Annotated in this window: 50 protein-coding genes and 2 pseudogenes (1 of these 52 cut by a window edge); 14 read left to right on the top strand and 38 right to left on the bottom strand. The window is 73.1% G+C overall.

All coding sequences use genetic code 11. The features are described from left to right. Window positions 1-39, bottom strand: the 5' end (the start) of a protein-coding gene (locus tag BUE44_RS21110; RefSeq protein WP_073500534.1) for a DUF3000 domain-containing protein. It extends 591 nt beyond the left edge of the window; the window shows 39 of its 630 coding nt (coding positions 1-39); its start codon is at window positions 37-39; the stop codon falls past the left edge of the window. Between the two features lie 86 nt (window positions 40-125). On the opposite strand from BUE44_RS21110, the gene hemE reads away from it, so the two are divergent. Further along, window positions 126-1184, top strand: a complete 1059-nt coding sequence (gene hemE / locus BUE44_RS21105; RefSeq protein WP_073500533.1) for a uroporphyrinogen decarboxylase — start codon at window positions 126-128, stop codon at window positions 1182-1184. A gap of 15 nt (window positions 1185-1199) precedes the next feature. Here the strand turns inward: hemE and BUE44_RS21100 are convergent, their stop codons facing one another. Next, window positions 1200-2387 carry a DUF4349 domain-containing protein gene (locus BUE44_RS21100; RefSeq protein ID WP_079189924.1) on the bottom strand — a complete coding sequence of 396 codons (1188 nt, stop codon included), beginning with the start codon at window positions 2385-2387 and terminating at the stop codon, window positions 1200-1202. 135 nt (window positions 2388-2522) lie between these two features. Between BUE44_RS21100 and hemG the strand changes: the two genes are divergently transcribed. Then, complete coding sequence (gene hemG / locus BUE44_RS21095; protein ID WP_079189923.1) at window positions 2523-4007, top strand: protoporphyrinogen oxidase; 1485 nt, start codon at window positions 2523-2525, stop codon at window positions 4005-4007. Between the two features lie 4 nt (window positions 4008-4011). Beyond that, window positions 4012-4773, top strand: coding sequence for a hydrogen peroxide-dependent heme synthase (hemQ, locus tag BUE44_RS21090; protein WP_407640040.1), 762 nt, complete (start codon window positions 4012-4014; stop codon window positions 4771-4773). 9 nt (window positions 4774-4782) lie between these two features. Here the strand turns inward: hemQ and BUE44_RS21085 are convergent, their stop codons facing one another. From BUE44_RS21085 to BUE44_RS21065, 5 genes are all read right to left on the bottom strand, one after another. Beyond that, on the bottom strand, window positions 4783-5484 hold the full coding sequence (locus BUE44_RS21085; protein ID WP_073500532.1) for a peptidyl-tRNA hydrolase: 702 nt from the start codon (window positions 5482-5484) through the stop codon (window positions 4783-4785). A gap of 123 nt (window positions 5485-5607) precedes the next feature. Next, window positions 5608-6012 carry a peptide-methionine (R)-S-oxide reductase MsrB gene (gene msrB / locus BUE44_RS21080; protein WP_073500531.1) on the bottom strand — a complete coding sequence of 135 codons (405 nt, stop codon included), beginning with the start codon at window positions 6010-6012 and terminating at the stop codon, window positions 5608-5610. Window positions 6013-6022: 10 nt separating this feature from the next. Then, window positions 6023-7417: a UDP-N-acetylmuramate--L-alanine ligase gene (gene murC / locus BUE44_RS21075; RefSeq protein WP_073500530.1), complete on the bottom strand. Its 1395-nt coding sequence runs from the start codon at window positions 7415-7417 to the stop codon at window positions 6023-6025. A gap of 70 nt (window positions 7418-7487) precedes the next feature. Beyond that, complete coding sequence (locus BUE44_RS21070; RefSeq protein ID WP_073500529.1) at window positions 7488-7979, bottom strand: indole-3-glycerol phosphate synthase; 492 nt, start codon at window positions 7977-7979, stop codon at window positions 7488-7490. Window positions 7980-8151: 172 nt separating this feature from the next. Continuing rightward, window positions 8152-8916 (bottom strand): pyrimidine reductase family protein, encoded by a 765-nt coding sequence (locus BUE44_RS21065; RefSeq protein WP_073500528.1) that lies wholly within the window; start codon window positions 8914-8916, stop codon window positions 8152-8154. A gap of 127 nt (window positions 8917-9043) precedes the next feature. Between BUE44_RS21065 and zapE the strand changes: the two genes are divergently transcribed. Next, a complete protein-coding gene (gene zapE / locus BUE44_RS21060) occupies window positions 9044-10099 on the top strand; it encodes a cell division protein ZapE (RefSeq protein WP_073500527.1) in 1056 nt (351 codons plus the stop codon). Window positions 10100-10118: 19 nt separating this feature from the next. After that, a complete protein-coding gene (locus BUE44_RS21055; RefSeq protein WP_073500526.1) occupies window positions 10119-11000 on the top strand; it encodes a polyphosphate kinase 2 family protein in 882 nt (293 codons plus the stop codon). A 20-nt stretch (window positions 11001-11020) separates the two neighbouring features. On the opposite strand, the gene BUE44_RS37920 is transcribed toward BUE44_RS21055, so the two are convergent. From BUE44_RS37920 to BUE44_RS21045, 3 genes and pseudogenes are all read right to left on the bottom strand, one after another. Next, window positions 11021-11173 (bottom strand): hypothetical protein, encoded by a 153-nt coding sequence (locus BUE44_RS37920; protein WP_200804477.1) that lies wholly within the window; start codon window positions 11171-11173, stop codon window positions 11021-11023. Then, window positions 11170-12909, bottom strand: a complete 1740-nt coding sequence (gene treZ / locus BUE44_RS21050; RefSeq protein WP_073500629.1) for a malto-oligosyltrehalose trehalohydrolase — start codon at window positions 12907-12909, stop codon at window positions 11170-11172. The genes BUE44_RS37920 and treZ overlap by 4 nt, the downstream gene beginning before the upstream one ends. 103 nt (window positions 12910-13012) lie before the next feature. After that, window positions 13013-13321 (bottom strand): annotated as a pseudogene (locus tag BUE44_RS21045) (dihydrolipoyl dehydrogenase); the annotation flags it as partial. A gap of 163 nt (window positions 13322-13484) precedes the next feature. Between BUE44_RS21045 and treY the strand changes: the two are divergent. After that, a complete protein-coding gene (treY, locus tag BUE44_RS21040) occupies window positions 13485-15887 on the top strand; it encodes a malto-oligosyltrehalose synthase (protein ID WP_073500525.1) in 2403 nt (800 codons plus the stop codon). A 7-nt stretch (window positions 15888-15894) separates the two neighbouring features. On the opposite strand, the gene BUE44_RS21035 is transcribed toward treY, so the two are convergent. Together BUE44_RS21035 and BUE44_RS21030 are read right to left on the bottom strand one after the other, a co-directional pair. Further along, window positions 15895-16869: a LysR family transcriptional regulator gene (locus BUE44_RS21035; RefSeq protein ID WP_235002314.1), complete on the bottom strand. Its 975-nt coding sequence runs from the start codon at window positions 16867-16869 to the stop codon at window positions 15895-15897. Next, entirely contained in the window at window positions 16866-17639 is a 774-nt protein-coding gene (locus BUE44_RS21030; protein WP_073500523.1) for an SDR family oxidoreductase, read from the bottom strand. Before BUE44_RS21030 ends, BUE44_RS21035 begins: the two co-directional genes overlap by 4 nt. Before the next feature lie 152 nt (window positions 17640-17791). Between BUE44_RS21030 and BUE44_RS21025 the strand changes: the two genes are divergently transcribed. Next, window positions 17792-18637 carry a helix-turn-helix transcriptional regulator gene (locus BUE44_RS21025; RefSeq protein ID WP_073500628.1) on the top strand — a complete coding sequence of 282 codons (846 nt, stop codon included), beginning with the start codon at window positions 17792-17794 and terminating at the stop codon, window positions 18635-18637. 113 nt (window positions 18638-18750) lie between these two features. Beyond that, entirely contained in the window at window positions 18751-19677 is a 927-nt protein-coding gene (locus tag BUE44_RS21020) for a zinc-binding dehydrogenase (protein WP_073500522.1), read from the top strand. Between the two features lie 304 nt (window positions 19678-19981). Here BUE44_RS21020 and glgX read toward each other — a convergent pair whose 3' ends face one another. Continuing rightward, on the bottom strand, window positions 19982-22120 hold the full coding sequence (gene glgX, locus BUE44_RS21015; protein WP_073500521.1) for a glycogen debranching protein GlgX: 2139 nt from the start codon (window positions 22118-22120) through the stop codon (window positions 19982-19984). Window positions 22121-22396: 276 nt separating this feature from the next. On the opposite strand from glgX, the gene BUE44_RS21010 reads away from it, so the two are divergent. Together BUE44_RS21010 and BUE44_RS21005 are read left to right on the top strand one after the other, a co-directional pair. Then, window positions 22397-23617: an SAV2148 family HEPN domain-containing protein gene (locus BUE44_RS21010; RefSeq protein ID WP_073500520.1), complete on the top strand. Its 1221-nt coding sequence runs from the start codon at window positions 22397-22399 to the stop codon at window positions 23615-23617. 97 nt (window positions 23618-23714) lie between these two features. Beyond that, entirely contained in the window at window positions 23715-24419 is a 705-nt protein-coding gene (locus BUE44_RS21005) for an exonuclease domain-containing protein (RefSeq protein WP_073500519.1), read from the top strand. A 245-nt stretch (window positions 24420-24664) separates the two neighbouring features. Here BUE44_RS21005 and BUE44_RS21000 read toward each other — a convergent pair whose 3' ends face one another. Further along, window positions 24665-26131, bottom strand: a complete 1467-nt coding sequence (locus BUE44_RS21000; RefSeq protein WP_073500518.1) for an MFS transporter — start codon at window positions 26129-26131, stop codon at window positions 24665-24667. A gap of 120 nt (window positions 26132-26251) precedes the next feature. Beyond that, entirely contained in the window at window positions 26252-27115 is an 864-nt protein-coding gene (locus BUE44_RS20995) for an aminoglycoside phosphotransferase family protein (protein ID WP_073500517.1), read from the bottom strand. Window positions 27116-27363: 248 nt separating this feature from the next. On the opposite strand from BUE44_RS20995, the gene BUE44_RS20990 reads away from it, so the two are divergent. Beyond that, window positions 27364-27630: an STAS domain-containing protein gene (locus BUE44_RS20990; RefSeq protein ID WP_073500516.1), complete on the top strand. Its 267-nt coding sequence runs from the start codon at window positions 27364-27366 to the stop codon at window positions 27628-27630. Here BUE44_RS20990 and BUE44_RS20985 read toward each other — a convergent pair. The 16 genes from BUE44_RS20985 to BUE44_RS20910 form a co-directional block, all read right to left on the bottom strand. Further along, window positions 27532-28578 carry a sigma-70 family RNA polymerase sigma factor gene (locus BUE44_RS20985; RefSeq protein ID WP_073500515.1) on the bottom strand — a complete coding sequence of 349 codons (1047 nt, stop codon included), beginning with the start codon at window positions 28576-28578 and terminating at the stop codon, window positions 27532-27534. The two genes, BUE44_RS20990 and BUE44_RS20985, sit on opposite strands and share 99 nt — an antisense overlap. 80 nt (window positions 28579-28658) lie before the next feature. Next, window positions 28659-30908 carry an MMPL family transporter gene (locus tag BUE44_RS20980; protein WP_073500514.1) on the bottom strand — a complete coding sequence of 750 codons (2250 nt, stop codon included), beginning with the start codon at window positions 30906-30908 and terminating at the stop codon, window positions 28659-28661. Window positions 30909-31164: 256 nt separating this feature from the next. After that, window positions 31165-31920, bottom strand: coding sequence for a sirohydrochlorin chelatase (locus BUE44_RS20975; RefSeq protein ID WP_073500627.1), 756 nt, complete (start codon window positions 31918-31920; stop codon window positions 31165-31167). Window positions 31921-31934: 14 nt separating this feature from the next. After that, a complete protein-coding gene (locus BUE44_RS20970; RefSeq protein WP_073500513.1) occupies window positions 31935-32882 on the bottom strand; it encodes an ABC transporter permease in 948 nt (315 codons plus the stop codon). Continuing rightward, window positions 32869-33672 carry an ABC transporter ATP-binding protein gene (locus tag BUE44_RS20965; RefSeq protein ID WP_073500512.1) on the bottom strand — a complete coding sequence of 268 codons (804 nt, stop codon included), beginning with the start codon at window positions 33670-33672 and terminating at the stop codon, window positions 32869-32871. The genes BUE44_RS20970 and BUE44_RS20965 overlap by 14 nt, the downstream gene beginning before the upstream one ends. A 62-nt stretch (window positions 33673-33734) precedes the next feature. Next, complete coding sequence (locus tag BUE44_RS20960; RefSeq protein WP_235002312.1) at window positions 33735-34823, bottom strand: aliphatic sulfonate ABC transporter substrate-binding protein; 1089 nt, start codon at window positions 34821-34823, stop codon at window positions 33735-33737. Window positions 34824-35139: 316 nt separating this feature from the next. Then, window positions 35140-36489: a sulfate adenylyltransferase subunit 1 gene (locus tag BUE44_RS20950; RefSeq protein WP_073500509.1), complete on the bottom strand. Its 1350-nt coding sequence runs from the start codon at window positions 36487-36489 to the stop codon at window positions 35140-35142. A 2-nt stretch (window positions 36490-36491) separates the two neighbouring features. Further along, complete coding sequence (gene cysD / locus BUE44_RS20945) at window positions 36492-37427, bottom strand: sulfate adenylyltransferase subunit CysD (protein ID WP_073500508.1); 936 nt, start codon at window positions 37425-37427, stop codon at window positions 36492-36494. Then, window positions 37424-37963 carry an adenylyl-sulfate kinase gene (gene cysC, locus BUE44_RS20940; protein ID WP_235002310.1) on the bottom strand — a complete coding sequence of 180 codons (540 nt, stop codon included), beginning with the start codon at window positions 37961-37963 and terminating at the stop codon, window positions 37424-37426. Before cysC ends, cysD begins: the two co-directional genes overlap by 4 nt. Window positions 37964-37989: 26 nt before the next feature. Continuing rightward, window positions 37990-38694 carry a phosphoadenylyl-sulfate reductase gene (locus tag BUE44_RS20935; RefSeq protein ID WP_073500506.1) on the bottom strand — a complete coding sequence of 235 codons (705 nt, stop codon included), beginning with the start codon at window positions 38692-38694 and terminating at the stop codon, window positions 37990-37992. After that, window positions 38691-38870: a hypothetical protein gene (locus BUE44_RS20930; RefSeq protein WP_073500505.1), complete on the bottom strand. Its 180-nt coding sequence runs from the start codon at window positions 38868-38870 to the stop codon at window positions 38691-38693. Before BUE44_RS20930 ends, BUE44_RS20935 begins: the two co-directional genes overlap by 4 nt. Beyond that, window positions 38867-40591, bottom strand: a complete 1725-nt coding sequence (locus BUE44_RS20925) for a nitrite/sulfite reductase (RefSeq protein WP_073500504.1) — start codon at window positions 40589-40591, stop codon at window positions 38867-38869. Before BUE44_RS20925 ends, BUE44_RS20930 begins: the two co-directional genes overlap by 4 nt. Before the next feature lie 160 nt (window positions 40592-40751). After that, entirely contained in the window at window positions 40752-40835 is an 84-nt protein-coding gene (locus tag BUE44_RS39600) for a putative leader peptide (RefSeq protein WP_322899662.1), read from the bottom strand. Between the two features lie 85 nt (window positions 40836-40920). Then, entirely contained in the window at window positions 40921-41493 is a 573-nt protein-coding gene (locus BUE44_RS20920; protein WP_073500503.1) for a GNAT family N-acetyltransferase, read from the bottom strand. A gap of 69 nt (window positions 41494-41562) precedes the next feature. Then, window positions 41563-42843, bottom strand: coding sequence for a GAF domain-containing protein (locus tag BUE44_RS20915; RefSeq protein WP_079189919.1), 1281 nt, complete (start codon window positions 42841-42843; stop codon window positions 41563-41565). Window positions 42844-43023: 180 nt separating this feature from the next. Then, a complete protein-coding gene (locus BUE44_RS20910) occupies window positions 43024-44661 on the bottom strand; it encodes an acyl-CoA dehydrogenase family protein (protein WP_073500502.1) in 1638 nt (545 codons plus the stop codon). Window positions 44662-44679: 18 nt separating this feature from the next. Between BUE44_RS20910 and BUE44_RS20905 the strand changes: the two genes are divergently transcribed. Both BUE44_RS20905 and BUE44_RS20900 read left to right on the top strand, forming a co-directional pair. Beyond that, window positions 44680-45915: a YihY/virulence factor BrkB family protein gene (locus BUE44_RS20905; RefSeq protein ID WP_079189918.1), complete on the top strand. Its 1236-nt coding sequence runs from the start codon at window positions 44680-44682 to the stop codon at window positions 45913-45915. A gap of 20 nt (window positions 45916-45935) precedes the next feature. Then, window positions 45936-46616 carry a helix-turn-helix transcriptional regulator gene (locus tag BUE44_RS20900; protein WP_073500501.1) on the top strand — a complete coding sequence of 227 codons (681 nt, stop codon included), beginning with the start codon at window positions 45936-45938 and terminating at the stop codon, window positions 46614-46616. A gap of 22 nt (window positions 46617-46638) precedes the next feature. On the opposite strand, the gene BUE44_RS20895 is transcribed toward BUE44_RS20900, so the two are convergent. The 3 genes and pseudogenes from BUE44_RS20895 to BUE44_RS20885 all read right to left on the bottom strand — a co-directional run. Next, a complete protein-coding gene (locus BUE44_RS20895) occupies window positions 46639-47043 on the bottom strand; it encodes a VOC family protein (protein ID WP_235002308.1) in 405 nt (134 codons plus the stop codon). A 269-nt stretch (window positions 47044-47312) separates the two neighbouring features. Beyond that, a complete protein-coding gene (locus tag BUE44_RS38635; protein WP_235002333.1) occupies window positions 47313-47750 on the bottom strand; it encodes a ricin-type beta-trefoil lectin domain protein in 438 nt (145 codons plus the stop codon). After that, window positions 47751-48992 (bottom strand): annotated as a pseudogene (locus BUE44_RS20885) (alginate lyase family protein); the annotation flags it as partial. A gap of 145 nt (window positions 48993-49137) precedes the next feature. Here BUE44_RS20885 and BUE44_RS20880 point away from each other — a divergent pair. Beyond that, complete coding sequence (locus tag BUE44_RS20880; protein WP_073500499.1) at window positions 49138-50385, top strand: ThuA domain-containing protein; 1248 nt, start codon at window positions 49138-49140, stop codon at window positions 50383-50385. Window positions 50386-50653: 268 nt separating this feature from the next. Here the strand turns inward: BUE44_RS20880 and BUE44_RS20875 are convergent, their stop codons facing one another. From BUE44_RS20875 to BUE44_RS39595, 4 genes are all read right to left on the bottom strand, one after another. Next, window positions 50654-51748: an ABC transporter ATP-binding protein gene (locus BUE44_RS20875; RefSeq protein WP_073500625.1), complete on the bottom strand. Its 1095-nt coding sequence runs from the start codon at window positions 51746-51748 to the stop codon at window positions 50654-50656. Between the two features lie 38 nt (window positions 51749-51786). After that, a complete protein-coding gene (locus BUE44_RS20870; RefSeq protein WP_073500498.1) occupies window positions 51787-52644 on the bottom strand; it encodes an ABC transporter permease in 858 nt (285 codons plus the stop codon). Beyond that, window positions 52641-53531 carry a molybdate ABC transporter substrate-binding protein gene (gene modA / locus BUE44_RS20865; protein WP_073500497.1) on the bottom strand — a complete coding sequence of 297 codons (891 nt, stop codon included), beginning with the start codon at window positions 53529-53531 and terminating at the stop codon, window positions 52641-52643. The genes BUE44_RS20870 and modA overlap by 4 nt, the downstream gene beginning before the upstream one ends. A 210-nt stretch (window positions 53532-53741) precedes the next feature. Next, on the bottom strand, window positions 53742-57181 hold a 3440-nt coding region (locus BUE44_RS39595), incomplete at its 5' end, for a discoidin domain-containing protein (RefSeq protein WP_200804475.1).

Here is a 57181-nt window from a genome sequence, read left to right as displayed (position 1 = left end):
CCCGTCGTCCTCGCCGAGCTGCCCATGCACCGCTGCCATGCCCGGAAGACTAGGGCGCTGACGCCCCTCGCGTGCGCAACAACACCCGAGGCCCCGGAAACCGGTGCCCGCGCCGCCGTGGGAGGATGCCCGTTGTGAGTGCGCACCAGCAGACCGCTGCTTCCCCTTTCATCCGTGCCTGCCGGAACGAACCGGTGCCGCACACCCCCGTGTGGTTCATGCGGCAGGCAGGGCGGTCGCTGCCCGAGTACCTGAAACTGCGTGAGGGCATCCCGATGCTCGAGTCGTGCACGCGGCCCGAGCTGGTCACCGAGATCACCCTGCAGCCGGTCAGGCGGCACCGGGTGGACGCGGCGATCTACTACAGCGACATCGTGGTGCCGCTCAAGGCGATCGGCCTCGACCTGGACATCAAGCCGGGCGTCGGCCCGGTCGTCGCGGACCCGATCCGCACCCGCCAGGACCTCGCCAGGCTGCGCGACCTGGAGCCGACCGACGTCGGCTACGTGACCGAGGCCGTCGGCCTGCTCACCGCCGAGCTGGGCGCCACCCCGCTGATCGGCTTCGCCGGCGCCCCCTTCACGCTGGCCAGCTACCTCGTGGAGGGCGGCCCGTCCCGCAACCACGAGCGCACCAAGGCCCTGATGTACGGCGACCCGGAGCTGTGGCGTGACCTGCTGGACCGGCTCGCCGACATCACCGCGGCCTTCTTGAAGGTGCAGATCGAGGCCGGCGCCAGCGCGGTGCAGGTCTTCGACTCCTGGGTCGGCGCGCTGTCGCCCGCCGACTACCGGCGTTTCGTGATGCCGTCCTCGGCCAAGGTCTTCGACGCCGTCGCCGGGTACGGGGTGCCCCGCATCCACTTCGGCGTCGGCACCGGCGAACTGCTCGGTCTGATGGGCGAGGCGGGCGCCGACGTGGTGGGCGTCGACTGGCGGGTGCCGCTGGACGAGGCCGCCCGCCGGGTCGGGCCCGGCAAGGCCCTGCAGGGCAACCTCGACCCGGCGGTGCTCTTCGCCCCGACCGCGGCCGTCGAGGCGAAGACCCGCGAGGTGCTGGACGCCGCGGCCGCGGCCGGCACCGGCCACGTCTTCAACCTCGGCCACGGCGTCCTGCCCAGCACCGACCCGGACGCGCTCAGCCGCCTGGTGGAATTCGTCCACCGCACCACGCGGGCGGCCTGAGCGCCCGGCCGCCGGTCAGGCCGGCGGCTCCTGCTCCGCCGGCGGCTCCGCCGCCCCCTGCGACGAAGCCCGTGCGGGCGAGTCCTGCCGCGGACCGGGCACCGGCGGGTGCTGCGGCAGCCGCCCGGCCGGCCGGGACGGCTTCGCCGGCGGCGCGGCCGGCTCGGTCCGCGGCCACCAGCGGCGTAGCAACATGACGGCCACCCAGGTCAGGGCCCCGAGCGCCAGGAACGGCAGTACCGCCGCCAGGATGACCAGCACGATCCGCACGGTCACGTAGAAGGCGTGCCAGCCGCCGCCCAGGGCCTTGCCGACGGTCTTCCAGAAGCCGTCCTTCTTCTTCACGGGCGCCTTGTGCACCACCGCCTTCACCGGCGGCTCGCTCAGCCGCAAGGTCACCGTGGCCAGGTCCGCCTGCGCCATCAGCGACGCCTGCTGGGCCTCCAGTGCCTCCAACGCGGCCTCGCGGGTGCTCAGTTCGCTCTCCAGCGACACCACGTCGGTGAGCCCGGACGCCTGGTCCATGAGCTTGCGCACCCGGTCGACGCTGGCCTGCTGCGACTTCACCCGGCTGCGCACGTCCACCACCTGGCCGGTGACGTCGTCCACGCTGACCTTGCGCCCCAGCAGGGTGCCGAGCCCGCCGAGTTCGTCGAGCAGCTGGTCGTACGCCGCCGGCGGCACCCGCAGCTGGATCGTGGAGGTGGCGTGGCCCGCCGCGTCCACCGCCGTGTCCTCGTCGCCGGAGTAGCCGCCCGCACGGGTGACCAGGGTCCTGGCCTGCTGCAACGCGTCCTCGACACGCGGGGTGCGCACGCTCAGCTCCGCGGTGCGCACCAGATACGTCGGGGCGAGCGACGGTGTCCTGCCGCCTTTCCCCGCGGACGGCGCGCTCGGCGCCGTACCGCTGCCGCCGCCGGAGCCCTGCGCCACGGCGCCGCTGTCCGCGCCGCTGCCACTGCTGCCGCCGCCCGACGTGCCGGCCTGCTGCCCGCTGCGGGCGCCGGCCGCGGGGGCGGCCGCCTTGTCCGCGCTGGACGATTTGTCGCTGGACGCGCCGCACCCGGCGACGCCGAGCGCGCCGGCCAGCAGCAGCGCCGCGAAGACGGCGGCGCCACGTCGGCGGCGGCGGGCACCGGGCGCGTGCCGCCCGGCAGCGGGTCCCGCGCTGGTTGCCGTGCTGCGTCTTGTGCTGGGTCTCATCTCGAATCCCCCCAAGGACAAGGGCCGTTGTGTCTTTCCGCTCGTTGGACGGACGGCCCCTCCGTCCCGTTGCCGCTCCGCGGTACCGAAGGCGTCACGGTCCGAACTCGATCCGGAGTCTGAGACAGTGGACGTATGAGCCACACGCACAGCCGCACGGACCCGGCAGCCGCTCGCGAGGCCGCGGGACCCGCGGCAGGACCCGCGGGGCGACATGTGGTGGTGATCGGCGGCGGCATCGCGGGCCTGGCCGCCGCCCACCGGCTGGCCGGCTCCGGCGCCCGGGTGACGCTCCTGGAGGCCTCGGCCCGGCTCGGCGGCAAGCTGCACGCCGACGAGATCGCCGGAGTGCCGGTCGACCTCGGTGCCGAATCGATTCTGGCCCGACGTCCGGAAGCGGTCGAGCTGGCCCGCGAGGTCGGCCTCGGCGACGACCTGGAGCCGCCCGCCGTGCTCGGTGCCGCCCTGTGGACCCGCGGCCGGCTGCGCCCGATGCCCAAGGGCCACGTGATGGGCGTCCCCGGCGACCTCGGCCCGCTCGCCGCCTCCGGGGTGCTCTCTGCCGCGGGCCTCGCCCGGCTGCCGCTCGACCACGTCCTGCCGCGCACCGGGATCGACGGCGACGTGGCCGTCGGCGCCTTCGTCGCCGCCCGGCTCGGTCGCGAGGTCGTCGACCGGCTGGTGGAGCCGCTGCTCGGCGGTGTCTACGCCGGGAACGCGTACGAGATCTCGCTGCGCGCCGCCGTCCCCCAGCTCTTCACCGCGGCCCGCACCGAGCGCTCGCTGATCACGGCGGCCCGCGCCGTCCAGGCCAGGGCCGCCGTGGCGGCCGGTGCCGGGCCGGTCTTCAACGGCATCCGCGGCGGCGTCGGCCGGCTGCCGCTCGCCGTCGCCGACGCCTGCCGGGCCGCCGGCGTCACGATCGCGACCTCGGCGCCGGTGCGCGAGCTGCGCAGGACCGGGCCGCACGGCTGGCAGGTGCGCCTCGATGACCGCGCCCTGGACGCCGACGCCGTGGTCCTCGCCGTCCCCGCGCCCGTCGCCGCCCGGCTGCTCGGCGCCGAGTCGCCGGCCGCCGCGGCCGACCTGGGCAGCGTCGACTACGCGAGCATGGCGCTGGTCACCATGGCCTTCCGCCGCGCCCACCTGGACCGGCTGCCGAGGTCCAGCGGCTTCCTCGTCCCGCCGGTCGACGGCCGTACGATCAAGGCCTCGACCTTCTCCAGCCGCAAATGGGGCTGGCAGGACGCGGCCGGCGGCGACACGGTGGTGCTGCGCACCTCGGTCGGCCGCCACGGCGACGAGGGGGACCTCGCCTGGGACGACACCGACCTGGTCCGGCTGTCCCGCGAGGACCTGGGGGAGGCGGTCGGCCTGCGGGCCGCACCGGTCGCCGCCCGCGTCACCCGCTGGGACGGCGGCCTGCCGCAGTACCCGGTCGGCCACGTCGACCGTGTCGCCCGCATCCGCGAGCAGGTCGCCAAGCTCCCCGGCCTCGCGGTCTGCGGCGCCCCCTACGAGGGCGTGGGCATCCCGGCCTGCGTCGGCAGCGGGCACCGCGCGGCCCGCGAGGTGCTGGGGACCCTGGTCGAGCGCGGTGAGGGCGGCGCGGGAGAATAGCCGCATGACCGACTCGACTGCCGACCACGCCCTCGACTCCGCCGCCGCGGAAGCCGTGGCGCACGCCAAGACCGCCCACGCGGGCAAGAAGGCCAAGGACCTCAACGAGGTCATCCGCTACACGCTGTGGTCGGTCTTCCGGCTGCGCGCCCCGCTGCCCGAGGACCGCTCCGGGTACGCGGACGAGGTCCAGGAGCTGTTCGACCAGCTCGCCGCCAAGGACGTGACGGTCCGCGGCACCTACGACGTCTCCGGCCTGCGGGCCGACGCCGACCTGATGATCTGGTGGCACGCGGAGACCGCGGAGGCGCTCCAGGAGGCGTACAACCTCTTCCGCCGCACCCGGCTGGGCCGCGCGCTGGAGCCGGTGTGGTCGAACATGGCGCTGCACCGCCCGGCCGAGTTCAACAAATCGCACGTCCCGGCCTTCCTCGCCGACGAGACGCCCCGCGACTTCGTCAGCGTCTACCCCTTCGTGCGCTCGTACGACTGGTACCTGCTGCCCGACGAGGACCGCCGCCGCATGCTCGCCGACCACGGCAAGCTGGCCCGCGGCTACCCCGACGTCCGCGCCAACACCGTGGCGTCCTTCTCGCTCGGCGACTACGAGTGGATCCTCGCCTTCGAGGCGGACGAGCTGTACCGCATCGTCGACCTCATGCGGCACCTGCGCGCCTCCGAGGCCCGCATGCACGTCCGCGAGGAGGTCCCCTTCTACACCGGCCGCCGCCGCGCGGTCGCCGACCTGGTCGCCGGTCTGGCCTGACGCCGGACCCTAGGCGCTGCCGAGGGCGGGGTGCGCGGCGACGACCGTCGGGGAGCCCGGCGGGATCTCGGTGAAACCGGCGTCCCGCACGACCGGCAGGGCCGTGGCGGTGAGCCGGGCCCACTCGTCCGGCGCGGGGGTGCGGACCGCCAGCGGGAAGTCCGCCGCCCGCCAGGCCGCGCGCTCGGCGGCGTCCAGCTCCCACCAGGCGAGCTGGGCCCCGTGCCCGGCCTGGGCCATCGCCTTGCCGGCGGACATCGTCAGGTCCGGGTTGGTCCACAGCACCGGCACTCCCTGCGGCGGCGGGCCCACCGGCTCGGGGTCGTCCAACTCGGTGCCCGACACCTGGAGTTTGGCCAGATCCTTGGGCCAGCCGTCCAGCGGCACCGGCGGGAAGACCCGGACCTCGGCGGCCCGCCCCGTCACGGTGATGCCGGGCAGTGCCGCGGCCCTGCGCCATTCCGCGCCCCGCGCCCGCCGTACGACCTTCCTGATCCGGGCGTCCTGCCAGTCCCGCACCGCCTGCGCCCACGCGCCGTCCTCGGCGGTGGCCCGCTCGTCGGACAGCAGGGTCAGCACGGCGCGGGCCGCCGTCTCCAGCGCGTCGGTGCGCGGCGGCGGCGCGTCCCGCTCGATGCGTACCACCAGGGGCAGGACGAACTGCGGTGCCGCGTCCCGCTCTGCGGCGCTGTGCTGGAAAGGGCTGGTCACAGCGCAAGTCTGCCACCGCCTCGCGGCGGGTCGCGGTGGGGTGGGCCCAGGCGGCCGGGTCCGCCGGCCCCCGACGCACGGGAAGGCCCCCGTACCGCGCGGTACGGGGGCCTTCCTCGCTCGCTATTCCTTCGGGCTGAGCCGCAGGGAGATCGAGTTGATGCAGTAGCGCTGGTCGGTCGGTGTGCCGTAGCCCTCGCCCTCGAAGACGTGGCCGAGGTGCGAGCCGCAGCGCGCGCAGCGCACCTCCACCCGCGCCATGCCCATCGTGCGGTCCTCGATCAGCTCGACGGCGTCGCTGTCGGCCGGGTCGTAGAAGGACGGCCAGCCGCAGTGCGACTCGAACTTCGTGTCGGAACGGAAGAGCTCGGCGCCGCACGCCCGGCACGCGTACACGCCCTCGGTCTTGACGTCCGTGTACTCGCCGGTGAAGGGACGCTCGGTGCCGGCCTTGCGCAGGACCGCGTACTCCTGCGGTGACAGCTCCGCGCGCCACTGCTCGTCGGTCTTGTTCACTTCATACGACATGGAGGTCCTCTCAGCTGCCGAGACGGGCGAGAATCCGTGGTCCGAGGTCGGTCACGTCGCCCGCTCCCATGGTGAGAACGAGATCACCGGGCTTCGCCATTCCTGCCACCGCGTCGAGTACCGCGTCCCGGTCGGGTCCGGCGGTCACGTCGGCGCCCGCGGCCCTTGCCGCGTCGATGACGACCGCGCTGGTCACCCCCGGGATCGGGTCCTCGCGCGCCGGATAGATGTCCAGCACCACCGAGGCGTCGGCCAGCGCCAGGGCGTCGCCCATCTCCGCGCCCAGCTCCCGGGTGCGGCTGAAGAGGTGCGGCTGGAAGACCACCAGCACCCGGCCGCCCTCTGCCGCGCCGCGGATCGCCTCCAGGTCGGCGGCCATCTCGGTCGGGTGGTGCGCGTAGGAGTCGATCACCTGCACGCCGGCCGCCTCGCCCTTGAGCTGCAGCCGCCGCTTCACGCCGGTGTATTTGGCCAGCGCCGACGCGAGATTGCGGGCGGGCGCCCCGATCGCGATGCCCGCGGCGAGCGCGGCGACCGCGTTGAGCGCGTAGTGCCTGCCGGGGACCGACACCGTGAAGGTCAGCATCCGGCCGTCGAGCAGCACGGTGACCTCGCCGGCCAGGCCGCGCGGGTTGATCTTCACCACCCGCACGTCGGCGTCCTCGGCCTCGCCGACCGTCACGATCCGCAGGTCCCCCATGTCGCGCACCCGGGAGGTCAGCTCCACCGCGCCCGGCTGGTCGGCCGAGACCACCAGGGTGCCGCCCGGCCGCACCTTGCCCACGAAGGTCTCGAAGGAGTCGTAGATCTCCTCCAGCGAGGCGTAGTTGGCGTGGTGGTCCAGCTCCACGTTCAGCACGATCGCCACCTCGGGGGCGTACGTGTGGAAGCTGCGGTCGCTCTCGTCCGCCTCGGCGACGAAGATCTCGCCGCCGCCGTGGTGGGCGTTGGACCCGGGCGCGTCGAGGTCGCCGCCGATCGCGTACGACGGGTCGGCGCCGAGCGCGGTCAGGGCGACCGCCAGCATCGAGGTGGTGGTCGTCTTGCCGTGCGTGCCGGCCACCGCGATCGGCCGGGTGCCCTCCATCAGCGCGGCCAGCGCGTCGCTGCGGTGCACCACCGGCACCCCGCGCTCGCGGGCCGCCGCCAGCTCCGGGTTCTCCGGGCGGATGGCGCTGGAGACGACCACGGCGGTCGCGTCCTGCGCCAGGTGCGCGGCGTCGTGCCCCACGTGCACGGTGACGCCCAGCGCGCGCAGCGCAGCGGCCGTCTCCGACTCGCGCGAGTCACTGCCCGCCACCCGCGCCCCGCGCTGCGCGAGGATCTTCGCGATGCCCGACATCCCGGCGCCGCCGATACCGATGAAGTGCGGTCGGTCCAAGGTGGGCGGAACGGACGGGCTCATACGCGGATCTCCCCAGGGGTGGGCCGTTGACGGGTCAGCCGATTCTCGCACTGCCCGCGGCCGCCGGCCCTCACCCCTGGCCCGGCTGCTCGCCGTCGTCCTGCTGCGCGAAGAGCTTGAGCACCGGCACGCCCACCTTGTGCCGGGCGCGGGAGGTCCAGTCGCGGTGGAAGAACTCCTCCACGAAGTGCGGCGCGGTCAGCACGATGACCTCGTCGGCGCCGGTCCGCTCCACCACCGTCCGCAGCGCGTCCAGCGGGTGCCGCTGGACGATCTCGCCGACGGCCTCGGCGCCGGCCGCGTGCAGCGCCGCGATCGAGTGCACCAGCGCCCGCTCGGCGGGCTGGAGGGCCTCGTCGCCCTCCGGCACCTCGTTCTCCCTGGCCGCGTCCTCCAGATAGCCGAGCGCCACGTCGTCCACCGCCCGCAGCAGCCGGTCCTGGTCGCCGCGGGGCTGCATCAGCACCACGAAGGAGACCGGCTCCTCGCCGTGCAGGGTGGTGATCAGCTCCACGTCCGCCGAAGCGAGCGGCTTCTCGATCATGAGTACGGTCGTGAACACGGACGCGTCCTTCTTTCTCACGGGCTCTCTCACAGGCCACTCGGCCGCTGTGCCAACCATCCTGCCCCGATCTTCACAGGGCAGCGGGGTAAGTGTTCCCGAGCGGCGCCAAGCGTCACGAACGAGTCCGCTTTTTTGCGGCCCGTCCTTGCCCCGGCTGCGCGCGGTGCGCTCAGGTGCGGACATAACGGGTGAAAAGGTAGCCGTCCTCTTCCAGGACGGACAGCGGTACGAAGCGGGCCGGCCCGGTGGGCACCGGGAGGCCGTTCATGACGCGCGGCGCGTCACCGCCCACCAGCAGCGGCGCCACCGTCAGGCACAGCTCGTCCAGCGCGCCGGCCGCCGCGAACTGCGCCAGCAGCCGGGGGCCGCCCTCGTGCAGCAGGCGGGTGTGACCCAGTGCGGCCAGCTCCGCGACCGCGCGGACCGGGTTGATGCCGTCGTCCCCGGCAAGCACCACCCGGGCGCCGGCCTCGCGCGCCGCGGCGAGCCGCTTTTGCGGCGCCGTGGTGCCGGTCAGCACCAGGGTCGGCGCGGCCGGCTCGCGGAAGAGCGGCGCGTCGAAGTCCAGGTCGAGACGTCGGGTCACCACCGCGATCACCGGGGCCGGCGACTGGCCGTCCGCGGCGCGCTGCTCGGCGAAGTCGCGGCGGGCCTTGGCCGGGCGGTAGCCCTCCTGGCGGACGGTCTCGGCGCCGACGATGATCACGTCGGCCAGGGCCCGCAGCGTGCCGAAGACGCGCATGTCACCGGGGGAGGACAGCGGGGCGGACCTGCCGTCGGCGTGGGCGGCGCCGTCGAGCGACGCGACCATGTTCGCCCGCACGTACGGGCGCTCCTCCCCGCGTGCGGGGTAGGCGTAGGCGGCGGCCAGGCCGCGGGGCGTGTCGAGGAGGGCGGAGTCCGCCGTCCCGGCGGCAGGGTGCAGGCGGCGCATGCCCAGCAGTCTTCCACGAGCTGTTTTGCCCCGCAGGGGGAGGCGTGGCGCCGCGCGGGCGGGCGTCGCGGCCAACCGGCGAACCCGGGGCGTCAGGCCTGGGCGGGACGCACTAGGCTAAGGAGCCGTGTCCTCTTCCGCCCTGATCAGACCGGTTTCCCTCAGTGGGCGCAGCCCGCATGTCGAGGTCGGGCGGCTCGTCCAGGAGATGGTGCCGCCGCCGCGGTTCGACGGGGTGCGGTTCGAGACGTACGTGGCGGATCCGGCGCAGCCGAGCCAGGCCGCGGCGGTGGCGCTGCTCAGGGCGTTCGCGGAGCGGAAGGCGCCCCAGGCGCGGCGCGGGTGGTTCCGGCGGGAGCCGGCGCCGCCGGCCGGCGGGGTCTATCTGGACGGCGGCTACGGCGTCGGCAAGACGCATCTGCTGGCCTCGCTGTGGCATGCGACGCCTGCTCCCCGGGAGCGCAAGGCGTTCGGCACGTTCGTGGAGTTGACGAACCTGGTCGGGGCGCTGGGCTTCCAGCCCGCGGTGCAGGCCCTCAAGGACCACGCGCTGCTGTGCATCGACGAGTTCGAGCTGGACGACCCGGGCGACACGGTGCTGGTCAGCACGCTGCTGGGGAAGCTCGCGGACGCGGGCGTACGGCTGGCGGCGACGTCGAACACGCTGCCGGGGAAGCTGGGGGAGGGGCGCTTCGCCGCGGCGGACTTCATGCGGGAGATACAGGGCCTGTCCGCCCGGTTCACCAGTGTGCGGATCGACGGCGAGGACTACCGGCACCGCGGGCTGCCGGCGGCGCCCGAGCCGTACCCGGACGAGCAGGTGCTGCGGGCCGCGCTGCGGACGCCGGGAGCGGCGCTCGACGACTTCGACGCGCTGGCCGCGCATCTGGCGGCGGTGCACCCGAGCAGATACGGGGCGCTGTGCGACGGGGTCGAGGCGGTCTTCCTGCGCGGGGTTGCCGAGGTCACCGACCAGGCGACGGCGCTGCGCCTGGTGGTGTTCGCCGACCGGCTCTACGACCGGGAGGTACCCGTGATGGCCTCCGGCGTGCCCTTCGACCGGCTCTTCGGGGCGGAGCTGCTGGCAGGCGGCTACCGGAAGAAGTATTTCCGTGCGGTGTCCCGGCTGACGGCGCTGGCCAGGGACGCGGGGCGGCCGCACGGCGCTGGCGGGACGGCCTGAAGGGGCGCAGGATCGGCGCATGGGCAAGAAGGACGACCGCAAGAAGGCGGACCGCAAGAAGGCGGACGGCGGCCTGCGATCGCTGCTGCGGTTGCCGCAGGACCGCGTGGACCTGGCGGAGTACGACACCCGGGCGACGCCAGGCGGTCCCGACGGCAAGACGACGGCGCTGGCCGAGATGGTCCGCCTTCGCGAGCGGCTGGCCGGACTGCAGGAGCGGCTGTACGCGCAGAGCACCGCGGGTGACCCGCGGAGCCTGCTGCTGGTGCTCCAGGGCATGGACACCTCGGGCAAGGGCGGCACCGTCAAGCACGTGGCGGCCGGGCTGAACCCGACGGGAGTGCGGGTGACGGCCTTCAAGGCGCCGACCGCCGAGGAGTCGCAGCACCCGTTCCTGTGGCGGATCCGCAAGGCGCTGCCCAAGCCGGGCGAGATCGGCGTCTTCGACCGCTCGCACTACGAGGACGTGCTGATCGCCCGGGTGCGCGAGCTGGTGCCGGAGGCGACCTGGAGCCGGCGCTACGGCGTGATCAACCGCTTCGAGCAGTCGCTCGCGGACGACGGCGTCACCGTGGTGAAGGTCTTCCTGCACATCAGCTACGAGGAGCAGCGCAAGCGCCTGCTGGCCCGGCTGGACAACCCCGACAAGCACTGGAAGTTCAACGAGGGCGACATCGCCGAGCGCGCGCTGTGGCCGGCCTACCAGCAGGCGTACGAAGCCGCCCTGACCCGCTGCTCGACCGACACCGCGCCCTGGTACGTGGTCCCCGCCGACCGCAAGTGGTACCGCAACTGGGCGGTCGCCCAGCTGCTGCTGGAGCACCTGGAGCTGATCGGCCCCCAGTACCCGAAGGCCGATTTCGACGTGGCGGCCTGCCGCGCCGCGCTGCTCAGGACCTAGTCTAGGGCCTGGCCCAGGACCTAACCGGAGCAGGCGGTGCGCTGGGCCTCCTGCCATTCGCAGACGGGGCAGTAGGTGGCGCCGCGGGTGCTCGCCGGGTGTTCCGTCGGCTCGCCGCACAGCACGCAGTCGGCGAGCGGTTCCGTGGCGGGGGAGGGCGGGGGCTGCGTCACCTGTCCACCGTAGCGCCTGTGGTGCGCAGGACGGCCGCCCCGCGGGCCGGGAGCTGGACGGCGGGACCGGGCAGGATCTTGCAGCCGGGGCGGGCGAGGACCATCTCGCAGGGGGTGTTCAGCGGGACCCGGGCCGGGGTGTCGGAGAAGTTGACGACGATACGGAAGGGGCCGCGGGCCACCCGTAGCGTACGGCCGCCCGCGGTCGCGGTGACCGCGTCGAGCTGCGGGTCGGTCAGGGCGGGCTCGGAGCGGCGCAGGGCGATCAACGCGCGGTACCAGTCGAGCAGTTCGCGGTGCTCCGGCTTGTCGGGCTCGGCCCAGTCCAGGCAGGAGCGGTCCCGGGTGGCCGGGTCCTGCGGGTCGGGGACGTCCTGCTCGGCCCAGCCGTGGGCGGCGAACTCCCGGCGCCGGCCGCGGGTGATGGCCGCGCCCAGCTCCGGGTCGTGGTGGTCGGTGAAGAACTGCCAGGGGGTGCTCGCGCCCCACTCCTCGCCCATGAACAGCATCGGGGTGAAGGGCGAGGTCAGGACGAGGGCCGCGGCGGCGGCGAGCTGCTGCGCGGTGAGCCGGTCGCCGGTGGCCCGGTTGCCGATCTGGTCGTGCGTCTGGGCGTAGCCGAGCAGCCGGTGGCCGGGGAAGGCGGCGGGGTCCAGCGGGCGGCCGTGGTGGCGGCCGCGGAAGGAGGAGTGGCTGCCGTCGTGGAAGAAGCCGTGCCCGAGGACCTTGGCCAGTGCGGCGGGTCCGGCCGCGGCGAAGTCGGCGTAGTAGCCCTGGGCCTCGCCGGTGACCGCGGTGTGCAGGGCGTGGTGGAAGTCGTCGTTCCACTGGGCGTGCAGGCCCAGGCCCCCGGCCTCGCGGGGCGCGGTGGTGCGCGGGTCGTTGAGGTCGGACTCGGCGATCAGGAACAGCGGGCGGCCGACGGCCGCCGACAGCCCGTCGACGGCGGTGGACAGCTCTTCGAGGAAGTGCAGCGCGCGGGTGTCGACCAGCGCGTGGACCGCGTCGAGCCGCAGCCCGTCGAGGCGGTAGTCCCGCAGCCAGGCCAGCGCGCTGCCGATGAGGAAGGAGCGGACCTCGTCGGAGCCCGGCGCGTCCAGGTTCACCGCGTCGCCCCAGGGGGTGTGGTGGCGGTCGGTGAAGTACGGGCCGAACGGCGGCAGATGGTTGCCCGACGGGCCGAGGTGGTTGTGCACCACGTCGAGGACCACGCCCAGGCCGTGCCGGTGCGCCGCGTCGACGAAGCGCTTCATCGCCTCGGGGCCGCCGTAGGGTTCGTGCACCGCCCACAGCGACACCCCTTCGTAACCCCACCCGTTGGTGCCGGGAAAGGGGCACACGGGCATCAGCTGGACGTGGGTGATGCCGAGCCTGGCCAGGTGCGGCAGCCGTTCGACGGCCGCGTCGAAGGTGCCCTGTGCGGTGAAGGTGCCGACGTGCAGCTCGTAGAGGACCGCCCCCGGCAGCCCGCGGCCCGGCCACGGCGCCGACCAGGCGAAGGCGTCGTGGTCCACGACCGCGCTCGGCCCGTCCGGCCCGTCGGGCTGCCGGCGCGACCGCGGGTCGGGCAGTGGCGGCCCGCCGTCCAGTACGTACGCGTAGCGGGTGCCCGCCGGTGCGGACAGCTCGGCGTGCCACCAGCCCTCGCGGGACGGGTCGGGGTCGAGCCGCCGGGTGCGCTCGTCGATCAGGATCTCCACCCGCTGGGCAAGGGGCGCCCACACTTCGAACAGCACGCACATCTCCCGTCCGGTCCACGACAGTCGGTCCCGGCCAGATGCCTGCCCGCGGATCGGGCACCTCAGACCGGGTTCACTCGCCGTAATCCCGGCAGGTTGCTCACACCGACTGGTGCAGCCCGCGGCCCGCGAGCGTCAGGAACACCTCGCCGACCGCCTCCGACAGGGTCGGATGCGGGTGGATGTGCCAGGCCACATCGGCCGGCTCCGCCTCCCAGCCGACGATCAGCCGGCTCTCCGCGATCATCTCGGAGACATGCGGTCCCACCAAGTGGACACCAAGGACCGGTCCACCGCCCCGGGTCGCGACCACCTTCACGCTGCCGCCCTGCCCGTGCACCATGCCCTTGGCGACCGCGGTCAGCGGCATCGTGTCGACCACCACGTCGAGCCCGCGCGCGCGTGCCTGCTGTCGCGTGCCTGCTGTTCGGTCAGGCCCAGCGAGGCGGGCCGCTGACCCCGCCGGAGGCGCCCCCGCGACGGACCGCCGCCTCCGACCAGCCACGACGTCCGGAAGGGCCCGGGCAAAACTCGAGGAGCAGAACGGGCGGAACCCGGGTAGAGAAGGTGGCATGAGCCAAACGCCGGCGCCGAGCGCCACCTACCGAATACAGGTGCAGCCCGGCTTCACGTTCGCCCAGGCCGCCGCGGCGGCACCGTACCTCGCCCGGCTCGGCGTCAGCCATCTGCACCTCTCACCGGTGCTGGAGGCGGTGCCCGGCTCGACGCACGGCTACGACGTGGTGGACCACACGAGGATCCGGGCCGAACTGGGCGGCGAGCAGGGCCTGCGGGACCTGTCCCGCACCGCCCGCGAACACGGGCTCGGACTCGTCCTGGACATCGTGCCGAACCACATGGCCGTACCCGCCCCGGAACACCTGAACGCCCCGCTGTGGGCCGTCCTGCGGGACGGCCCCGGCTCCGCCTACGCGGACTGGTTCGACATCGACTGGGCCGCCCTCGGCGGCAAGGTGCTGCTGCCGGTGCTGGGCGAGCCGCTGCCCGACGCGCTGGGCGCGCTCTCGGTCGTGAGCGACAAGGCCGCGGGCGGCAAGGTGCTGCGGTATTACGACCACCGCTTCCCGCTGCGGCCCGGCACCGAGGACCTGCCGCTGCCCGAGTTGGTGGAGACGCAGTGGTACACCCTCGCCTACTGGCGAACCGCGCGCACCGACCTGAACTACCGCCGCTTCTTCACCATCTCCGACCTGATCGCGGTCCGGGTCGAGCGGCCCGAGGTCTTCGAGGCCACCCACGCCACCGTGCTGCGGCTGCTGCGCGACGGGGTGGCCGACGGGCTGCGGATCGACCACCCGGACGGCCTCGCCGACCCGGCGGGCTATCTGCGGCTGCTGGCCGAGGCGAGCGGCGGGCGCTGGACGGTGGTGGAGAAGATCCTTCAGCCCGACGAGCCGCTGCCCGCGGACTGGGCGTGCGCGGGCACCACCGGCTACGACGCGCTGGACCGGATCGACGGGCTGTTCACCGATCCCGAGGGCGCCGCCGCGCTGGATGCCTTCCACCGCGACTACACCGGCGCCGACGACGACCGCGGCGGCCGGTGGGCGCCGACCGCGCGCAGGGCCGCCCACCGGGTGGTCAGCGGCGACCTGACCGCCGAGGTCGCGCGGCTGCGCCGGGCGGCGGAACGCGCCGGCGGGCGGGCGTACGGCCCCGAGGCGCTGGACGGCGCGATCCGCGAGCTGCTGGTGCGGGTGCCGGTCTACCGCCCGTACGTGCCGGCCGGCGGCCCGGCCGACGCGGTGGACGAGGTGATGCTGGAGCAGGCCGCGGGGCAGGCCCGTGCGGCGGCACCGGAACTGGGCGACGCCGTGGACTTCGTACGGGACCTCGCGCTGGCCCGCCCCGCCACCGGCCGCAGCGCGGACGCCGACGACTTCACGGTGCGCTTCGCGCAGGTCGCCTCCGCGCTGCACGCCAAGTCGGTGGAGGACACCGCCTTCTACCGCTACACCCCGCTGCTGTCGTTGTGCGAGGTGGGCCGCGACCCGGGGCGGCCGGCGACCCCGCCCGCGGACTTCCACGCCTATTGCGCCCGGGTCCAGCGCGAGTGGCCGGCCACGGGCACGGTGCTGTCCACCCACGACACCAAGCGCAGCGCGGACCTGCGGCTGCGCCTCGCGGTGCTCTCGGAGCTGCCCGAGGTGTGGCGGGAGTGGCTGGAGCTGCGCGAGGAGCGCGAGGCCGAGCTGGACTGCCCGCCCGCCCCCGACCGGCAGGTGCGGTACACCACGTACCAGACCGGCGTGGGCCTCGGCTCCTGCGACCCGGAGCGCTTGGTGCCCACGGTGCTCAAGGCCGTACGGGAGGCGGGGCTGCACACCACCTGGACCGAGCAGGACGAGGCGTACGAGAAGGCGGTCACGGACTTCGTCGACCGCGGTCCCTGCGGGGCGCAGGCCCACGACATCAGCGAGTTCGCCGGGCGGCTGCACCCGTACGCCACCGCCAACTCGCTGGGCGCCGCCCTGCTGCACCTGACGATGCCGGGCGTGCCCGACGTCTACCAGGGCACCGAACTGCCGGTGCACACCCTGGTCGACCCGGACAACCGCGGCCCGATGGCGGGCGGCGCCGGCGGCACGCTGGACGGCCTGCTGTCCGGGCAGCGGCCGCGCGGTGCGGACGAGGCCAAGCTGTGGCTGACCGCGGTGGCGCTGCGGCTGCGCAGGGACCACCCGCAGTGGTACGGCACGGCGGCCGCGTACGACCCGCTGGCCGCCGACGGGCCCGCCGCGGAGCACTGCGTGGCCTTCGTACGCGGCGGCGGCGCGCTGACCGCGGTGACCCGGCTGTCCCGCCGGCTGGAGCAGGCGGGCGGCTGGCGGGACACCGTCCTGCCGCTGCCGCCCGGCGACTGGACCGACCGGCTCGGCGGCGGTACGTACCGCGGCCGGGTGCCGCTGGCCGAGCTCTTCGCCGACTCCCCGGTGGCGCTGCTGACCCGCTGACCGGCCGTCACGCCCCCGGCAGGGCGGCCTGGTCGGCCTCGGGGAGCCAGTGCCGGGCGGGGTCGTAGTCGAGCCAGGCCTGTGCGGCCGCGGCCGCGGCGAAGGCGGCGAGCAGCCGGGGCAGCACCGCGTGCTGCTCGCCGGTGCGCCAGATCGCGTGCCAGGCGTAGAGCGGGGCCGGGCCGGTGACCGGGATCTCCCTCAGGCCGCTGCCGCCCGGCACCTCGACGTCCGCGCACAGCAGCGAGAACAGCCCGGGGTGGCCGGCGAGATGGGCGAGGAAGGGGTCGAGGCCCAGGTTGATGCCGCCGAACTCGCCCGGCACGTCGAAGCGCTCGGTGAAGGCCCGCAGGAATTCCACCTTCGCGCGCGGCGCGGGGAACCACAGCCGCGCCTCCCGCAATTCGCCCGGGGTCAGAGCGTCCGCGCCGGCCAGCGCGGCGGCGCTGCTCATCACGGCCTTGACGGGCTCCAGCCTGACCAGCCGCCGGGTGACGCCGGCCGGCCACGGCTCGTCCAGCTCGTGCGTGCGGCCCAGCGCGAAGTCGATCTCGCCGTCGCGCAGCCCGGCCAGCGCCGCGGTGAAGCCGGGCCGCAGGCTCAGCTCGATGTCCAGGTCCCGGTCCTGGGCGACGACCTCGCGAACGGTGCGCAGCGGCAGGAACATGTGACCCCACACGCTGACCCGCAGCGCCCGATCCTCGTGCCGCGCGGCGGCCACCGCGGCTTCCCCCGCCCTGACCAGCTCGCGCGCCGGGTCGAGGAACCTGCGCCCGGCGTCGGTGAGCTCCACGCCGTGCCCGGTGCGGTCGAAGAGCTTGCGGCCGAGCGCGTCCTCCAGCCGGGCGACCCGCTTGGACAGCGCCTGCTGGGTCAGGTACAGCTCGGCGGCGGCCTGCCCGAAGTGCAGCCGGTCGGCGGTGACCACGAAGGCCCGCACCTGCGCCAGGTCGAGATCCACCGCCGCGCCCCCGTCTCTCACGCCTGCCCGGTCGGCAGGACGATCACCTGCCGCAGGTTAACGCGCGCGGGGCGGCTGGTGACGTACGCGATCAGGTCGGCGATGTCGTCCGACGTCAGCGCCTCGGGGAAGGCCTGGAACATCCCGTCGAGCTGCGCCGACAGCTCCGCGTTGTCGATGTGCCCGCCCAGCTCGGTGTCGGTCAGGCCCGGCTCGATGTTGGTGACCCTGACCCCGCGCGGCCCGAACTCCGAGCGCAGCGACGCCGACAGATGCGTCAGCGCGGCCTTGGTGGCGCTGTAGACGGCGTAGCCAGGGAAGACCAGGTGCGCGCCGATCGACGAGACGTTGACCAGGTCGGCGCGCCCGCCGCCGGCCGCGGCGGCCAGCAGGTCGTCGCGGAAGGCGTCGATGACCCGCAGGGCGCCGGTGAGGTTGGTGTCCACCATCCGCGCCCACTCGTCGGCGCGGCCCGCGTCGATCGGGTTGGGCAGCATGATGCCGGCGGCGTTGACCACCAGGTCGGCGGGGCCGAAGGCCTCCCCGACGCGGGCGGCCGCGGCCCTGACCGAGGCGTCGTCGGTGACGTCGGCGGTGACCGCCAGCGCCACGCCGCCGGCGGCGGCGATCTTCTCGGCGAGCGTGTCGAGCCGCTCGGCGCGGCGGGCCAGCAGCGCGACCCGCGCGCCCTGCGTCGCCAGCAGGCGGGCCGTGGCCTCGCCCATGCCGCTGGCGGCCCCGGTGACGACGGCGGTGCGGCCGGTGAGATCGCCGAAAGCAGTGGTGCTCATGAGAGGTGACTCCCTGGAGTGACCCGCGGGGCGGGTGGTGTCGTGCTGACCCCTCCACTGTGCGACGGCCCGCGCGCGTCACCCAGGGCTGTGGCCTACCTGGGTCCGGCAGTACCAGGCTCGGCCGCCGCGGGGCGCATATGGTCGTCGGCATGGACAACACGCTCGGCGATTTCCTGCAGACCAGGCGGGCCAGGATCCAGCCGGAGGACGTCGGCCTGCCCCCGTACGGCAGACGCCGGGTGCCGGGGCTGCGCCGCGAGGAGGTCGCGCAGCTCGCCGGGGTCAGCGTCGACTACTACATCCGGCTCGAACAGGGCCGCGGCAAGAACGTCTCCGACGCGGTCCTCGACGCCGTCGCCAGGGTGCTGCGGCTCGACCCGACCGAGCACGAGCACCTGCGGGACCTCGCGCGGCCTGCCCGCAGGACCACGCCCGCGCCGTCCAGCGGCGTACGGCCCGGCCTGCGCCTGCTGCTCGACAGCATGGCCGACTGCCCCGCCATGGTCATCGACCACCGCATGGAGGTGCTGGCCTGGAACGCGCTGTCCGACGCCCTCCACGACTTCGCCTCCGACGCCTCCCACCGCAGCATGCCGCGCCGGGTCTTCCTCGACCCCCAGGCCGTCGACCTCTACCCGGAATGGCCCGCGGTCGCCGCCGAAACCGTCGCCTACCTCCGCCTCGGCGCCGGCCGCCACCCCGACGACGCCCGCCTCACCGCGCTGATCGGCGAACTGTCCGTGCGCAGCGAGCACTTCCGCCGCCTGTGGGCCGACCACCTGGTCAAGGAGAAGACCCACGGCGTCAAGCACATCCTGCACCCCGTGGCAGGCGAACTGCGCCTCGCCTACGAGACCCTGGCCCTCCCTGGCGACGCCGACCTGACCGTCGTCGCGTACACCGCCCCGCCCGGCTCCTCGACGGCGGAGCGCCTCGCCGTGCTGGCGAGCTGGCACGCGGGCGCCGAGCGCCTCGACGGCTCCCGTCAGGGCTGACAACCGGCGGTCGTCGATGCGGACGGATGGCTGTTGGACGCAGCCTCTGACCTGCGGTTTTCCTGGATTCAGCGGTTCGCGGCACGTGGCCGCACCGGATCGAGGAGCTGACGATGAAGGCACTGCTGCCCACAGGCGACCCCGCGAAGCTGGTCGCGTACGGCGAGGTGGACGAGCCGCGGCCGGCACCCGGTCAGGCGCTGGTCAAGGTCGAGGCCTTCTCCGTCAACCGTGGTGAGGTCTTCCGGCTGCACGGCGCGCTGCCCAGCGTCGGGCTGCGGCCGGGCAAGGACGTCGCCGGCCTGGTCGTCCAGGCCGCCGCCGACGGCACCGGGCCGCGCGCCGGGCAGCGCGTCGTCGCCCACCCGCCGGGCGGCGGCTGGGCCGAATACGCCGCCGTCGACACCGATCGCCTCGCGGTCCTGCCCGACGCCGTCCCCACGGTCGCCGCGGCCGCCCTCCCGCTCGCCGGCCTCACCGCCCTGCGCCTGCTGCGCACCGCGGGCAGCCTGGCCGGCCGCTCCCTGCTCATCACCGGCGCGTCGGGCGGCGTCGGCCACTACACCACCGAACTCGCCGTCGCCGCGGGCGCGCGGGTGACCGCGGTCAGCGCGACGCCCGAACGCGGCCGGCGGCTCGCCGAGTTCGGCGCCACCGTCGTGCAGGACCTCGCCGCCGCCGGCGGACCCTTCCACACGGTGATGGAATCCGTCGGCGGCCCGTCGACAGCCCGCGCCCTCGCCCTCCTGCGCCCGCACGGCGAGCTGATCTGGTTCGGCCAGGCGTCCCGCCGACCGGCCACGCTCGACTTCTTCGCCTTCTTCGACGGCCCGTCCTGCGCGGCGGTCCGCCACTTCCACTACGAGGACTTCCCCGAGCCCTACGCCCTCGACCTCGCCACCCTCGTCCGCCTCGTCGCGGAATCCCGCCTCCACCCGGAAATCGGCAGGCTCGCCGACTGGTCGGACACGGCGTCGGTCCTGGCCGACCTCCACGAGCGTCGCATTGCGGGCAATGCGGTCCTTACGACGGGGCCGTGAACACCCCCTGCGGGGTGGCCGTTACGACCCCGCGGTCGTGCCCCGTGGCGGTGGGGGGTCGCCTTTCCCGCCGTCGTGGCTGGTCGCTCCGTTCTCCCCCAGAGCTTCGCCTGGGGGTACCCCCACGCGCCCCTGAAAGGCGCCCACCTTCCCGCGCAGAGGGCCCCTGGCGGGGCCGAACGCCTGGGGCGTTGGAGGACGCGGGCCTAAAAGGGGCGCGGGGAACTGCGCGCGCAACCACGACGCACCGCAACTGTGCAGGCAACAGAAGGGGGCTGCCCCATAGGGGTGCGGGTCGTGGGGCCTAGTCGGCTGGGCGTTGGAGGACGACCATCGTGCGGTCTGCCAGGAGGATGCGGTCGCCCGCCGCGACGCGCTCGCCCGCGCCCGGGGGCACGCCCTCCGGGCGCTCCGTGTCGATGATCAGCTGCCACTCCTTGCCGTGGCTGACCGGGACCAGGAACTCCTGGGCCCGGGGCGCGGCGTTGAACATCAGCAGGAAGGAGTCGTCGGTGACGGGCTCACCGCGGGGGCCCGGCTCGGAGATGGCGTTGCCGTTGAGGAAGACGACGAGCGAGCGGGCGTGGGCGGCCTGCCATTCGCGCTGGGTCATCTCGCCGCCCTGCGCGGTGAACCACGCGATGTCGGACAGCTCGTCGTGGGTGCCCTCCACGGGGCGGCCGTGGAAGAAGCGGCGGCGGCGGAAGACCGCGTGGTCGCGGCGCAGCCACACCATCGTCCGGACGAACTCGTGCATCCGGTGCGCCTCGTCCGTCGCCTCGTCGGTGCCCGGCTTGCCCGGCCAGGCGATCCAGGACAGTTCGTTGTCCTGGCAGTAGACGTTGTTGTTGCCGTTCTGGGTGCGGCCGAACTCGTCGCCGTGGGAGAGCATGGGCACGCCCTGCGAGAGCATCAGCGTCGCGACGAAGTTGCGCATCTGGCGCTGCCGCAGCGCCTTGACCTGCCGGTCGTCGGTGGGGCCTTCCGCACCGCAGTTCCAGGAGCGGTTGAAGCTCTCGCCGTCGCGGTTGTTCTCCCCGTTGGCCTCGTTGTGCTTGTCGTTGTACGACACCAGGTCGCGCAGGGTGAAGCCGTCGTGGCAGGTCACGAAGTTGATGGAGGCCAGCGGGCGGCGCCCGTCGTCCTGGTAGAGGTCGGAGGAGCCGGTGAGCCGGGAGCCGAACTCGGCGAGCGTGGCGCTCTCGCCGCGCCACAGGTCACGTACGGTGTCGCGGAACTTGCCGTTCCACTCGGTCCACAGCGGCGGGAAGTTGCCGACCTGGTAGCCGCCCTCGCCGACGTCCCACGGCTCGGCGATCAGCTTGACCTGGGAGACGACCGGGTCCTGCTGGACCAGATCGAAGAACGACGACAGCCGGTCGACCTCGTGGAACTGCCGGGCCAGGGTGGCGGCCAGATCGAAGCGGAAGCCGTCGACGTGCATCTCGGTGACCCAGTAGCGCAGCGAGTCCATGATCAGCTGGAGGACGTGGGGGCTGCGCATGAGCAGCGAGTTTCCGGTGCCGGTGGTGTCGGTGTAATACCGCTTGTCGCTGCCGAGCCGGTAGTACGAGGCGTTGTCCAGGCCCCGCAGCGACAGGGTCGGTCCGAGGTGGCTGCCCTCGGCGGTGTGGTTGTAGACCACGTCGAGGATCACCTCGATGCCGGCCCGGTGCAGCGCCCTGACCGCGGTCTTGAACTCCAGCACCTGTTGCCCGCGGTCGCCCAGCGAGGCGTACGCGTGGTGCGGGGCGAAGAACCCGATGGTGTTGTAACCCCAGTAGTTGGCCAGGCCGGCGTCCCTCAGGCGGTGGTCCTGGACGAACTGGTGGACCGGCATCAGTTCCAGGGTCGTGACGCCCAGTTCCACCAGATGGCCGATCACGGACGGGTGCGCGAGGGCCGCGTAGGTGCCGCGGATCTCCTCGGGCAGGTCCGGGTGGGTCATCGTCAGGCCCTTGACGTGGGCCTCGTAGATGACGGTGCGGTGGTAGTCGATCCGCGGTGGCCGATCGTCGGCCCAGTCGAAGTACGGGTTGACCACCACCGAGGCCATGGTGTGCGGGGCGGAGTCCAGGTCGTTGCGCGAGTCGGGCTGGCCGAAGCGGTAGCCGTAGACCGACTCGTCCCAGTCGATGTCGCCGCTCACCGCCTTGGCGTAGGGGTCGAGCAGCAGTTTCGCCGAGTTGCAGCGGTGCCCGCGGGCCGGGTCGTAGGGGCCGTGCACCCGGAAGCCGTACCGCTGACCGGGCATCACCCCCGGCAGATACGCGTGCCGTACGAAGGCGTCGGCCTCGCGCAGCTCCACGGCCGTCTCGGATCCGTCGTCGTGCAGCAGACACAGTTCGATCCGCGACGCCACCTCGGAGAAGACGGCGAAGTTGGTGCCCGCGCCGTCGAAGGTGGCGCCGAGGGGGTAGGACTGACCCGGCCAGACTTGCATGTCGAGACTCTTCCACTCCTGACCGGGCCGAGCGGCCCGGTCACCTGGTCCTCGCACCCGGCGTTACGTCGCGAGAGGTTGCCGAGCAGTCATCCTCCCACCCGCTCCCACCGGAGGGTGACACAGCCACAACAGCCAGCGACCGTACGAGTGATGGGGTTGTCCGGTAGTAGTCAAGTAGGGTCGATACTGCTGCGACACCCCCCGCACCGCAGTACCCTTCCTTGATCGTGGACGGGGGTGGGAGGCGGTGAAGTGGCGACGTCCGGAGGTCTGATGCTCCCGGGAGGCGGTGAGCAGGGTGACCAGCACGACACCACTGTGGAGGGGCCGCCGGGAGCGGTCACTCTCGCTCAGCCCATGGAGATCGGAGCGGAGCTGGACTGGGGCGCCGACGCCTGGGCGGAGGTGCGCACCCGCGCCCGCAGGGCCGGCCGCGCGTACATCTGGCTGAACCTGGTCGAGCAGCGGCTGCGGGCCGTCGTCAACGCGGTGCTGCGCCCGATCTACGAGCCCGTGCACGGCGAGGAGTGGGTGGTCGCCGCTGCGGGCCCGGCCGGGCACGAGTGGGTCCAGCGGGCCGTCGCCGTACGCGAGGTGAGCCGCCGCAAGGGCTTCCTGCTCGACCCGGCCGACGACAACGTGCTGAGCTTTCTGACGCTGCCGCAGCTGCGGGAGCTGGTCGTCCAGCACTGGCCGTGCTTCGAGCCGTACTTCGACGACCGCCGCGACCTCGAACTGGCCCTCGACGAGCTGGAGGTCGCCCGGCACGTCGTCTCCCGCAACCGGGCGCTGTCCCGGACGGTCCTGGACCAGGCGGAACGGGCCTGCGCGCGGCTGCTGGAGCTGCTGGGGGCGGGAAGCGCCCGTACGGCCGCGCAGCGGCTGCCGGTCGACGCGATCGAGGAGCTGGTCGCCGACCGCTTCTCCGACGTCATCGGCGTCTACGCCGACCGGGTGCGACTGCAGCGCCAGCTGCCCGTCGAGGACCTCTTCGCCGGGGCCCGGCGGCTGGACGCGGTCGGTATCGGGCTGAACCTGCTGGTGCAGAACTACTCGGGGCGCCGGCTGGTCCGGCTTGCCGAGGCGGGCTGCCGGGTGCGGCTGCTGTTCCTCAACCCGGCCAGCAGCGCCGTCCGCCGCCGCGAGCGCGAACTGGGCCTCGGGCGCGGTGAGATGAGCCGCTCCGTGGAGATGAACATCATGCACATGCGGCGGGTGCGGGCCCGGCTGCGCGACCCCGGGGCATTCGAGATCCAGGTCTTCGACGAGACCCCGCGCTTCACCGCCTACCTGGTCGACGGCGACAGCGGCGAGGGGCTCGCGGTCGTCCAGTCGTATCTGCGCAGGGCGCGCGGCATGGAGGTGCCGGTGATGGTGCTGCGCGGCGGTTCGCGGCGGGTCGTCTCCGACGACCGGCCGGCCGACGGCGGGCTCTTCGAGGTCTACCGCGAGGAGTTCGAGAGCATCTGGACCGACGCCCGGCCGGTGTCCTGACCCCCGCGGCGCCGACCCGCCCGGAGCCGGGAGTGTCAGTGGTGCAGGCGATGATGGCAGGGCACACGGGGGAAGACGGGGTGGGAAGGGGCTCGCCATGGCATGGCACGAGGATCTGCTGGTCGGTTTCGACCTGGAGACCACGGGGACGGATCCGCGGCAGGCGCGGATCGTGACGGCGGCGGTCACCGAGGTGAAGGACGGCCAGCCGGTGCGGCACCGCGCCTGGCTGGCCGACCCGGGCGTGCCGATACCGGCCGAGACCACCGCCATCCACGGCGTCAGCACCGCGCGGGCGGCCGCCGAGGGGCGCCCGGCGCCCGAGGTGGTCGCCGAGGTCGCCGACGCGGTGCGCGGCTACTGGGCAGCGCGGGTCCCGGTCGTGGTCTACAACGCGCCCTTCGACCTGACCCTGCTGGACGCCGAGTTGCGGCGCTACGCGATGCCGCCGCTGGTCGCCCCGGGCGGCCGGCCGGGGCCCGTGGTCGACCCGCTGGTCATCGACCGGGCGCTGGACAAGTACCGCCGCGGCAAGCGCACGCTGGAGGCGGCCTGCGCCGTCTACGGCGTGGTCCTCGACGGCGCCCACGACGCGGGAGCCGACGCGCTGGCCGCGGTCCGGGTCGCCCGGGCCCTGGCTGCCCGCTTCCCCGAGGCGGGCGAGGCCGACCTGTGGGACCTGCACATGGCCCAGGGCGGCTGGTACGCCGCCTGGGCCGAGGACTTCACCGCCTGGCTCCGCCGCCGCGACGCCGCCGCCACCCCGATCCCCCCTGCCTGGCCGCTCCAGCCGGCGGCTTGACGGGACGCCGGCCACGGCTGGGTGACCTCCGAGGCCGGCGGCTTGACGTGGCATCGGCCCGGCTGGGGTGACGTCGCGCGCCAGGGGCTTGACGGAGCGCCGGTCCCGGCCGGGTGGCTCTTCAGCCGGCGGCTTGACGCGGCGCCGGGCGGGCGACCGCCCCTGGTGAGGTGTTACCGCCGGCGGTTGTGCCCTGCCGAGGCGTCGGGAAGGGCGCGGCGCCGGCTCAGGTGGTGACCCGCCGGTCAGGCGCCCTCTTCGGTGGCGGCGGATGCCACCGGCTCCGGCGCCCTGGCCCCGGGGACGGTCGGCTCCTGCGGCTGCTGGACGACCAGCACCGCCACCACCAGGCCGATCACCGCGAGCCCCGCGGCGCCCAGGAAGGCGCTGTGGTAGCCGGCGTTCACCGCGTCCGCGGGCGTACCGCCGTGGTGGTGGGAGGTGCGGGAGTTGGCGACGGCCGCCAGGACGGCGACGCCCATGCCGGCGCCCAGCCGCTGGGCGGTGTTCACCAGACCGGAGACGATGCCGGTCTCGTTGGGCAGCGCGGCCTTCATCGCCGGCATGGTCGAGCCGACGAAGCAGGCCGGCAGGCCCACGGCGAAGATGGCCGCGGCGGGCAGGAAACCCGTCACGTAGTCGGCGTGGGTGGGGATCCTGGACAGCAGCAGCAGGGCGGCCGTCAGCAGGGCCAGGCCCCCGATGAGCACCATCCGCGGCCCGACCGCCTTGAGCGCGCGCGGGATGAGCAGCCGCGCAACCGGGATGCCGGTGACCGCGATCGGCAGCACCGCCAGGCCCGAGGTGACGGCGCTGTAGCCGTGCACCTCCTGGAAGTACAGCGACAGGAAGACGAAGACCGGCACGTGCGAGGCGCCGACCAGGAAGCTCACCACCGAGGAGCCGGTGATGTTGCGGGAGCGGAACAGCCGGAAGGGCAGCAGCGGTGTCTCGACCCGGCGCTCGATCAGCACGAAGCTCAGTCCGAGCAGCACCGCGAGCCCGGCCAGCAGCCAGTGCTCCAGGTCGAGCGAGCCCTCGGCGCCCTTGGTGACGACGTAGACCAGCAGCAGCAGGCACCCGGTGCCGGTGACCATGCCGGGCAGGTCGAGTTCGTGGCGCCGGACCGCCCGCAGGTCGACGGCGTCGGGCGGCAGCAGCCGGTTGCTGACCAACAGGCCCAGGACGCCGATCGGCACGTTGATCAGGAAGACCCACTGCCAGCCGAGGGCGGACACGATCAGACCGCCGATCGCGACGCCGCCCGCCGCGCCGACCGCGCCCATCGCGCTCCATACGCCGAACGCCCGACGGTAGGCCTCCGGCTCGGTGAAGACCGCGGTGATCAGGGCGAGTTCGGCCGGGATCAGGATGGCGGCGCCGACGCCCTGGACGGCTCGGGCGGCGATCAGCGCCCAGCCCGAGTGGGTGAGGCCGGCCAGCAGGGACGCGGCGGTGAACACGGTGAGCCCGGTCTGGAACATCAGCCGCCGGCCGAGCCGGTCGGTGGTGCGGCCGGCGCCTAACTGGAAGCCGCCGAAGGTCACCTGGTAGGCACTGCTGACCCAGACCAGGGTGGCGACGCTCATGGCCAGGGCCTTGCCGATGCTCGGCATCGCGAGGTTGACGACGGACGAGTCGAGGAAGACGACGAGTTCGACGCTCGTGAGCAGCAGAAGCGTCCCGCGCTGCCCCGCGAGTGTGTTCGGCATGCCAAGGTCCCTTCCCTGCATGGAGCCGCCCGGGAGCGGTATACCGGCTAAGTCTGACACCGGTGCAAGGGTTACTTCAAAGGAGGGCATCGCCGCAGTTGCGCGGGGTCGGACAGGCCGTCAGAACGAATACCAGCGCACCGTCGCGTCGCCCGACCGCAGCGACGCCACCCGGCGGCGGAATTCGACGCGCGCGGCCGGGTTGGCCGCCGCGTGCTGGGCGACCCAGGCGCAGCCTGCCGTCTCCCGCGCCCCGCGCAGCACCTCGCTGCCCTCCCACTCCGCCACATCCCAGCCGTAGGCGTCGGTGAAGGAGGTGTAGGCGGCGGCCGGCACCCCGTAGCGGTCGCGGTTGAGGGTGTGCACGACGAGGTCGTGCTCGCGCAGGTCGGAGGAGAAGGTCTCCAGGTCGACCAGGACCGGCCCGTCCGGGCCGATGTGGACGTTGCGCGGCAGCGCGTCGCCGTGGATCGGGCCGCGCGGCAGGTGCGGCACCAGGTCGGTGACCGCGGCGGCCAGCCGGTCCTTGCGCGCCCGCAGGAAGGCCGCGTCGGCCGGGTCGATCGCGTCCCCCGCCAGCCGCAGCCAGCGCTCGACGCCACCGAGCAGATCCCGCGGCGGCAGCCCGAAGTCCGGCTCGGGCAGCGCGTGCACCAGTCGCAGCAGCGGGGCGACGTCGGCGGGCTCCGCGGGCCGCAGCGACTCGGGTAGCCGCTGCCAGTAGGTGATCGGGTGGCCGTCGACCAGCCGCACCTCGGACTCGGCGGACCGCACCGCGGGCACGTCGTGCTTGGCGAGCCAGTCCGCGGTGCGCACCTCGCGGCGGGCCCGGTCCAGCAGGTCGGCGCCGCGCCCGACCTTGATCACCAGCCGGCCGGCCGCGAAGACCGCGTTCTCCCCGAAGGAGAGCAGGTCGGCCGACGGGTGACCCGCGTTCTCCAGCACCGCCTGCGCCCGCTCCTGCGTGAACGCCGCTTCCGCCATGCCCCGACCCCTCCGAAGTCCGCCCCGCCGGGCGGCAGCCCGCCGCCCGACCCGCTCGCATATGCCGCTGTCATCGCCCATGTGTACGGACAACGGCAAGTGTCCCACTGCGGCACCCCTGTTTTCCGCGGGGTTTGCCGCCGGTCCGTTCCGAATACGTACCCCCGTGAGCGATGACTTCGCACCGCGCGGCCGGTCGGTATCTGCGACGACCGCCGCTCGGCGGCCCGGCAGAAGGAGGTCACGCGGTGGCACCGGCCCCCGGTCCTGAGAACACCGCAGGTCACAGCCGTGGCTCGGCGGTGGTCAGCGTGGACGCGGCCGGGCTGCCCGCCACGACCGCCACCCTCGGGGCGCTGGCCAGGCTGCGGCTCGCCGCCCGCCGCACCGGCTGCCGGGTGCGGTTGTGCGGTGCGTCACCCGGCCTGCGGATGCTGGTGCAACTGGCCGGGCTCGGCGGGGAGTTCGAGTGGGAGCCCGAAGAGCGGGAAGAGCCGGGCCGCGTCGTGGAATGACGTCATCGTGCTGATCCGCCCGCCGGAGGTCTCGATCACCTGGAGGGCGAACGCCCGGAAACCGCCCTCGGGCGTCGGGCGGTACTGCGCGAAACCGGGCAGCCCGCTGGCCCCGACCGGCACCAGCCGCGAGCCCGCGCAGCCGGCGCCGACGGTCGCCATGAAGTCCCGTATGTCGTCGTGACCGGTCACCCACATCGGGTACGGCGGCATGTTGAGCACCGCGTCCTCGTGCAGCAGCGTGGTCAGCGACGCCAGGTCGTACCGCTCGAAGGCGTCGACGTAGCGGGCGAGCAGCGCCTCCCGCTCGTCGTCCAGTGCCGCGTCGCGCACCGCCGTGTCGGCCGACGCGCCCGCCTGCGCAAGGGTTGCCCTGGCCCGCTGGAGCGCGCTGTTCACCGACGGCACGGTCGTCTCCAGCAGCTCCGCGGTCTCGCTGGCCTTCCAGGCCAGCACCTCGCGCAGGATCAGCACCGCCCGCTGCCGCGGCGGCAGATGCTGCAACGCGGCGATGAAGGCGAGCCTGACGGTCTCCCTGGAGACCACCACGTCGGCCGGGTCGCCGCCCTCGGGCACCACCCGGCCGTCGGGAGCGGGCTCCACCCACATCCCGTCCGACGTCGGGTCGGGCAGCACCGCGTCGGCGTGCGAGGCGGGGGAGAGGTCCATCGGCCTGGCCCGGCGCTTGCCGGCGTTGAGGCTGTCCATGCACACGTTGGTCGCGATGCGGTACAGCCAGGACCGCAGCGAGGATCGGCCCTCGAACCGGTCGGCGGCCCGCCAGGCCCGCACCAGCGTCTCCTGCACGGCGTCCTCCGCCTCGAAGGCGGAGCCGAGCATCCGGTAGCAATAGCCGGTCAGCTCCACCCGGTGCTGCTCGAGGCCGCGCTCGACCTCGTCGGCGTCCGCCACCGTCGTCCCGCTCGCGCTGCTCTCCCGTACGGTCATGTTCTCCACCGTAACCGCGACCACTGACAGTGCCCCCGCACCGTCGCGGCGCGGGGACACTGCCATGGCGGACCGCCAGGTCAGACGCGGTCGGGCAACTGCTGCGCCGGGTGCGGCGCGGGGGCCGGCGGCTGCGGCAGGGCCGACTCGTCGTGCGTGAGGTCGGGCAGCCGGTGCATCCAGCGCGGCAGATACCAGTTCCGGTCGCCGAGCAGCGTCATCACCGCGGGCAGCAGCACCCCGCGGATCACGGTGGCGTCGATCAGCACCGCGAAGGCCAGGCCGACGCCCATCTGCTTCATGCTCTGCATCGACAGGGTGCCGAAGATCGCGAAGACGGCGACCATGATCACGGCGGCGCTGGTGACGACGCCCGCGGTGGTGGTGATGCCGTGCTCGATGGCGCCCTTGGTGGCCAGCCCGCGCATCCTGGCCTCGCGGATCCGGGAGACCACGAAGACGTGGTAGTCCATGCTCAGCCCGAAGAGGATCACGAAGAGGAACAGCGGCAGCCAGGCCACCACCGCGCCGGTGCCGTGCGCGCCCACCAGCGAGGCGCCCCAGCCGTGCTGGAAGACCGCGGTGAGGATGCCGTAGGCGGCGCCCACCGACAGCAGGTTCAGCGCGATCGAGGTCAGTGCGATGGTCAGCGACCTGAAGGACAGCAGCATCAGCAGGAAGGCGAAGACGGTCACGAAGGCGAAGACCGGCGGCACACTGCTGGTGATCTTGTGGGCGAAGTCCATCGACCCGGCCGTCTCACCGGAGATCGGTGCCTGCACGCCGGCCACCTCCAGGAGCGTGTCGGGGCGCACCTGGTTTCGCAGCAGCCGCACATCGGCCTCGGCCTTGGCGCGGTCGCTGCCGCCCTCCAGCGGTACGTCGATCCTGGCGACGTTCTGCGCGCTGTGCACGGTGACCGTCACCGGGCCCTTGCTGGCGCCGGAGGAGACCGCCTCGGCACGGAAGGCGGCGATGGCGTTGCGGACCGCGGGGGAGTCGATGTCGCCGGCCTTGACCACCACGTGGGCGGGGTCGGGGCCGCCGGGGAAGGCGGTGTTGATGCGGTCGTAGGTCTGGATGATCGCCGGGCCGTCGCCCAGTTCCTGCTGCATCGACAGGTTCGCGGTCTTCATGCCGAAGGCGGGCAGGGCCAGGGCCAGCAGCGCGCCGCCGGCGATGACCGTGGCCGCCTTGGGGTGGCGCAGCACCGGACCGAGCACGGACCGCCAGAAGCGGCTGTTGCCGGGCGCCGCGGGACGGCCGCCGGCCTGCCGCCGCCTGCGCCGCCGGTTCAGGAACGGGAGGCGGCCCTTCTCGACCCGGTGGCCGAGCAGCGACAGCAGCGCGGGCAGCACGGTGACCGAGCCGAACATCGCGATGGCGACCACGATCATCGTGGCCACACCCATGGCCTTGAAGTCGCCGATGCCGGTGAGGAGCATGCCCGCCATGGCCACGATCACGGTGACGCCGGAGATCAGGATCGCCCGGCCCGAGGTGGCGGCGGCGATCCGCAGCGCGGTGTCCGCGTCATGCCCCGCGGCCCGCTCCTCGCGCTCCCTGCGCAGGTAGAACAGGCAGTAGTCGACGCCGACCGCGAGGCCGACCAGCAGCATCACCGAGTTGGCGGTGTCGCTCATCGGCACCAGGTGGCTGACCACCGCCACCACACCGCCGGCCGCGACGAAGGCGGTCATCGCCAGCGCCACCGGCAGCAGCGCCGCGACCAGCGCGCCGAAGGCGATCAGCAGGATGCCCAGGGCCAGGGGCACCGCGGAGAATTCCGCGGTCTTGAAGTCGCTGCCGAAGGCGTCGTTCAGCACCTTCTCCGCACTGGCGTCGCCGAACTCCTCGATCCGCAGGTCGGGATGCTTCGCCTGGACCTGCTCGACCCGGGCCGTCACCGGTTCGACCCGGTCGGCTGCGGTCTTCGCCTCGCCGCGCACGTCGAACCGCACCAGCGCGGAACGCCCGTCCACCGAGATCGACCTGGAGGCGTACGGCGAGGTGACCGCGGTGACCTGACCGGTGGACTCGACCGCCCTCATCACCTCGCCCACCACGGTGCGGAAGCCCAGGTCGGTGGCGCTGCCCGCGCCCTTGACCTGGATGAGCACCATCTCGCTCGCGGGGGGCTTGAGTCCCGCGTCGTCGTTGATCGTGGCGGCCTGGCTGACCTCGCCGGGCATCGAGCGGTCCTCGTCGACGTCGACCCGCCCGGCCGACTGGCCGACGAAGACCGCGAGGATGACGAAGAGCAGCCAGCCGCCCACCGCGGCCCACCGGTGCCGGGCGCTCCAGCTGCCCATCGATGCCGCGATGCCCATCCTGCTGCCGTGTGCGCGTGCGCGACTCACGGTGTCCCCCTTGTAAGGCTCGTCTCGGGTGGCGGCGCCGGGCCGCTCCTTCCACCAAGGACGCTACGGTCGGCAGACGCGCCGACCCATCCGGCCTGCTGGTGACTTCACAGCGGGCCATCTCCCCCTTGGGGGTGGGGACAACCCCACCATCCCACGGTGGTTGCCCCTTACACGAACAGCGGCGAACGCCCAGGCCACGCCCGGTGCGGGCCGGCGGGACGGCTCAGGCGGACAGCAGCCGGCGGGCGGCGGGACGCAGCGCCTCGTCGTAGCGGCGCAGCAGCAGCCCGACCACCTCGGGGGCCGCGCCGAGCACCGGCGCCAGCAGGTCCGCGCCCGCCTCGCGGGCGCCGCGGGCGATCCGGTCGGGCAGGAAACCGGGCGCGATCACGTACGGTGCCACCGCGATCCGCCGCACCCCCTCGGCACGCAGCGCCCTGACCGCGTCCTCGGTGCGGGGCAGGGACGCGGAGGCGAACGCGGGCCGCACGGCGCACCAGCCGGTGTGCCGCCACTCCCGCGCGATCTCCGCGATGACCGCGCCCGCCTCCGGATCGGTGGAGCCCGCCGAGGCCAGCACGACGCCGGTCGACGAGCGGTCGCCGGGCCGCAGCCCGGCCTCGGCCAGCCGGCGCTCCAGCGCTGCGGTCAGCAGCGGGGAGGGGCCCAGCACGTCCGCGGTGCGCAGCCGCAGGCGGGGCAGCGCCGCGGCGGATTCCCGCAGCACCGCGGGGATGTCGGTCTTGGCGTGGAAGGCCCGGGTCAGCAGCAGCGGCAGCGCCACCGCGTCCCGTACGCCGTCGGCCGCGAGCCGGCCCACGGCCTGCGGCACCGAGGGCGCGCACAGGTCCAGGAAGGCGGTGTCGACCCGCAGCCCCGGCCTGGCCGCCGCGACCCGCCGCGTCAGGGCGTGTACGGTCGCGGCGTGCCGCGGGTCGCGGGAACCGTGCGCGATGACGAGCAGCGGGGGCGCGGACAGGCCGGGGCGCGACGTCACTGGCTTCCCGCGGTCAGCCCCCGCGAGCGCAGCACCCAGCGCTCCAGCGGGCTGAAGATCAGCAGGTCGATGGCGATACCGACGAAGAGGATCAGCAGGATGCCCAGGAAGACGCCGGCCATGTCGGAGCCCTCCCGCATGTTCTCCAGGTAGCGGCCGAGCCCCACCCCCAGGTCGGGCGAGGACGCGATCAGCTCGGCGGCCATCAGCGAGCGCCAGGAGAAGGCCCAGCCCTGCTTCAGGCCCGCCACGTATCCGGGCAGCGCGGCAGGCAGCAGGATGAACCACGCCCCGCGCAGCCCGGTGGCGCCGATGGTGCGGCCGGCCCGCAGATACAGCGGCGGCACCTGGTCGATACCGGCGACGAGGCCGTTGGCGATCGACGGCACCGCGCCGAGCAGGATGACGGCGTACATGGTGGAGTTGTTCAGGCCGAGCCAGATCACCGCGGCCGGCACCCACGCCACCGAGGGCAGCGACTGCAGGCCGGACAGGATCGGCCCGATCGCGGCCCGTACGAAGGGCACCCTGGCCACCACCAGGCCCAGCGGGGTGCCGATGACCAGCGCGGCGGCGAAGCCCAGCAGGCCGTGCGACACGCTGGTCCAGATGATCGAGAAGAGGTCGCCGGCATTCCACCGGTCGACCAGTTCCTGGCCGACGGCCGAGGGGCTGGGCAGCTTCGTCTGATCGGCGAGCTTGGCCCAGACCGCCAACTGCCAGACCACCAGCACCAGGACGATCGCGCTGATCGGCGGCAGCACCTTCTTGACCAGCACCTGCCCTACCGGCGTCCGCTTGACGACGACGGCGTCCAGCGCGTCGAGGCCGGCCTCCAGACCCGACAGGTCGTGCCGGTCGGGCTGCTCCTGCGCGGGGGCGTCCGCCGGGCTCTTCCCCAGGGGCGCGGCGTCCTGTGCGCCCGACGTCTCAGTGCTGGCCATGGCGGCGGATCTCCCCACGCAGTTCTTCGGTGATCTCGACGGACAGGTCGGCCACGGCCGCGTCCTCGATCCGGCGAGGCTGCGGTATGTCGATGGACCACTCGCGGTTGATCCGCCCGGGCCGCGAGGAGAGCAGGACGACCCGCTGTGCCAGCCGTACCGCCTCCCGCACGTTGTGCGTCACGAACAGCACCGACAGGTCGGTCTCCGACCAGATGCGGGTCAGCTCGTCGTGCAGCACGTCCCGGGTGATCGCGTCCAGCGCCGCGAACGGCTCGTCCATGAGCAGCAGTTGGCTGTCCTGAGCGAGCGCCCTGGCCAGCGCGACACGCTGCCGCATACCACCGGACAGCTCGTGCACCCGCTTGCCGTACGCCCCGCCCAGCCGCACCAGCGACAGCAGCCGCTCGGCCTCGGGGCGGCGCTGCTCGCGCGGCATCCCACGCATCCGCAAGGTCAGTTCGATGTTCTTGCCCGCGGTCAGCCACGGGAAGAGGGCGTGCTCCTGGAACATCAGGGCCGGCCGGCCGCCGGGAGTCGTGATGCTCCCGGCGGACGGCTTGTCGAGTCCCGCGACCAGGTTCAGCAGTGTCGACTTGCCGCATCCCGAGGCGCCCAGGAGGCAGACGAACTCGCCGGGGCGCACATCGAGTGTGATGTCGTCCAGTACGAGCTGCTGGGCGCCGGGCCTGCCGAACGCCTTCGACACATGGTCGAGCCTGGCCGCGTGCGCGGCGCTTTCCGCGTGCTGCGCGGCGGCACTGGTGAGAGTGTCGGCCATGGAAGTCACCTCCTGGGGTTCTCGGTTGGATCAGCTGGTCGGTTGCTGCCGGGTGCCGTACCGCGCCGCTGTCACTGGGTGCCGAGACCCGCCGCGTCGACCGTCGGCTGCCCCTGGGCCTTGAGGACCTTGTTGAGCAGCGTCAGGTCGTAGATGCCGTCCAGCTTCGGTGCCTTGAGCAGACCGGCGGAGACCGCGTGTTCGGCCTCGGTCTTGGCGGTGGCGGCCAGCGGGTCGTCGGTCACCTGGATGGACGCCCACGCCGGGTCCAGGACCTTCGCGGGCAGCGCCTTCTGCGTCAGCTGCTCCAGCTGGGCGTTGGCGTCGGCCTTGGCCTTGTCGGAGTTCGCCTTGATCCACGCGTCGGTCTTCACCGAGCCGCGCAGCACCGCCTCGACCACGTCGGGATGGGCCGACAGGAACTTCTGCGACACGATCACGTTGGTGATCACGAACTGCTTGTTCGGCCACAGCGAGCTCTCGTCGAGCAGCACCTTGGCGCCTTCGGCGACCAGCTTCGAGGCGGTGGGTTCCGGCACCCACGCACCGTCGATGGAGCCGTTCTTGTACGCGTCAGGGGTGATCTTGTTGTCGGTGCGCACGACCGACACGTCGCCCTTGCCGCTCTGCGCGTCGACCTTCCAGCCCTGCGTCTTGATCCAGTTCAGCAGCGCCACGTCCTGGGTGTTGCCGAGCTGCGGGGTGGCGATCTTCTTGCCCTTGACGTCCGCCAGGGTCTTGATCTTCGCCGGGTTGACCACCAGCTTCACGCCGCCCGAGGCCGAACCCGAGATGATCTTCAGGTTGGAGCCGCCGGACTTGGTGTAGCCGTTGATCGCGGGGGAGGGGCCGATCCAGCCGATGTCGATCGACCCGGCGTTCAGCGCCTCGATCTCGGCAGGACCGGCGTTGAAGGTGGCCGGCTTGATCTTCGTGCTGCCGAGTTCCTGCTGGAAGAAGCCTTCCTTGAGCCCGACCAGGGCGGTGGCGTGGGTCAGGTTCGGGAAGTAGCCGATCTTCACCTCGTCGGCGGAGAGCTTGGCGGTCGTCGCACCCGTCGACGTGGCGGGGGCCGACGAGTTGGAGCCGTCCGACTTGTTGTCGGAGCCGTAGCCGCAGGCGGCGAGTACGCCGAGGAACAGGGGGAGGGCGGCGGCCACGGCGATGAGTCTGTGGCGGGGTGCGGAGGTGCGGGACGCGGAACTGGCTTGCGCAGACACGGGTGTGTCCTCTCGTAAGGCCCGGCGTGTCGCGCGCTAAGGCGCGGCCGGAATTTCGTCAGGTCTTCGAAGGTGGAGCATCGGGACGCGCGGAGCGCGACAGGGGCGTACGCCGACGGCTGCGGCTGCGCCGCGAACCGCCGTAAGCAGGGTCAGCCCGCACATCGCGCGACCCCGCCCGTACCCGAGCCGAGCGAGCCGCTGCCGACGCGCCCGCCCTCCTTCGCAAATCCCGAGAAGGCTTCCTGAGCCATGGTCAGAAGTCCCATCCTTCGTCATCGGCGGGGCCGCCGGCCGCCTGCGCGGGCTCCGCGAACGCCTCGCCCGCCATCCCAGCGGTCAGCGTCGTCCCGTCCGCGGGGTCGATCAGCAGGAACGATCCGGTCAGCCGGGTCACCGCGTAGGCGTCGATCGGCAGCGGCTCCGCGGTGCGCAACTGCACCGCGCCGATGTCGTTGACCTCCAGGGCCGCCGGGTCGTTCTCGTGCGCCAGGCCGTGCGACAGGTCGATCCGGTACGGCAGCGCCTTGACGATCGCCTTAACCGTACGGGTCGCGTGCTTGAGCAGCACCCGATCGCCGATCCGCAGCGGCCGCTCGTGCAGATGGCACACCGTGGCCCGTACGTCCTGCGTCAGCGGCGGCACCGAGCCGGACGGCGCGATCAGGTCGCCGCGCGAGACGTCCAGGTCGTCGGCGAGCAGCACGGTGACCGACTGCGGCGCCCACGCGGTGTGCACGCTGCGGCCCAGCGCGTCGATGCCGGAGATGGTGGTCGTACGCCCCGAGGGCAGTACGGTCACCGGCTCGCCGACCCGCAGCAGGCCGGACGCGATCTGGCCGGCGTAACCGCGGTAGTCGGGGTGCTCGGCGGTCTGCGGCCTGATCACGTACTGCACCGGGAAGCGCGCCGGGCAGCCGGTCAGGTCGTGGCTGACCGGGACCGTCTCCAGGTGTTCGAGCACGGTCGGGCCGCCGTACCAGTCCATGTTCGCCGACGGCTCCACCACGTTGTCGCCGGCCAGCGCCGAGATCGGGATCGCGGTGATCTCCGGGACGCCCAGCGAGGCCGCGTAGGCGGTGAACTCCTCGGCGATGGCCGCGAAGACCGGCTCCGCGTACTCCACCAGGTCCATCTTGTTGACCGCGAGCACCACGTGCGGCACCCGCAGCAGCGCGGCGACCGCGGCGTGCCTGCGGGTCTGCTCGACCACCCCGTTGCGGGCGTCCACGAGCACCACGGCCAGCTCGGCGGTCGAGGCGCCCGTCACCATGTTCCGCGTGTACTGCACGTGGCCCGGCGTGTCGGCCAGGATGAACCGGCGGCGGGCGGTGGCGAAGTAGCGGTAGGCCACGTCGATGGTGATGCCCTGCTCCCGCTCGGCCCGCAGGCCGTCGGTGAGCAGCGCGAGGTCGGGCGCCTCCTGGCCGCGGCCGAGCGACGCGCGCTCGACGGCCTCCAGCTGGTCGCTGAGCACCGACTTGGAGTCGTGCAGCAGCCGGCCCACCAGGGTGGACTTCCCGTCGTCGACCGATCCCGCGGTGGCGAACCGCAGCAGGGTGGTCGCCGACAGCTGTTCCGCGGTCAGCGGGCTCGTGGTGGTCATGGTTAGAAGTACCCCTCGCGCTTGCGGTCTTCCATCGCCGCCTCCGACATCTTGTCGTCGGCCCGGGTGGCACCCCGTTCGGTCAGCCGCGACGCGGCGATCTCGGTGATCACCGAGTCCAGCGTGGTCGCGGCGGAGTCGACCGCGCCGGTGCAGGACATGTCGCCGACCGTGCGGTAGCGCACCATCCTGGTCTGCACCGGCTCACCGGCCTTCGGGCCGCCCCACTCGCCCGCGGTCAGCCACATGCCGTTGCGGCTGAAGACCTCCCGCTCGTGCGCGAAGTAGATGTCCGGCAGCTCGATCTCCTCGCGGGCGATGTACTGCCACACGTCCAGCTCGGTCCAGTTGGACAGCGGGAAGACCCGCACGTGCTCGCCCGGCGCGTGCCGGCCGTTGTAGAGCTGCCACAGTTCGGGGCGCTGCCGGCGCGGGTCCCACTGGGAGAACTCGTCGCGCAGCGAGAAGACCCGCTCCTTGGCCCTGGCCTTCTCCTCGTCGCGGCGGCCGCCGCCGAAGACCGCGTCGAAGCGGTGCGACTGGATCGCCTCGGTCAGCGGCACCGTCTGCAGCGGGTTGCGCAGCCCGTCGGGGCGCTCGCGCAGCCGCCCGTCGTCGATGTAGTCCTGCACCTTGGCCACGTACAGCCGCAGGGAGTGCTCGGCGACGGTGCGGTCGCGCAGGTCGAGGACCTCGGGGAAGTTGTGCCCGGTGTCCACGTGCAGCAGCGAGAAGGGCACCGGCGCGGGCGCGAACGCCTTGAGCGCCAGGTGCAGCATGACGATCGAGTCCTTGCCGCCGGAGAAGAGGATCACCGGCCGCTCGAACTCGCCCGCCACCTCGCGGAAGATGTGCACCGCCTCGGATTCCAGCGCGTCCAGATGCGTCAGCGCGTACGGGCTGTCGCGCTGCTCGGCGTGCGTGGCGGTCGTGGTCATATCGTGAGGCCCTTCTCGGCGAGCAGCGCGTGCACCGCTGCGGCGGACTGTTCCACCGTGCTGCCTTGCGTCTCGATCCGCAGATCCGGGTTCTCCGGGACCTCGTACGGGTCGTCGACCCCGGTCAGGCCGGTCAGCTCGCCCGCGGCCTGCCGCGCGTACAGGCCCTTCACGTCACGCACCGAGCACACGTCGACCGGGGTGGCCACGTGGACCTCGACATATCCGGTGCCCTGCGCCTGGTGGCGCTTGCGCACCGCCTCGCGGCTGTCGGCGTAGGGCGCGATGACCGGCACGAGCACCAGCACACCGTGGGAGGCCAGCAGTTCGGCGACGAAGCCGATCCGCTGCACGTTGGTGTCCCGGTCCTGGCGGGTGAAGCCCAGGCCCGCGGACAGGAACTCGCGGATCTCGTCGCCGTCCAGCACCTCGACCCGGCGCCCGGCCGCCCGCAGGGTGTCCGCCAGCGCGGTCGCGATGGTGGTCTTGCCCGCGCTCGGCAGCCCGGTGAGCCATACGGTGGCGCCGGTGGTCATCGGGGTCTCCTGCTCCTGGTTCGCCGTCACTGGTGGATACCGCACTCGGTCTTGCCGAGCCCCGCCCAGCGGCCGGCGCGGGCGTCCTCGCCCTCCAGCACCCGGCGGGTGCAGGGCGCGCAGCCGACGGACGGGTAACCGTCCATCAGCAGCGGGTTGGTGAGCACACCGTGCTCGGCGACGTAGGCCTCCACGTCCTCCTGCGACCAGCGGGCGATCGGGGCGATCTTGACCTTCTGCCGCTTGGCGTCCCAGCTGACGACCGGGGTGTTCGCCCGGGTCGGCGACTCGTCCCTGCGCAGGCCCGTCGCCCAGGCGTCGTAGCCGGCCAGCCCCGCCTCGAGCGGGGCGACCTTGCGCAGCGCGCAGCACAGGTCGGGGTCGCGGTCGTGCAGCCTGGCGCCGTACTGCGCGTCCTGCTCGGCGACGGTCTGCCGCGGGGTGATCGTGAGGACGTTGACGTCCATCACCGCCGCCACCGCGTCCCGGGTGCCGATGGTCTCCGGGAAGTGGTAGCCGGTGTCGAGGAAGACGACGTCCACGCCGGGCAGCGCGCGCGAGGCGAGGTGCGCCACGACGGCGTCCTCCATCGAGGAGGTCACGCACAGGCGCGACCCGAAGGTGTCGGCGGCCCAGCGCAGGATGTCGAGCGCGGACGCCTCCTCCAGGTCGCGGCCCGCCTGCTCGGCGAGCTGCTGCAGGTCCTGTGCCGTATACGGTGCGGTGGTCACGAAGCGCCTCCCTGCGGGGTGTCGGCGGCCGGCCTCCTGGCCAGCAGCCCGAGGAACTTCAACTGGAATGCGCGGCTGCACGCGTGGCATTCCCAGGCGCCGTGGCCTTCCTCGGACGGACGCAGGTCCTCGTCCCCGCAGTAGGGGCAGTAGAACGGGGCGGCTCGCTCGCTCATGACAGCGCCTCCTCCGAGGCCCGCGCCGCCCACTGGGCGAAGCGTTCGCCGTCGGTGCGCTCGGCCTGGAAGCGGGAGAGCACCCGCTCGACGTAGTCGGGCAGTTCGGCCGCGGTGACCTTCAGACCGCGCACCTTGCGGCCGAAGCCGGGCTCCAGGCCGAGGCTGCCGCCCAGGTGCACCTGGTAGCCCTCGGTCTGCTGCCCGTCGGAGTCGGTGACCAGCTGGCCCTTCAGGCCGATGTCGGCGGTCTGGATACGGGCGCAGGAATTCGGGCAGCCGTTGATGTTGATCGCGATCGGCTCCTCGAAGTCCGGCAGCCTGCGCTCCAGTTCGTCGATCAGCGAGGCGCCGCGCGCCTTGGTCTCGACGATGGCCAGCTTGCAGAACTCGATGCCGGTGCAGGCCATCGTGCCGCGTCGGAAGGGCGACGGGCGGACCTGGAGGTCGAGCGACTCCAGCCCGGCCACCAGCGACTCGATCTTCGACTCCTCGACGTCCAGGACCAGCATCTTCTGGTCGGTGGTCGTCCGCAGCCGGTCCGAGCCGTGGCCCGCGGCCAGTTCGGCGATCTTCGTCAGGGTGGTGCCGTCGATCCGGCCGACCCGCGGGGCGAAGCCGACGTAGTAGCGGCCGTCCTTCTGCTGGTGCACCCCGATGTGGTCACGCCACTGGGCCTGCGGCAGTTCGGGGGCGGGGCCGTCGATCAGCTCGCGCTTGAGGTACTCGTCCTGGAGCACCTGGCGGAACTTCTCCGGACCCCAGTCGGCCATCAGGAACTTCAGCCGCGCGCGGGAGCGCAGCCGCCGGTAGCCGTAGTCGCGGAAGATCCCCACCACGCCGGCCCACACCTCGGGCACCTCGGACAGCGGCACCCAGGCGCCGAGCCGTTCGCCGAGCCGCGGGTTGGTGGACAGCGCGCCGCCGACCCACAGGTCGAAGCCGGGGCCGTGCTCGGGGTGCCGGACGCCGACGAAGGCCACGTCGTTGATCTCGTGCACCACGTCGAGCAGCGGCGACCCGGAGATCGCGGTCTTGAACTTGCGCGGCAGGTTGGAGAATTCCTTGTCGCCGATGTAGCGGCTCTTGATCGCGTCGATCGCCGGGCTGCCGTCGATGATCTCGTCCGCGGCGATGCCGGCCACCGGCGAGCCGAGGATGGTGCGCGGGGTGTCGCCGCAGGCTTCGGTGGTGGACAGGCCCACCGCCTCAAGGCGGCGCCAGATCTCCGGCACGTCCTCGATGCGGATCCAGTGGTACTGCACGTTCTGCCGGTCGGTGATGTCGGCGGTGCCGCGGGCGAACTCCTGCGAGATCTCGCCGATCACCCGCAGCTGCGCCACCGTCAGCCTGCCGCCGTCGATGCGCACCCGCATCATGAAGTAGCGGTCGTCCAGCTCCTCGGGCTCCAGGATCGCGGTCCGGCCGCCGTCGATGCCGGGGCGGCGCTGCGTGTAGAGCCCCCACCAGCGCATCCGGCCGCGCAGGTCGGCGCCGTCGATGGAGTCGAAGCCCGCCTTGGCGTAGATGGTCTCGATGCGCGTCCGCACGTTGAGACCGTCATCGTCCTTCTTCGTCTGCTCGTTGGCGTTGAGCGGAGTGAAGTGGCCCTTCGCCCACTGGCCTTCGCCGCGGTGCCGGGACGTCTTGCGACGGGTCGCGGCGGCGGGCCTGGGCGTGTCCCCGGCCGGCGGCTGGGGGGTGTCGGGGCTGGATGCCATGGCGATGCGTCCTTCTGGCAGGCTCGAATACGGTCGATGACGGCGCGGAAGTACCCTGTGGCCTGGGGAAACGCAGAGCGGTGGTACAGGCCGGCGGCGGACACAAGGGGAACTCCCGTGCATCCACGACGACGGGGATGGCGGAGCGGTGCGCTGTGCGTCAGCCCGCCGGACAGATGGCGCTGGACACGCGGCAGAAGTCGACGTGCGGCCGACCTACCAAGGCGATTCCAGTGCGTGACATGTCGAAAGCGTGGCATGCGGGTCTCGGGCGAGTCCACCGCTATCCAGCATGTGGACCAGATAATCTCACAGTGTGAGAAAGTGTGTCATGCGTCACTTCCGGCACCGAGCGGCCGCCGCGGCCGCACGCTCGGCACCGCGGTCACCGTGTCGAAGACCCGGAAACCGCGCCGCCGGTAGTTGTCCAGCGCGTACGGCCCGTCCAGCGAGCAGGTGTGCACCCACACCCGCCGGGTCGCCGGCCGCTCCGGCCGGCGACCGCCCAGGTCCCAGGCCCGTGCGGCGCCGTACGACAGCAGGTGGCCGCCGATGCCGCGGCCCCGGAAGTCCGGCAGCAGCCCGAAGTACGCGATCTCCACCACGCCCTCGTCCTGCCCGGCCAGCTCCACGTATCCGGCAGGGCTGCCGTGCTGGTACGCCACCCACAGCTCGGTCCCGGGCCGCTCGTACAGCTCGCGCCACCGCTCGGGCGGCCACGGCAGCCGGTCCAGCCACGAGCAGTCGGCGCCCACCGCCGTATAGAGGAAGCGCCCGAAGTCCGGTGAGGGGACTTCGGCCCGCACGATGCGGACACCGGAATCAGCCGCGGGTACGGCTGCGGGCCGCAGCTCGCCCGGCGCGGTCAGTTCGAGGGACCAGGTGGTCACGGCGGTGCTCATACCGCCCACCCTAAGCGGAGGCCGGCGCGCCGCCGTGTCCGGATCCGGCCGGTCGCCGGGCGGTGGGTGTCAGCCGGCCGCCCGGCCGGCCAGCACCGCCGGCGCCACCGAATGCGGCAGCAGGTCGAGCGCCCGGGCCGGGCGCAGCAGCTCGACCTCCACCGCCTCGGCGAAACGGTAGGGCCGGTGGGCCAGCACCCCGGCCAGGTTCCTGCGCAGCCGGGACAGCTCCGCGCGCACCGTCACCGTACGGCTCGGATCGCCGAACAGGTCGCCGGCCAGCTCCGCCGCGGAACGGCCCGCCCGGTGCAGCGCCAGCACGTACAGCAGCTCCGCGTGCCGCGGGCTGAGCGCCTGCGACCAGCTGCCCGCCGGGCCCGACACGGTGACCGTCCACCCGTCGGGGCGGCTGACGTCCACCACCACCCGGCTCGCCGCCGGCGGGCGCTCCCGCCCGCCCACCCGGATCAGCCAGCCGCCCGGCAGCGGTTCGAGCCGGCACACCCCCAGCGCCGGCAGCCACATCTGCCCGGCCCCCACCGACGCCGGCAGCGCGACCCGCTCGGCGGGCGCCACCCCGGTCGCCGCCGCCGTCCAGCCGTTGCGGTCCACGACCAGCGCCTGGCCGCCGAGCCCGGCCAGCAGCGGCGCCGCCACCGACCGCAGCCGCTCCACCGCCGCCCAGTGCCGCGAGCGCAGCTCGCCCTCGGCGACCCGCGCCACCGCCGACACCAGCGGCAGCGTCGCCGGGTGCACCGTCGCCGCCGGCCCGCTGACGTCCACCACGCCCAGCAGCCGGCCGTCCCGCGGGTCGTGCAGCGGCGAGGCGGCACACGTCCAGCCGTGGTGCGCCCGCACGAAGTGCTCCGCCGAATGCACCTGGAGCGGTGCGCGGGTGATCAGCGCGGTGCCGATGGCATTGGTGCCGACCGCCTCCTCCGACCAGGAGGCGCCCTCGGCGAAGCCCAGCCGGTCGGCGCTCCTGCGCACGGCGAGGCTGCCGTCCCGCCACAGCACCCGGCCCTCGGCGTCGGTCACGACCATGAGGTGCCAGGCCGCGTCCGCGACCGGGACCAGCCCCTCGCGCAGCACCGGCAGCAGGTCCCCCAGCGCGGTGCTGTGCCTGCGGTGCTCGATCTCCTCCGTGCCGAGCGGGGCGTGGTGCCGGCCGACGTCCGGGTCCACACCGTGCCCCAGCGTCCGCTCCCACGACGCGCCGATCACCGCCCGTGGCGCCTCCGGCGGCACGTCACCGGCGAGCGTCGCCGCCCGCACCGACGCGAGCAGATGCGGGGACGCCCGGACGTCTGTCCCGTCCAGCCGCCCGAAGCCGATCGGAAGGTGTGGCACGACGCCTCCGTTCTGCCGTTCCTGCCATGGTGCCCGGCTACGGACCCGGGGCGCTCGGCTTTGTTGCAACCGGCTGCAACCGTTGCGCCGCCGAGCGCTGTGGGCGGACCCTGACGCCGCGTCACCGATGGGGTGATGCCGAGTCGGCGCGGCATCACCCCCCGCCGCACAGGGGCGGGGTCACGGCCCGGCCGGGGCGGCGCGGTTGAGGATCGGCGCGAGGTCGAGGCCGGCCGGGAGCGTGCCGAAGGTCGAACCCCAGTCGCCGCCCAGACGCGAGGCGCAGAAGGCGTCGGCGACCGCGCCGGGGGCGAACCGGACGAGCAGGGAGCCCTGGAGCACCAGCGCCATGCGCTCGACGACGCGCCGGGCGCGTGCCTCGACACCGTCGGGATCGCCCAGCTCGGAGAGCAGGTCCTTGACGGCCGTGTCGAGGCGGTGGTCGGCGCCCCGCGCCAGGCCCACCTCGGCGACGAAGGCGTCGACCGCGAGCGGTTCACGCCCGAGGACGCGCAGCACGTCGAGCGCCTGGACGTTCCCCGACCCCTCCCAGACGGAGTTGAGCGGGGACTCGCGGAAGATCCTCGGCATGCCGGACTCCTCGACGTAGCCGTTGCCGCCCAGGCACTCCAGCGCTTCCGCCGCGACGGCGGGGCACCGCTTGGTGACCCAGAACTTGGTCACCGCGACCGCGAGCCGCCGGAAGTGCCGCTCCTGCTCGGTGTCGGTGTCGCAGGCCGCGGCGAGCCGCAGCGCCGTCGTGGTGGCGGCCTCGGACTCCAGGGCCAGGTCCGCCAGGACGTTGCGCATCAGCGGCTTGCCGATCAGCGGCCCGCCGAAGGCGCCGCGGTAAGTGGCGTGGTGCACCGCCTGCGCGACGGCCTGCCGCATGAGCGCCGCGGAACCCAGCGCGCAGTCCAGCCGGGTGGCGGCCACCATCTCGATGATGGTGGCGACCCCGCGGCCCTCCTCGCCGACCCGCCGGGCCCAGGTGCCGGCGAACTCGACCTCGGAGGAGGCGTTGGAGCGGTTGCCGAGCTTGTCCTTCAGCCGCTGGATCGCGAAGACGTTGCGCGTACCGTCCGGCAGCACCCGCGGCAGCAGGAAGCACGTCAGCCCCCCAGGTGCCTGCGCGAGCACCAGGAAGCCGTCCGACATCGGCGCGGAGCAGAACCACTTGTGCCCGGTGAGCGCGTACGCGCCCTCCTCGGCGAGCGGCTGCGCCGTGGTGGTGTTGGCACGGACGTCCGAGCCGCCCTGCTTCTCGGTCATGCCCATACCGAACAGCGCGCCCGGCTTCTCACCGGCCGGCACCAGCCGCGGATCGTATACGTGCGAGCCGAGCCGCGGCTCCCACTCGGCGGCCAGTACGGGGTCGCTGCGCAGCGCGGGCACCGCCGCGTGCGTCATGGACACCGGGCAGCCGTGCCCGGCGTCGACCTGGGACCAGACCAGGAAGCCGGCCGCCCGCCGCAGGTGCCCGTCGGGCCTGGACCAGGCGTCGGTCAGGCCGGCCGTGACGGCGTGGCCGAGCAGCCGGTGCCAGGACGGATGGAAGTCGACCTCGTCGACGCGGTTGCCGTAGCGGTCGTGGGTGCGCAGCACGGGGGAGTACGTGTTCGCCTCCTCGCCCCACCTCTGCGCCTGAGCGGAACCCGCCGCGGTCCCGAGCAGCGACAGCTCCTGGCTGATCTCCGCCAGCCCGGCCGGATCAGCGTGCCGTGCGACGGCCTCGGTCAGGGCAGTGTCGGTGCTGTACACGTCATGGCCGACCAGGGGCGGGACCTGGTTCGTCACCGTGTGAGTGGGGGCAGTCATGCCCGCTAACGTAAGGGGGTGCAAGCAGCGGAAGAAAGAAGCCATCGGCGTCCTGGCCGATGGCGGCGGGCCCGGGTGCTCTACCGGAACGTCTCCAAGCGGAAGGTCGGCTGGCTCCTGCTCAAGGACACGGTCGACTCCTGCATGGAATACCGGGTCACCGGACTCGCCGCCGAGGCGGCCTTCTTCGTGCTGCTCTCCCTGCCGCCGCTGCTGCTCGGCCTGGTCGGCGCGCTCGGCTACGTCGACACCGTCGTCGGCCTGGACACCATCGACCACATCCGCCACAACATCCTCAGCGCGTCTTCGACGGTCCTGTCCGACAACGGCGTCAACCAGCTGGTCAAACCCCTGGTCGACGACGTCTTCCACGGGCGCCGCCCGGACCTGATCTCGCTGGGCTTCCTGATCGCCCTGTGGTCCGGCTCCCGTGCGGTGAACGTCTTCGTCGACACCATCACCATCATGTACGGCCTGGAAGGCCGCCGCGGCATCATCCGCACCCGGCTGATGTCGCTGGGCCTGTTCGTGGTCGCGCTGATACTCGGCGCCGCCGTGCTCCCGCTGATCGTGGTCGGCCCGAACGCGGTCAACGACCTGGTGCCGGGGACCTCCGGCACGGTCCACGTGCTGTACTGGCCGTTCGTCCTGCTGGCCTCGGTGGCCTTCCTCACCACGCTCTACCACGTGTCCGTGCCGGTACGGGCGCCCTGGTACGAGGACGTGCCCGGCGCGCTCGTCGCGCTGCTGATGTGGGTGCTCGGCAGCTTCATCCTGCGGATCTACCTCACGCACGCGGTCGAGGGCCCGACGATCTACGGCTCGCTGGCCGCGCCGGTGGCCGTACTCCTGTGGATCGGCGTCTCGGCCTTCGCCGTCCTGGTCGGCGCCGCCGTCAACGCCGCCGTCGACCGGGTGTGGCCGTCGCTGGGCACCGCCGCGGCCCGCCAGGAGAACGACGAGCGCAAGGTGGCCGCCGCCGCCGAGGTGGTGGCCCGCGCCGCCGCCCGCCGCGCCCGCCAGGCCGCCGCGGCCGAGGAGGACGACGACCCGCCCCCCGCCGAATACCCTGAGCGCTGGGTCGACGTGCTGCCCCACAGCGACGTCCGCTCCCGCCTCCGTTCCCGCCGCCCCAAGCCCCCGCCGCCGGCCCCGGTCGTCCCGCCCCGCCCGCCGCGCCCGCTCGCCCCGCCGCCGCTGCCCCCCTTCCCCCCGCAGCAGTCGCCCTGGGACGAGCACCACCACCGGCAGTGAGCACGGGGCACCATGGAGGGGTGAGCGCGTATCGGGAACGGCCCGGCCTGGCACCCGGGGTGGTCCTGTGGACGCGGACCGGCGGCGGCGGCCCCTACCGGGTGCTCCCCGACGGCTGCATGGACCTGATCTGGCACGACGGCGAGCTGCTGGTGGCCGGGCCCGACACGTCGGCGCACGTCGCCGTGGACCGGCCGGGCAGCAGCTACGTGGGCGTGCGCTTCGCCCCCGGCGTCGGCCCTGCGCTGCTCGGCGCACCCGCCCGCGAGCTCCGCGACCGGCGGGTCCCGCTCGGCGACCTGTGGCCCGCCGCCGACGCCAGGCGCCTCGCGACCCGGGCGGACGCCGGACCCGCGGCCGTCCTCGACGCCTGGGCCGCCGACCGCGCCCGTACGGCCGGCCCCGCCGATCCGCTGCCCGCCGCGGTCGCCGCCGCCCTGTCGGAAGGCCGCCGGGTCGGCTCGATCGCCGACGCGTGCGGCCTCGGCGAGCGGCAGTTGCGCCGCCGCTGCGAAGCCGCCTTCGGCTACGGGCCGCGCACGCTGGCCCGGGTGCTGCGGCTCCAGCGCGCGCTGGAGATGGCCAGGGCGGGCACCCCCTTCGCCCAGGTCGCCGCGGACGCCGGCTACGCCGACCAGCCGCACCTGTCCCGCGAGGTGCGTTCACTGGCCGGCCTGCCGTTGGGCGAGCTGCTGGCCTAGGCCCGCGCCTTTCCAGGCGGCTCTAGGTCAGCGCTGCGAAGAGGTCGACGACGTTGCCGTCAGGGTCGTGGACGACGGCGTAGCGCTGGCCCCAGAAGGCGTCCCACGGCTTGAGGTGCCCCTCGTACCCCGCCTCCGTCAGCTCGCCCCACACCGCGTCCACCCCGGCGGGGCTCCCGCAGTCGAAGGCCGGCGCGACCCGGCTGCCGGTGGCGGGCGACCAGCCGGGGTCGAACGACCGGACGGTCTCCACGGTGTCCCACGCCAGCCGCAGCCCACCGGGCAGCGCGACCTCGCAGTGCGGCTCCCCGTCCGCCGCCGCGGGCGGCTCGATGCCGAGCCGGCGGTAGAAGCCGAGCGAAGCTGCCATGTCGGCGACGACGAGGCCGATCATGTCGATACGGGGTGTCACGGGATGCGCTTTCATCCCGCCACGCTAGGCGCGCGGGCGGCTGCCCGTCTTGAACGAAACGGACGCCGAGGGGGCGCCGCCGCGAATGCGCACCCATCTTCGCGGCGGCGCCGTCTTGTGGGGCGGGCACCCCCGCCCTGCCGGGCCTGCCCAACCCGGGCCCGCCCCGGGAGGCGGGCCCCGTAGGGGCGTGTGGGGGCACCCCCAGGTGAAGCTCTGGGGGAGAACGGAGCGCCCAGCCGAGATGGCGGGGCGGACGCGCGAACGGGGCAAGGGGCAGTCCGTTAGGCGGTGGGTAGCGTCCAGGCCTGGTTGGCCGATCCGGTGCAGGACCAGATCTGGAGCTTCGTGCCGTTGGCCGACGTGTTGCCCGTGGCGTCGAGGCACTTGCCCGACTGCGGGTTGACCAGCGAACCGCCGGACCCGGGTTGCCAGACCTGCGACCCGGTCCCGTTGCAGTCGTACAGCTGGACGTTGGTCCCGTTGGCGGTACCGGCCGCGGCCACGTCCATGCACTTGCCGAGTGTCTGGAGCGCGCCGCCGGACGCGACCGTCCAGGTCTGCGCGGTGGTCCCGTTGCAGTCGTAGAGCTGCACGGCCGCGCCGTTGGCACTGCTCGCCCCCGCGACGTCGACGCACTTCCCGCCGAGCCCGTGGATCGGCCCGGCCCCGCCGCCGGCCGGCGGAGTCGTCGGCGGCGGGGTGGAGCCGCCGGGCGCCACGTTCGGGTTGTCCGCGTTGGTGAGCGTCTCCCAGGCGACGAAGAGGTTGTTGGAGCCCGCGGGCCGGCGCGACTCCGTCAGGGTCTGCGTGTTGGTCATCGCGATGCCCATCCGGTTGTGCAGCGCATTGAAGCCGACCTCGGTCACCGGCCCGAGGCCCAGCGTGAGTTTGCCGCCGCACAGCCAGGACGGGGGCGCGGTGCCCAGCTCGTACTTCGACTGGAAGCCGAGCGCCTGCTGCAACCGGGCGCCGACCTGGGGATACAGGTCCTGGCCCTGGATGTACGCGGTCTCGGCGACGTCGGAGATCGACGCGATGCCGTAGCCGGTGTGGGTGAAGTCGCGGCAGGTCTCCTGGGTGAGCCCGTCGACGAAGGTCGACTGCCCCTGCCAGTAACCGATGATCTGCGACGCCGTGGTCAGGCCGCTGCCCGGCACCGTCTTGGGCAGGGAGCCGTCCGAGGTGAGGTAGACGTACGCCGGGACCCGGTTGAGGTAGCGGGCGATCGCCCGGTCGTAGGAGGCGCCGTCATCGAGGAAGACGGAGATGCCGACGGCGGCCTCCATCATCGTCAGCTCCCAGTTGCCGTTGCTGTTGGAGCCGTTGATGACCTCGGGCAGGTAGACGTTGCGCAACATGGTCGCGAAGCGCCCCGAGTTGGGCCAGCCGCCGGTGTAGGTGTACTTGATGATCTCGGCGGCCCGCGGCCACACCGAGCCCGCCCAGCCGGTCTGCAGGGGCGCGTTGCTGTTGGTGTGCCCGGTGACGGTCGCCGACCAGGCGTCCATCAGCTTGATCGACTCCTGCGCGTAGGCGGAGTTGCCGCTGATGTACCAGGCGAGCGCGTCGGTGTAGGCGGCGATGGCGTCCTCGCGCTCGTCCGTACAGCCGTTGTTGGGGCTGGAGTACGGCCCGCACTCGACGGTGGCGCGCGGTTTGGGGGTGCGCGACAGGGAGGCGTAGGAGCTGGACGTCATCTGCGTGTAGGCGGCGGCCCAGGGTGCGGCTCCGGCCTGCACCTTGCCGCGTACGTAGTCGAGTTGCGATCTGCTGACCAGGACACCGGGGTGCACGAAGGCGGTCGGCGCGGCGGCGACGGCGGGGGCCGCGGCCGGGGTGGCGGCGGTCGCGGCACCACTGGTACCGGTCACCAACGCCGCAACCGTTGCGGCTGCTGCTCCGAAGGCGACGAGCGCGGGGATTCTACGAAAACGGTTACTGCGACGGAAGACGCGTGTCATGGGGGCTCCTCGGCCGCGAGGCGGAGGTGTGGGGGTCTCGCGGATGGTACGGACCATAGGTCATTGACATGAACACCGTCTAGACCTTTGAATCCTGCTACAGGCGCACGTCACCCCCCACCGTCGCGCACAAGGAAGGCCTCTCATGGTCAGAACCCGCATCGCACAACCCCGGCTCCTGATACGGCTGTTCGCCCTGCTCGCCGTACTGGTGGCGGCGCTGGCCGCGCCGGCCCACCGGGCGCACGCGGCGGCCCCGTTCAAGGTGCTCGCCTTCTACGACGGCACCTACGACGCCGCGCACATCAGCTTCGTGCACGAGGCCAACGCGTGGTTCCCGCAGCAGGCCGTGGCCAACGGCTTCTCGTACACCGCGACCAACGACTGGAACCAGCTCAACACCGCCAACCTGGCGAACTACCAGGTCGTGATGTTCCTCGACAACTACCCGCAGACCGCTGCCCAGCGCAGTGCGTTCCAGACGTACATGAGCAACGGCGGCGGCTGGATGGGCTTCCACGTCTCGGCCTACAACGACCAGACGCCCAGCGACTGGTCCTGGTACCACGAGACCTTCCTCGGCACCGGCACCTTCCAGTCCAACACCTGGGGTCCGACCTCGGAGACGCTGAAGATCGAGGACCCGAACCACCCCGCGACCGCGGGCCTGCCGTCCACGATCACCTCGTCGGTCAGCGAGTGGTACAGCTGGCAGCACGATCTGCGGCAGAACCCGGCCATCGACATCCTGGCGTCAATGGACCAGTCCACTTTCCCGATCGGCACGGACCCCAACCAGACCTGGTACAGCGGGTATTACCCGATCGTGTGGACCAACCACAACTACAAGATGATCTACAACAACTTCGGCCACAACGCGATGGACTACGCCACGAACACGACGTTGTCGTCGACCTTCGCGAGCGCGCAGCAGAACAAGCTCCTGCTGCAGGGGTTGCGCTGGCTGGGCGGCCAGTCCGGCCCCGTCACCCCGCCGCCGGGCGGTGCGAAGGGGCCGATCCACGGCTTCGGCGGGAAGTGCGTCGACGTCGCGGGGGCGAGCAGTGCCAACGGCGCGGCCGTGCAGCTCTACGACTGCAACGGGACCACCGCGCAGACCTGGACGGTCGCGTCCGGCGGTGCGCTCCAGGCGCTGGGGAAGTGCCTGGACGTGGCCGCGGCCGGTACGGCGAACGGTACGGCGGTGCAGCTGTACGACTGCAACGGGACCGGGTCGCAGGTCTGGCAACCCGGGTCCGGCGGTTCGCTGGTCAACCCGCAGTCGGGCAAGTGCCTCGACGCCACGGGCAACACGTCGGCCAACGGCACGAAGCTCCAGATCTGGTCCTGCACCGGATCGGCCAACCAGGCCTGGACGCTACCCACCGCCTAACGGACTGCCCCTTGCCCCGTTCGCGCGTCCGCCCCGCCATCTCGGCTGGGCGCTCCGTTCTCCCCCAGAGCTTCACCTGGGGGTGCCCCCACACGCCCCTACGGGGCCCGCCTCCCTAGCGGAGGGAACGGCGCGCCCAGCCGCAGAGGCGAGAAAGTCAGCGAGGCACGGCAAGGGGCACCATCCAGGGGCGCGGGAAGGGCGCGCTCAGCCACGACGCTCCGAAAGGCGTGCGGGCCACCGCAAGTGCCAGCCCACCTGCCGGCCGTCAGGCCGGGTACGCGTGGGTCTCGGTCAGTCCGACCGAGACCCACACGGCGTCGCCGAGGGCAAGGGTGAGCTCCGCGACGGCGACAGCCGTCAGATCGGCGGCCAGCGGGAGGCCGGCCGCCGGGCCGGCGCCGGTGAGGGCGACCCGGATCCGGTCGCCGTGCGACTCCATCCCGGCGACCTCCGCCGGCCAGGCGTTCTCGCCGCGGTCGGGCCGCTCGCGGTGGAGGGTCACCGCGCTCGGCGGGAAGGCGACGAAGGCGGCCCCCTGGAGGGTTTCCGTCGTGGCCAGGCCCAGGCCCGGGGCCAGGCGGACGGTGTGGCCGGCGGCCTCGCCCTGGTAGAGGTTGAGGCCGACGAGGCGGGCGACGTAGTCCGTGCGCGGGCGGCGGGCGACCTCGGCCGGTGTGCCCTGCTGGACGGGGCGGCCGTTCTCGATCACGACCAGCCGGTCCGCCAGGACCGTCGCGTCCAGCGGGTCGTGGGTGACCAGGACCGCCACCGCCTCGAAGGCGGCGAGGTGCCGCCGCAGTTCGGCGCGGACGTCGAGCCTGGCGCGGGCGTCGAGCGCCGCGAGCGGCTCGTCGAGCAGCAGCAGCCGCGGTCCGGTGGCCAGCGCGCGGGCCAGCGCGACGCGTTGGGCCTGCCCGCCGGACAGCCGCCGCGGCTTGGTGCCCGCGTGGTCGGCCAGGCCCATCCGGTCCAGCAGTTCGGCGGCCAGCGTGCGGGCCGCGGCCCGCGGCATTCCGTGGCAGCGCGGCCCGAAGGCGACGTTCTCCAGCGCCGTCAGGTGCGGGAAGAGCAGGTAGTCCTGGAAGATCACCCCGACGGGGCGGCCCTCGGGCGCGGTCCTGCGGCGTATCGCCGGTTCCTCCAACGTCTCGCCGTCCAGCCGCAGGTGGCCGCCGGTCAGCGGGGTCAGCCCGGCCAGGGCGCGCAGCGCGGTGGTCTTGCCCGCGCCGTTCGGGCCCAGCAGGGCGAGCACCTCGCCGGGCCGTGCGCCCAGCGTGACGTCCAGGGCGAAGTCGCCCCGGTCGACGACGAGGCGGGCGTCGAGCCCGCCGGCTCCGGCCGTGGCGCCCCCGTCCGTCACTCCCGCGGGCCCGCGGGCGTCGAGCCGGCCGGCCTCGGTCACAGTGCCCCCGTCCAGCGTTCCCGCAGGCCCGCGAGTACCGCCAGGGACACCGCGAGCAGCACGAGGCTCAGCGCGATGGCCGCCGCGGGGTCGTCCTGGAGGGCCAGGTAGACCGCGAGCGGCATCGTCTGGGTGCGGCCGGGGAAGCTGCCCGCGAAGGTGATGGTCGCGCCGAACTCGCCCAGTGCCCGCGCCCAGGCCAGCACCGCGCCGGCCGCCACCCCCGGGGCGATCATCGGCAGCGTCACCCGGCGGAAGGCGGTGAGCCGGGAGGCGCCCAGCGTCGCGGCGGCCTCCTCGTAGCGCGCGTCGGCGGCCCGCAGCGTGCCCTCGACGGTGATGACGAGGAAGGGCATGGCGACGAAGGTCTCCGCGACGACGACGCCCGAGGTGGTGAAGGGCAGCGTGATGCCGAAGGCGGAGTCGAGCCAGCGGCCGACCACCCCGTTGCGGCCCAGTGCGAGGAGCAGGGCCACACCGCCGACCACCGGCGGCAGCACCAGCGGCAGCGTGACCAGGGCGCGTACCAGCCGCCGGCCGGGGAAGGTCGTACGAGCGAGCAGCCAGGCCAGGGGCACGCCGAAGGCCAGGGACGCCGCCGTCGCCAGGGTCGCGGTCTGCAGCGACAGCCGCAGCGCCTGCCACACCGCGGCGCCGGCCAGCTGGTCGGGCAGGCTCCGCCACGGCGCCCTGATCAGCAGGGCGACCAGCGGCAGCAGCAGGAAGGCCAGGCCGATCAGCGCGGGCAGCACCAGTGCGACGGGCGCCCGGCCGCCGCCGCGCACGCCGGTCCGCGACCGGACGCCGGATGTACCCCGGAAGCCGGCCGCGGTCGCGGGGGAGTGGTCCGTCACGGGGTGAGGAAACCCGCTCCGGTGAGGACCTTCTGCCCCTCGGCGGACTTCACCAGCGCGATGAAGGCCTGCGCGGCGGCCGCGTGGGGGGCGTCCTTGAGCGCCACGATCGGGTAGGCGTTGACGGCGCCCGCGGACTCGGGGAAGCGCACACCGTCCACCTTGCCGCCGGCGGCCTTCACGTCGGTCCGGTAGACCACCGCCGCGTCGACCTCCTTCAGCTCCACCTTGGTCAGCGCCGACTTCACGTCCTGCTCGTACGACACCGGCGTGAGGCTGATCCCGCTCGCGGTCAGCGCCTTCTGCGCCGCGGAGCCGCACGGCACGGTCTTCGCGCACAGCGCGACCTTCAGCCCGGACGCGGTGAGGTCCTTGAGCGTGGCGATGTGCCGCGGGTTGCCCGGCAGGGTCGCGATCTCCAGCTGGTTGCGGACGAAGGTGGCCGGTGCGCCCTGCCCGTCGCCCGCGTCGGTGACCGTCTTCATGGTGGCCGGGCTCGCGGCGGCGAAGACGTCGGCGGGCGCGCCCGCGGTGATGCTCGCGGCCAGGGTGTCGCTGCCGCCGAAGTTGAAGGTGACCTTCGTGCCCGGGTGGGCGGCCTCGAACTGCTTGCCCAGCTCGGTGAAGGTCTCCTTGAGCGAGGCGGCGGCGAAGACCGTGATCGAGCCGCTGACCTGCGGCGACGCGCTGGTCGAGGTGGATGTGGCGGCCGCTGTCGGGCCGGCGCCGTCGGAGGACGTGTCGCGGGAGGAGGAGCAGGCGGTGAGCGCCATCAGCATCGCGGCGCCGGCCAGGACCAGCGGCAGGGCGTGGCGTCGCGCGGAACGGGTGGTCACAGGAGGGCTTCCTCTCTGCCCGCACGCAGCCGTGCGGGACACCCCGATCATAATTCCGCAGATGCGAGGAGGAAGTCTGCTGGTGCATTGCATAAACCAAACGATCGGGCCCCCAGACCTGGCTTGTGCGATCCCACAATCGCCGTCGCCGTGCCCAAGGGCCGCAGCCGCCCGCGCTCCCGTGCCGGGACGAGCCCGGGAGCGCGGACGGGGTCCTGAACGCCGGCCGGTCAGCCGATGGCCGACCGGCCGGTCAGGCGGTCAGCCGGTGGCCCAGCTGGTCAGCCCGGCCCCGTAGGCGTACAGCGGATTGCCGTACGTGGTCGGCACGGTCTGGCCGGCGTCGATCTTCGCCCGGATGTCGGCCCGCTCGGCGGCGGTCGCACCGAGGTCGTACGGCAGGTCCCACGCCTCGTTGGCGTCGGCCGGGTTGTCGCCGCCGCCCGGCTTGAGCACCTGGTCGAGGCTGCGCGGCAGCTGCCAGGGCAGCTTGCCGTGCGGGGTGTAGTCCCCGAACAGCAGGCTTGCGGTGGCAGGGCCGACCTCCTCGCCGCCGCGGTAGGTCACCACGATGGCGTCGGCCAGGGTGTTCCAGTCGCTGATCACGATCGGCCGCGGCAGTGTCAGCACGACCACCACCTTGAGCCCCTGGTTCTTGTAGTTCTGGATCAGCGCCAGCTGGTCGGCCGGTAGATACGGCTGGGTGTCCGGCCACGCGGTGGCGTGGGTGTAGGACGGCTCGCCGACGTAGACCACCGCGACCTTCGGGTTGGTGACCGTGCCCTGGGCGACGTTCACCCCGTTCTGCGCGGCTCTCGCCTTGAGGGCGTCGAGCTGGTCGAGCGACCCGTAGTCCGGGTGGAAGTAGCTGGACCAGATGCAGCAGGCCGCGCCGTCGGTCGCCCGGTCGCCTGCCACCACGACGTTGTCGCCCGAGGTGAGCTTGAGCGGCAAGACGCCGTTGTTCTTGAGCACGGTGTCGGACTCGCGGGCCGCCTGGTTGGCCAGCTGCGTGTACGACGGCTGGTGGAAGCGGTAGGGGCCGTTGACCGGGTCGCCGTACGGGTGGTCGAAGATGCCCAGCTCGAACTTGAGCGTGAGGATCCGCGTCACCGCGTCGTTGATCCTTGCCAGCGGCACCTGCTGCTCGAAGCCCGCCATGGTGAAGCCGACGGCGCCCGGGTCGGCGCCGCCCATCACGTCGGAGCCCGCGTTCGCCGCGTTGACCCAGGCGCCGGACGGCAGCCAGTCCGTGGTGATCAGACCGGTGTAACCCATGTTCTGCCGCAGGTAGGTGAGGATCTTTGCGCTGTCGCCCGCACCGGGACCACCCGGGTCGAGATACGAACTGCCCGCGTAGCCCGGCATGATGTTGACCGCGCCGGCCTCCATCGCCGCCCGGAAGGGGATCATGTGGTATTTGATCGTCGTCGCGTCGTAGACGATGCCGGCCTCGCCGCCCGCGCCCTCACCGGGCCAGTGCTTGACCGTCGCCAGCACCGAGCCGGGGTTCAGCTCCGGGCCGCCCTGCAGACCGGCGACCAGCGCCCGCAGTTGGGCTGCCGCGACGTCGGCGTTCTCGCCGCCGCCCTCCTGGATGCGCGGGTAGAGGACCTTGGTGCCGACCTCGGCGAGCGGTGACAGGGTGCCGCGCGCACCGACCTCCAGCTCCTCCTTGCGCTGCATGTCGCCGAGCTTGTAGTCGAGTGGATAGTCCTTGCCCGCCGCCAGGGTGCTCTGCAGCGGGTACGTCGTCTGGTAGCCCGCCGTGGTGTCGCCCGCCGAGACCGGCGGGATGCCCAGCCGGGTGGCGGCGGTGGACTTCAGGACGGTGTCGAGGTCCGCGGGCTGCGCGGGCCCGAAGTGCCAGCCGGACATCGGGTACGTCTGGACGTTGTAGAACATCTGATAGGCCTTCTCCTCCAGCGTCATCCGGCTGAGAAGGTCGCTGACCCGGGTGGCGACCGGCTGCCGCCAGTCCTCGTACGGCTCGATCTGGCCGTCCTTGTTGAGGTCGCGGGCGCCGTTGACCACGTTGACGCCGTCCGCCACCTGCTCGATGTCGGGCAGGTACACGCTGAACGTACGGATGGCGGACGTCGTCCTGGCGCCCGAGCCGGACACCGCGACCACGAACCACTTGTACGTCCACCGGTCGGTGATGTCCCAACTCGGCGTGTAGCTGGTGCCGGTGGGCTCGGCCACCTTGGTGTAGAGGTCCAGCAGGTTGCCGGACGCGGTGAAGTCGTAGTCGGTGCGGCTGATGTTGAGCCACACCTCGTAGTGGGCGGTGCCGCTGACCGCGTTCCAGCTCAGGGCCGGGCGGCGGGTGGAGGTGACCATGGCCTTGTCCGCGGGCGCCGCCAGCTGGAACTGGCCGGTCGTGGCAGGGGCCTTGGTCGGGCCGGAGAGTACCGGCGGGGTCGCGGTGGAGGTGTCGACCGTGCCGTAGACCTGGAACTCCCACAGGGAGTAGCCGTAACCGGAGGAGCGGGCGGTCCCGGTGAAGCGCACGTAGCGGCCCTTGCCGGTGACCGGCAGCTTCTCGACGCCGCCCTTGCCGGTGGTCGTGGTGTACAGCCGCGTCCAGGTCGTGCCGTCGTTGGAGATGTCGAGGTGGTAGCCGGTGGCGTACGCCGACTCCCAGTTGAGCACGATGCCGCTCAGGGTGCCGGTGCCGCCGAGGTCGACCTGCAGCCACTGGTCGTCGGTGTAGAGGCTGGACCAGCGGGTGGTGGTCCGGCCGTCGAGGGCGGCGGCCGGGGCGTTGGCGCCCTCGTAGGAGGAGGCCGAGACCTGCCGGTAGGCGGAGATCACCGAACCGGAGAAGTCACCGCCGCCGGGGTTGCCGGTGTCGGTGGGCGTGGTGGGGGGAGTGCCGCTGCCGCCGGTGGTGTGGACCTGGAACTCCCACAGGGAGTAGCCGTACCCGTTGGCGCGGACGGTGCCGTACATCCGGATGTAGCGCCCGGAACCGCTGACGTTGAGCGTCTGGTTGCCGCCGGGGCCGGTGGTGGTGGAGTAGATGTCGGTCCAGGTCTGCGCGTTGTCCGAGACCTGGATCTTGAAGGAAGTGCCGTAGGCGGACTCCCAGTTGAGCAGCACCTGGCAGACGGTGGCCGTCGCGCCGAGGTCGACCTGGAGCCACTGCGGGTCGGCGGCCGCGCTGGACCAGCGGGTGCCGGTGTTGCCGTCGACGGCTGCCGACGCCGGGGTTCCGGCGTTCTCGGTGGAGGAGGCCGTCGCGGTCTTCCCCTGGGCGGCGTTGTCGGTGCCGCAGGTGCCCGGTCCGGTGGTGCCGGTGGTGCCGTAGACCTGGAATTCCCAGAGGGAGTAGCCGTATCCGGTGGCGCGGGCGGTGCCGTACACGCGGACGTAGCGGCCGGAAGCGTTTACGGGGACCGTTTGTACGCCGCCGGTCGCGGTGGTGGTGGAGTAGGCGTCGGTCCAGGTCTGGGCGTTGTCGGAGACCTGGATCTTGAAGGCGGTGGCGTAGGCCGTCTCCCAGTTGAGGGTGACGGAGCTGAGGGTGTCGGTCGCGCCGAGGTCGACCTGGAGCCATTGGGGGTCGGTGGCGGTGCTGGACCAGCGGGTGCCGGTGTTGCCGTCGACGGCTGCCGAGGCGGGGGTCCCGGCGTTCTCGGTGGAGGAGGCCGTCGCGGTCTTCCCCTGCGACAGCAGCGAAGGCGCGGCGTGGGCGG

Source organism: Actinacidiphila paucisporea (assembly GCF_900142575.1).
Lineage (GTDB): Bacteria > Actinomycetota > Actinomycetes > Streptomycetales > Streptomycetaceae > Actinacidiphila > Actinacidiphila paucisporea.
The sequence above is the reverse complement of the archived record's forward strand: the minus strand, read 5'-3'. Positions and strand labels throughout refer to the sequence as shown.

Bases quoted from the DNA above. Each gene is read 5' to 3' on its own strand.
- BUE44_RS21055 (WP_073500526.1), top strand. From the start codon at position 10,119: ATGGGCAAGAAGGACGACCGCAAGAAGGCGGACCGCAAGAAGGCGGAC.
- BUE44_RS21020 (WP_073500522.1), top strand. From the start codon at position 18,751: ATGAAGGCACTGCTGCCCACAGGCGACCCCGCGAAGCTGGTCGCGTAC.
- glgX (WP_073500521.1), bottom strand. From the start codon at position 22,120: ATGCAAGTCTGGCCGGGTCAGTCCTACCCCCTCGGCGCCACCTTCGAC.
- BUE44_RS20895 (WP_235002308.1), bottom strand. From the start codon at position 47,043: ATGAAAGCGCATCCCGTGACACCCCGTATCGACATGATCGGCCTCGTC.
- BUE44_RS20970 (WP_073500513.1), bottom strand. From the start codon at position 32,882: ATGGCCAGCACTGAGACGTCGGGCGCACAGGACGCCGCGCCCCTGGGG.
- BUE44_RS21010 (WP_073500520.1), top strand. From the start codon at position 22,397: ATGCTCCCGGGAGGCGGTGAGCAGGGTGACCAGCACGACACCACTGTG.
- BUE44_RS20980 (WP_073500514.1), bottom strand. From the start codon at position 30,908: ATGGGCATCGCGGCATCGATGGGCAGCTGGAGCGCCCGGCACCGGTGG.
- modA (WP_073500497.1), bottom strand. From the start codon at position 53,531: ATGATCGGGGTGTCCCGCACGGCTGCGTGCGGGCAGAGAGGAAGCCCT.
- BUE44_RS20930 (WP_073500505.1), bottom strand. From the start codon at position 38,870: ATGAGCGAGCGAGCCGCCCCGTTCTACTGCCCCTACTGCGGGGACGAG.
- BUE44_RS20985 (WP_073500515.1), bottom strand. From the start codon at position 28,578: ATGACCGTACGGGAGAGCAGCGCGAGCGGGACGACGGTGGCGGACGCC.
- BUE44_RS21025 (WP_073500628.1), top strand. From the start codon at position 17,792: ATGGACAACACGCTCGGCGATTTCCTGCAGACCAGGCGGGCCAGGATC.
- BUE44_RS21000 (WP_073500518.1), bottom strand. From the start codon at position 26,131: ATGCCGAACACACTCGCGGGGCAGCGCGGGACGCTTCTGCTGCTCACG.
- murC (WP_073500530.1), bottom strand. From the start codon at position 7,417: ATGAGCCCGTCCGTTCCGCCCACCTTGGACCGACCGCACTTCATCGGT.
- BUE44_RS21005 (WP_073500519.1), top strand. From the start codon at position 23,715: ATGGCATGGCACGAGGATCTGCTGGTCGGTTTCGACCTGGAGACCACG.
- BUE44_RS20920 (WP_073500503.1), bottom strand. From the start codon at position 41,493: ATGAGCACCGCCGTGACCACCTGGTCCCTCGAACTGACCGCGCCGGGC.
- hemE (WP_073500533.1), top strand. From the start codon at position 126: ATGCCCGTTGTGAGTGCGCACCAGCAGACCGCTGCTTCCCCTTTCATC.
- BUE44_RS21030 (WP_073500523.1), bottom strand. From the start codon at position 17,639: ATGAGCACCACTGCTTTCGGCGATCTCACCGGCCGCACCGCCGTCGTC.
- BUE44_RS20995 (WP_073500517.1), bottom strand. From the start codon at position 27,115: ATGGCGGAAGCGGCGTTCACGCAGGAGCGGGCGCAGGCGGTGCTGGAG.
- BUE44_RS20880 (WP_073500499.1), top strand. From the start codon at position 49,138: ATGGTCAGAACCCGCATCGCACAACCCCGGCTCCTGATACGGCTGTTC.
- msrB (WP_073500531.1), bottom strand. From the start codon at position 6,012: ATGTCGTATGAAGTGAACAAGACCGACGAGCAGTGGCGCGCGGAGCTG.
- cysD (WP_073500508.1), bottom strand. From the start codon at position 37,427: ATGACCACGACCGCCACGCACGCCGAGCAGCGCGACAGCCCGTACGCG.
- BUE44_RS21065 (WP_073500528.1), bottom strand. From the start codon at position 8,916: ATGCGCCGCCTGCACCCTGCCGCCGGGACGGCGGACTCCGCCCTCCTC.
- treY (WP_073500525.1), top strand. From the start codon at position 13,485: ATGAGCCAAACGCCGGCGCCGAGCGCCACCTACCGAATACAGGTGCAG.
- hemG (WP_079189923.1), top strand. From the start codon at position 2,523: ATGAGCCACACGCACAGCCGCACGGACCCGGCAGCCGCTCGCGAGGCC.
- BUE44_RS20910 (WP_073500502.1), bottom strand. From the start codon at position 44,661: ATGACTGCCCCCACTCACACGGTGACGAACCAGGTCCCGCCCCTGGTC.
- cysC (WP_235002310.1), bottom strand. From the start codon at position 37,963: ATGACCACCGGCGCCACCGTATGGCTCACCGGGCTGCCGAGCGCGGGC.
- hemQ (WP_407640040.1), top strand. From the start codon at position 4,012: ATGACCGACTCGACTGCCGACCACGCCCTCGACTCCGCCGCCGCGGAA.
- BUE44_RS20925 (WP_073500504.1), bottom strand. From the start codon at position 40,591: ATGGCATCCAGCCCCGACACCCCCCAGCCGCCGGCCGGGGACACGCCC.
- BUE44_RS21100 (WP_079189924.1), bottom strand. From the start codon at position 2,387: ATGAGACCCAGCACAAGACGCAGCACGGCAACCAGCGCGGGACCCGCT.
- BUE44_RS20950 (WP_073500509.1), bottom strand. From the start codon at position 36,489: ATGACCACCACGAGCCCGCTGACCGCGGAACAGCTGTCGGCGACCACC.
- BUE44_RS39600 (WP_322899662.1), bottom strand. From the start codon at position 40,835: ATGTCACGCACTGGAATCGCCTTGGTAGGTCGGCCGCACGTCGACTTC.